40 protein-coding genes are annotated in these 50,511 nt (G+C 48.0%); 32 read left to right on the top strand and 8 right to left on the bottom strand.

Features of this window, described 5'->3' with window-relative positions:
* The first annotated feature begins 133 nt into the window (after positions 1-133).
* The 9 genes from DWZ61_RS06280 (at position 134) to DWZ61_RS06240 (ending at position 7,364) form a co-directional block, all read left to right on the top strand.
* Positions 134-808, top strand: coding sequence for a DNA alkylation repair protein (locus DWZ61_RS06280; protein WP_022312344.1), 675 nt, complete (start codon positions 134-136; stop codon positions 806-808).
* 17 nt (positions 809-825) lie between these two features.
* Positions 826-1,323, top strand: a complete 498-nt coding sequence (locus tag DWZ61_RS06275; protein WP_243026365.1) for a GNAT family N-acetyltransferase — start codon at positions 826-828, stop codon at positions 1,321-1,323.
* A gap of 46 nt (positions 1,324-1,369) precedes the next feature.
* Positions 1,370-2,329 (top strand): GTP-binding protein, encoded by a 960-nt coding sequence (locus tag DWZ61_RS06270; protein WP_118537813.1) that lies wholly within the window; start codon positions 1,370-1,372, stop codon positions 2,327-2,329.
* A complete protein-coding gene (locus DWZ61_RS06265) occupies positions 2,317-3,063 on the top strand; it encodes a DUF5058 family protein (protein WP_118537812.1) in 747 nt (248 codons plus the stop codon). Before DWZ61_RS06270 ends, DWZ61_RS06265 begins: the two co-directional genes overlap by 13 nt.
* Before the next feature lie 64 nt (positions 3,064-3,127).
* Positions 3,128-3,934 (top strand): hypothetical protein, encoded by an 807-nt coding sequence (locus DWZ61_RS06260; RefSeq protein WP_118537811.1) that lies wholly within the window; start codon positions 3,128-3,130, stop codon positions 3,932-3,934.
* Between the two features lie 98 nt (positions 3,935-4,032).
* A complete protein-coding gene (locus tag DWZ61_RS06255; RefSeq protein ID WP_118537810.1) occupies positions 4,033-5,472 on the top strand; it encodes a M20/M25/M40 family metallo-hydrolase in 1,440 nt (479 codons plus the stop codon).
* Positions 5,473-5,484: 12 nt separating this feature from the next.
* The gene (locus DWZ61_RS06250) at positions 5,485-6,033 is read left to right on the top strand and encodes a phosphohydrolase (RefSeq protein WP_118537809.1); all 549 of its coding nucleotides are present in this window, start codon (positions 5,485-5,487) and stop codon (positions 6,031-6,033) included.
* Positions 6,023-6,388: a hypothetical protein gene (locus DWZ61_RS06245; protein WP_118537808.1), complete on the top strand. Its 366-nt coding sequence runs from the start codon at positions 6,023-6,025 to the stop codon at positions 6,386-6,388. The genes DWZ61_RS06250 and DWZ61_RS06245 overlap by 11 nt, the downstream gene beginning before the upstream one ends.
* Positions 6,389-6,563: 175 nt before the next feature.
* Positions 6,564-7,364 carry an SDR family oxidoreductase gene (locus DWZ61_RS06240; RefSeq protein ID WP_118503401.1) on the top strand — a complete coding sequence of 267 codons (801 nt, stop codon included), beginning with the start codon at positions 6,564-6,566 and terminating at the stop codon, positions 7,362-7,364.
* Positions 7,365-7,521: 157 nt separating this feature from the next.
* Here DWZ61_RS06240 and DWZ61_RS20155 read toward each other — a convergent pair whose 3' ends face one another.
* Positions 7,522-7,614 carry a putative holin-like toxin gene (locus DWZ61_RS20155; protein ID WP_227061454.1) on the bottom strand — a complete coding sequence of 31 codons (93 nt, stop codon included), beginning with the start codon at positions 7,612-7,614 and terminating at the stop codon, positions 7,522-7,524.
* Positions 7,615-7,968: 354 nt separating this feature from the next.
* Here DWZ61_RS20155 and DWZ61_RS06235 point away from each other — a divergent pair, with 354 nt between their 5' ends.
* The 15 genes from DWZ61_RS06235 to DWZ61_RS06165 all read left to right on the top strand — a co-directional run bounded on the left by DWZ61_RS06235 (position 7,969) and on the right by DWZ61_RS06165 (position 25,958).
* Positions 7,969-8,502 carry a sigma-70 family RNA polymerase sigma factor gene (locus DWZ61_RS06235; protein ID WP_118537807.1) on the top strand — a complete coding sequence of 178 codons (534 nt, stop codon included), beginning with the start codon at positions 7,969-7,971 and terminating at the stop codon, positions 8,500-8,502.
* Positions 8,499-9,497, top strand: a complete 999-nt coding sequence (locus DWZ61_RS06230) for a hypothetical protein (RefSeq protein ID WP_118537806.1) — start codon at positions 8,499-8,501, stop codon at positions 9,495-9,497. The genes DWZ61_RS06235 and DWZ61_RS06230 overlap by 4 nt, the downstream gene beginning before the upstream one ends.
* Before the next feature lie 137 nt (positions 9,498-9,634).
* The gene (locus DWZ61_RS06225; protein WP_118537805.1) at positions 9,635-10,003 is read left to right on the top strand and encodes a BlaI/MecI/CopY family transcriptional regulator; all 369 of its coding nucleotides are present in this window, start codon (positions 9,635-9,637) and stop codon (positions 10,001-10,003) included.
* Positions 10,000-11,742, top strand: a complete 1,743-nt coding sequence (locus DWZ61_RS06220) for a M56 family metallopeptidase (RefSeq protein ID WP_243026364.1) — start codon at positions 10,000-10,002, stop codon at positions 11,740-11,742. Before DWZ61_RS06225 ends, DWZ61_RS06220 begins: the two co-directional genes overlap by 4 nt.
* Positions 11,743-12,026: 284 nt before the next feature.
* Positions 12,027-14,564 carry a PRD domain-containing protein gene (locus DWZ61_RS06215; RefSeq protein WP_182427021.1) on the top strand — a complete coding sequence of 846 codons (2,538 nt, stop codon included), beginning with the start codon at positions 12,027-12,029 and terminating at the stop codon, positions 14,562-14,564.
* A gap of 17 nt (positions 14,565-14,581) precedes the next feature.
* Positions 14,582-14,899 (top strand): PTS lactose/cellobiose transporter subunit IIA, encoded by a 318-nt coding sequence (locus DWZ61_RS06210; protein WP_118503411.1) that lies wholly within the window; start codon positions 14,582-14,584, stop codon positions 14,897-14,899.
* Between the two features lie 21 nt (positions 14,900-14,920).
* Positions 14,921-15,220: a PTS sugar transporter subunit IIB gene (locus tag DWZ61_RS06205; RefSeq protein ID WP_118537803.1), complete on the top strand. Its 300-nt coding sequence runs from the start codon at positions 14,921-14,923 to the stop codon at positions 15,218-15,220.
* Between the two features lie 49 nt (positions 15,221-15,269).
* Positions 15,270-16,562 (top strand): PTS transporter subunit EIIC, encoded by a 1,293-nt coding sequence (locus DWZ61_RS06200; RefSeq protein ID WP_118537802.1) that lies wholly within the window; start codon positions 15,270-15,272, stop codon positions 16,560-16,562.
* Positions 16,562-18,064 (top strand): 6-phospho-beta-glucosidase, encoded by a 1,503-nt coding sequence (gene ascB, locus DWZ61_RS06195; protein ID WP_118537801.1) that lies wholly within the window; start codon positions 16,562-16,564, stop codon positions 18,062-18,064. The genes DWZ61_RS06200 and ascB overlap by 1 nt, the downstream gene beginning before the upstream one ends.
* Positions 18,061-18,327 (top strand): HPr family phosphocarrier protein, encoded by a 267-nt coding sequence (locus DWZ61_RS06190; protein ID WP_118537800.1) that lies wholly within the window; start codon positions 18,061-18,063, stop codon positions 18,325-18,327. The genes ascB and DWZ61_RS06190 overlap by 4 nt, the downstream gene beginning before the upstream one ends.
* A gap of 15 nt (positions 18,328-18,342) precedes the next feature.
* Positions 18,343-20,004, top strand: a complete 1,662-nt coding sequence (gene ptsP / locus DWZ61_RS06185; protein ID WP_182427020.1) for a phosphoenolpyruvate--protein phosphotransferase — start codon at positions 18,343-18,345, stop codon at positions 20,002-20,004.
* Between the two features lie 84 nt (positions 20,005-20,088).
* Entirely contained in the window at positions 20,089-20,706 is a 618-nt protein-coding gene (locus DWZ61_RS06180; RefSeq protein WP_182427019.1) for a TetR/AcrR family transcriptional regulator, read from the top strand.
* A gap of 236 nt (positions 20,707-20,942) precedes the next feature.
* Positions 20,943-22,718, top strand: a complete 1,776-nt coding sequence (locus DWZ61_RS06175; protein ID WP_118537797.1) for an ABC transporter ATP-binding protein — start codon at positions 20,943-20,945, stop codon at positions 22,716-22,718.
* Position 22,719: 1 nt separating this feature from the next.
* Complete coding sequence (locus DWZ61_RS06170; protein ID WP_118537796.1) at positions 22,720-24,456, top strand: ABC transporter ATP-binding protein; 1,737 nt, start codon at positions 22,720-22,722, stop codon at positions 24,454-24,456.
* A 140-nt stretch (positions 24,457-24,596) separates the two neighbouring features.
* Positions 24,597-25,958 carry an MATE family efflux transporter gene (locus DWZ61_RS06165; protein WP_118503429.1) on the top strand — a complete coding sequence of 454 codons (1,362 nt, stop codon included), beginning with the start codon at positions 24,597-24,599 and terminating at the stop codon, positions 25,956-25,958.
* An 11-nt stretch (positions 25,959-25,969) separates the two neighbouring features.
* Here DWZ61_RS06165 and DWZ61_RS06160 read toward each other — a convergent pair whose 3' ends face one another.
* Positions 25,970-27,448 carry an alanine/glycine:cation symporter family protein gene (locus DWZ61_RS06160; protein WP_118537795.1) on the bottom strand — a complete coding sequence of 493 codons (1,479 nt, stop codon included), beginning with the start codon at positions 27,446-27,448 and terminating at the stop codon, positions 25,970-25,972.
* A gap of 330 nt (positions 27,449-27,778) precedes the next feature.
* The gene (locus DWZ61_RS06155; protein WP_334303217.1) at positions 27,779-27,961 is read right to left on the bottom strand and encodes a MerR family DNA-binding transcriptional regulator; all 183 of its coding nucleotides are present in this window, start codon (positions 27,959-27,961) and stop codon (positions 27,779-27,781) included.
* A gap of 360 nt (positions 27,962-28,321) precedes the next feature.
* Here DWZ61_RS06155 and DWZ61_RS06150 point away from each other — a divergent pair, with 360 nt between their 5' ends.
* Positions 28,322-29,464 carry a hypothetical protein gene (locus DWZ61_RS06150; RefSeq protein ID WP_118537793.1) on the top strand — a complete coding sequence of 381 codons (1,143 nt, stop codon included), beginning with the start codon at positions 28,322-28,324 and terminating at the stop codon, positions 29,462-29,464.
* A gap of 8 nt (positions 29,465-29,472) precedes the next feature.
* Here the strand turns inward: DWZ61_RS06150 and DWZ61_RS06145 are convergent, their stop codons facing one another.
* Positions 29,473-30,336 (bottom strand): AraC family transcriptional regulator, encoded by an 864-nt coding sequence (locus DWZ61_RS06145; RefSeq protein ID WP_172594788.1) that lies wholly within the window; start codon positions 30,334-30,336, stop codon positions 29,473-29,475.
* Between the two features lie 386 nt (positions 30,337-30,722).
* Between DWZ61_RS06145 and DWZ61_RS06140 the strand changes: the two genes are divergently transcribed.
* The gene (locus DWZ61_RS06140) at positions 30,723-31,649 is read left to right on the top strand and encodes a helix-turn-helix transcriptional regulator (protein WP_118537791.1); all 927 of its coding nucleotides are present in this window, start codon (positions 30,723-30,725) and stop codon (positions 31,647-31,649) included.
* Here DWZ61_RS06140 and DWZ61_RS06135 read toward each other — a convergent pair.
* Positions 31,591-32,292, bottom strand: coding sequence for a response regulator (locus DWZ61_RS06135; RefSeq protein WP_118537790.1), 702 nt, complete (start codon positions 32,290-32,292; stop codon positions 31,591-31,593). The two genes, DWZ61_RS06140 and DWZ61_RS06135, sit on opposite strands and share 59 nt — an antisense overlap.
* A gap of 63 nt (positions 32,293-32,355) precedes the next feature.
* Positions 32,356-33,492 carry a DUF4118 domain-containing protein gene (locus DWZ61_RS06130; protein WP_243026363.1) on the bottom strand — a complete coding sequence of 379 codons (1,137 nt, stop codon included), beginning with the start codon at positions 33,490-33,492 and terminating at the stop codon, positions 32,356-32,358.
* A gap of 294 nt (positions 33,493-33,786) precedes the next feature.
* On the opposite strand from DWZ61_RS06130, the gene DWZ61_RS06125 reads away from it, so the two are divergent.
* The 4 genes from DWZ61_RS06125 to DWZ61_RS06110 all read left to right on the top strand — a co-directional run bounded on the left by DWZ61_RS06125 (position 33,787) and on the right by DWZ61_RS06110 (position 37,994).
* On the top strand, positions 33,787-34,479 hold the full coding sequence (locus DWZ61_RS06125; protein WP_118537788.1) for a PrsW family glutamic-type intramembrane protease: 693 nt from the start codon (positions 33,787-33,789) through the stop codon (positions 34,477-34,479).
* Positions 34,480-34,588: 109 nt separating this feature from the next.
* A complete protein-coding gene (locus DWZ61_RS06120) occupies positions 34,589-36,124 on the top strand; it encodes a DUF1538 domain-containing protein (RefSeq protein WP_118537787.1) in 1,536 nt (511 codons plus the stop codon).
* Between the two features lie 11 nt (positions 36,125-36,135).
* Complete coding sequence (locus DWZ61_RS06115; RefSeq protein WP_118537786.1) at positions 36,136-36,825, top strand: P-II family nitrogen regulator; 690 nt, start codon at positions 36,136-36,138, stop codon at positions 36,823-36,825.
* A complete protein-coding gene (locus DWZ61_RS06110; protein WP_118503453.1) occupies positions 36,822-37,994 on the top strand; it encodes an acyltransferase in 1,173 nt (390 codons plus the stop codon). Before DWZ61_RS06115 ends, DWZ61_RS06110 begins: the two co-directional genes overlap by 4 nt.
* A 56-nt stretch (positions 37,995-38,050) precedes the next feature.
* Here DWZ61_RS06110 and DWZ61_RS06105 read toward each other — a convergent pair whose 3' ends face one another.
* On the bottom strand, positions 38,051-38,950 hold the full coding sequence (locus DWZ61_RS06105) for a class I SAM-dependent methyltransferase (protein ID WP_118537817.1): 900 nt from the start codon (positions 38,948-38,950) through the stop codon (positions 38,051-38,053).
* A 251-nt stretch (positions 38,951-39,201) separates the two neighbouring features.
* Between DWZ61_RS06105 and DWZ61_RS06100 the strand changes: the two genes are divergently transcribed.
* On the top strand, positions 39,202-47,196 hold the full coding sequence (locus DWZ61_RS06100; protein ID WP_118537785.1) for a YDG domain-containing protein: 7,995 nt from the start codon (positions 39,202-39,204) through the stop codon (positions 47,194-47,196).
* Between the two features lie 160 nt (positions 47,197-47,356).
* On the opposite strand, the gene DWZ61_RS06095 is transcribed toward DWZ61_RS06100, so the two are convergent.
* Positions 47,357-48,148 (bottom strand): DUF3800 domain-containing protein, encoded by a 792-nt coding sequence (locus tag DWZ61_RS06095; RefSeq protein WP_172594787.1) that lies wholly within the window; start codon positions 48,146-48,148, stop codon positions 47,357-47,359.
* A gap of 301 nt (positions 48,149-48,449) precedes the next feature.
* On the opposite strand from DWZ61_RS06095, the gene putP reads away from it, so the two are divergent.
* Entirely contained in the window at positions 48,450-49,985 is a 1,536-nt protein-coding gene (putP, locus tag DWZ61_RS06090; RefSeq protein WP_118537783.1) for a sodium/proline symporter PutP, read from the top strand.
* Positions 49,986-50,511 lie beyond the last annotated feature (526 nt).

Raw genomic sequence — 50,511 nt, 5'->3', positions numbered from 1 at the left:
TCGCATGCTCCGGGAGTTCGTGGATTTTGCCAATGTATTTAACTAACTTTCCAGTTACATGCATGACTGTTTTGCATATACATATAGCTTGTGTTACAATAAACAGAAAAGCAGGAATTGGGGAGAGAATTGTATGAAAGCACAGGGATTATTGTTTCAAGTGCAAGATAAAGGTTACCGTGATTTTCAGAGCAAGCTGATCCCGACGATCCCGGCGGAGACGATTATTGGCGTCCGCACGCCGGCTATACGGAAGCTAGCAAAAGAATATGCCAAGGATCCGGAGAGTGCAGCGTTTTTGATGCAACTGCCGCATACTTATTACGATGAGAATATTCTGCATGCCTTGCTGGTGGCGGAGATAAAAGATTACGACACCTGTGTAAAAGAGGTGGAACGTTTCCTGCCCCATGTGGATAACTGGGCAGTGTGTGATATTTTTTCTCCGAAGGTGTTTAAGAAAAACAGAGACAGATTAATCAAAAAAATAAAAGAATGGACAGCTTCGGACCACCCCTACACCTGCCGCTTTGGAATGGAAATGCTGATGACGCATTTCTTGGATGAGGATTTCCGGGTGGAATATCTGGAGATCCCGGCAGAGGTGCATTCCGAAGAATATTATGTGAACATGATGATTGCCTGGTTCTATGCCACGGCACTGGCAAAACAGTGGGATGCTGCCGTCAGCTATATCGAAGAGAAGCGCCTGAATCCATGGACACATAATAAGACCATACAAAAAGCACGGGAAAGCTACCGGATCACACCGGAGCAGAAGGAATATTTGAAGACACTGAAGGTGTAAACGGAGGATAGGACAGCATGAATGATAACATGGAATTTCGCAAGGCAAAACGAGAAGAAGCGGAAGAAATTCTGCAATTATACCAGTCACTGATCGGAACCGAATATTGTGTCTGGACAGAAAATTACCCAACGGAACGGGAAGTGGAATTTGACCTGTCCAGGGATGCACTGTTCTGTCTGCGGGAGAAGCCCTCGGGACGCTTGATGGGCACAATCTCCATAGACGATGACCCGGAAGTGGAGGCACTGTCCTGTTGGTCAGAGGACCTTACCCCGGTGGCAGAACTGTCCAGACTGGGAGTGGCAGCAGAATATCAGAATCACGGTATTGCCAGGATCCTGTTGCGGGAAGCTATGGCGGAATTGAAATCACAGGGTTATAAGGCGGCACACATATTAGTGGCAAAGGACAACGTGAAAGCCCTGCGTTCTTATGAAAAATTGCATTTTACCACAGCAGGGGAATGTGAGCTTTTCGGACATTCCTACTGGTGTTATGAGAAAGAATTATAGAAGTGATCACTATGCAAATCAATGAAACAGAGAGGAAAGACGATATATGGTAACGATCGATCTAATCACAGGCTTCCTGGGATCCGGAAAGACTACTTTTCTGAAAAAATATGCGGAATATCTGATGGATCAGGGACTGCATATCGGTATTCTGGAAAATGATTTCGGTGCCATCAACGTGGATATGCTGATGCTCCATGAACTGCGGGGAGACCAGTGTGAACTGGAAATGATCGCCGGAGGATGTGATGCGGAGAGCCACAGAAGACGTTTCCGCACGAAGCTGATTTCCATGCGGATGTGCGGTTACGACAGAGTACTGGTGGAGCCGTCTGGAATCTACGATGTAGATGAATTTTTTGATGTGCTGCGGGAGGATCCTCTGGATCAGTGGTATGAGATCGGCAATGTCATCGCCATACTGGATGCGAGACTGGAGAAAAATCTTTCACAGCAGGCAGACTATCTGCTGGCATCGGAGGCTGCCAATGCCGGAAAAGTGATTCTGAGCCATGCGGATGCAGCCACCAGGGAACAGTGTGAGGACACGGTGGCACATCTCAACCGGGCACTGGAACAGATCCGCTGCGACCGGAGAATCGACCCTGAGAAAGATATCTTACAGAAAAATCTCACGGATCTGACAAAAGAAGATTTAGAGGAAGTATCCAAATGCGGTTATCGTCTGGAAAGTTACCGTAAGATGGATTTAGAGAATGAGCAGAGTTTCGACTCTTTATTTTTCATGGAAGAGAAGATTACCTCGGAGGCTCTGGAACGGGCAGTACCCAGACTGTTTGTCGAAAAGTCCTGCGGAGAAGTATTCCGGATCAAGGGTTTCGTGAAAAACGGAGCAGGACAATGGATGGAATTGAATGCTACACAGGACAGTCATACGATGCAGTCTGTCGCAGTGGGGCAGGAGGTGCTGATCGTCATCGGAGAGTATTTACAGGAAGATAAAATCAGAGAGATTCTGAAGGAGGAAGAGACATGTCAATCTTAAGCCAGTTAAACAGTGTACCGATGTACCTGATCTGTGGAGGTATCATTGCTTTTGTGGCGGTGGTCTGTGTGATTTTTCTGGTGAGGGCTTACTGCGCCGGGCAGGCACTCGGTATGGATACCACGAAAATGAAGCGTACAATTATCTCCAGTGCGACCTTTTCCCTGTTGCCCAGTGTGGGGATTCTGTTAGGTGTCATCGCCCTGTCGGGAAGTCTGGGAACGCCCTGGCCGTGGCTTCGATTATCCGTGATCGGTGCCCTGCATTATGAGACCCAGGTGGCACAGGCAGCAGCGGAGCAGGTGGGAATGGATACATTGTCTGCTGCGGAAATGACACCGCAGGCATTTTCCACGATTGCACTGCTCATGAGTATCTGCATTATCTGGGGAATGACATTGTCCATTTTCCTGAATAAAAAATATACACAGAAGCTGACCTCGAATAAAAAATCCGGCAAGCCGGGCTTCGGAGATATGGCAATGACTGCCATGTTCATCGGACTGGTCAGCACCTACATCGGAAGATATCTCGGCGGTTTTGTATCGGAGAACGGATTGTTTACGTTTCACGGAGATTACATTCCGTTAGTGGTAATGGCGGTATCGGCACTGGTGATGGCAGGATTTGTATACCTCATTGAGAAAAAAGGAAAAGCCTGGGTGGACAGCTTTTCCATTGCCGGAAGCATGATCATCGGCATGACAGCAGCCGTACTGGTGGGATTGCTGTAAAGGCTGACGTGACAACCTTAAAATTTGATTCGCAATTCCTCCAACGGAAGGAATCGTCTGCGGAATGGAGCTTAATATGAAAACGGATAGCATGACAATAGATAATAAGGAACTGAATAATGTAGAAGCAACAAAGGAGCAGACCGGGCAGACTTCGGATACCTGGCAGATCTATACGAAGAAAACACATATCATCGGACGGACAGTCAGCATTGTCACATTAGTAATGTTAGTGGGAGCACCGTTTCTCATCGGTAAGCTTTTAGGTGCGTATCCGGATCTGGGGGCTGTCGGCAAGGGGTTTCTCTCTGTGGGAATCGTATGGCTGGTCAGCAGCATCGCGGAGTTTTTGATCTATACGCCGATGCTGGGAGCCGGTGGTGGATATCTGGCCTTTATCACCGGTAATCTGATCAATATGAAGATTCCCTGTGCCGTCAATGCCAGAGATATGGTGGGAGCCAAGACAGGAACCCCGGAGAATGAGATCATTTCCACAATCTCTATTGCTACCTCTTCTCTGGTGACGATCCTGGTACTGGCACTGGGAGTATTGCTGATGGTGCCCCTGCAGCCCGTTTTGCAGAGTGAGGTGTTGCAGCCGGCCTTTGAAAATGTGGTTCCGGCGCTGTTCGGAGCCATGGCTTATAAATATTACCGGAAAAATATGAAGATCGCTGCATTGCCGCTGATCCTTATGAGTCTGCTGTTTATTCTGGTGCCGTCCCTGATCGGATCTACCAGCTTTATGATCGTTCCTTCCGGCGCTATTGCCATCGGTGTGGCATATCTGCTGTTCCGGAAAAAGAATACACAGAATCCGGAACAGACAAAAGCTGACCCCAATAGTGTAAATACCGGGGATGAATAGTCAGAAGGCTATACGAACAGAAAACAGATGAATGGAAAAAGGGCCAAACCTGTCAGGTTATGTGAGTAATAGAAGGAAGCGCCCGGAAAAGAGGAAATATGAAATATATAGGTTTCATTTTACTGGCAGTGATCATTGCAATTATATTGTTGTTACTGATCGCGGTGATCCGTACCTTACTGATGCCTGGGAAGACTTCTTCCTACGTGGCAGAGGAACCGGAGGAGGAATCCCTGGCACTGGCACAGAAACTTTCCAAAATGATCCAGTATGATACCACCTCCCATGCCAATGTGGCAGAGGTGGAGAAGTTCCTGGGGTTCCACAAAGTGTTGGAGGAATTGTTTCCTTTGGTACATGAGAAACTGGAAAAGACAGAGATTGACGGCAACCTGTTATTTTACTGGAAGGGAAAAAGCTCTGAGAAGCCGATCCTGCTCATGAGCCATCAGGACGTAGTGCCGGCGGAGGGTGAGTGGACCCATGCACCTTTTTCCGGAGATATTGCGGAAGGAAAGGTATGGGGGCGAGGCGCGTCCGATACCAAATGCTCTGTGATGGCATTTTTCCAGGCAGTGGAAGAATTGTTGGCAGAGGGCTTCGTACCACCCACTGATGTCTATCTGGCAAGTTCCTGTACGGAAGAGTGGGGTGGGGACGGTGCACCGAAGATCGTAGCGGAGCTGCAGCGCAGGGGGATTGAACTGTTCCTGGTATGTGATGAGGGCGGTGGTATCATCACGGAGCCCATCGGTGGAATCCACGGTAATTTTGCCATGGTGGGAGTATTTGAAAAAGGCAAGGCGGATGTGAAATTTACCGCAAGGAGCAACGGCGGCCATGCCAGCACACCGGTAAAGGGAACCCCTATCGCCAGATTGTCGGCATTCGTCAATGAAGTGGAGACGCATTCACCGTTCCGGAAAAAGATGCTGCCGGAGGTATCCGCCATGTTCACAGCACTGGCGCCTTATGCCGGGTTTGGAATGAAACTGGTATTTGGAAATCTGTGGCTGTTTGGCCCCTTATTAAAAGCGGTGATGCCATCACTCAGTGCACAGGCAGGAGCGATGTTAAAGACCACGATAGCGTTTACGGTACAGAAGGGATCCGATGCCTATAATGTGCTGCCCCAGGAGGCTTATGTGGGTGCCAACATGCGTTTTATTCCCCATCAGGGAGAGAAAGAGAGCCTGGAGATCATCAAAAAAGTGGCAGACAAATACGGTCTGGAGACCGAAGTGCTGCATGCCAATGATTATACGCCGCCTGTGGATATTCACGGAGAAGCATTCCATCTGGTGGAGCAGACCATCGCAGATACTTTCCCGGGACTGCCTTCCAGCCCTTATGTTATGACAGGCGCGACAGATGCACAGTTCTATCAGCCTATCTGTAAGAGCTGTATCCGTTTTGCACCGGTGATCTATGGACCGGAGCAGATGAAGGGAATGCATGGATTGAACGAAAATATTGAGTATAATTGTCTGCCCGGAGCTGTCAGATTCTATAAGAACCTGATCCGCGCGGAGAAATAAGGAGCGACACTTATGAACACCATGACTACATATTCTGGCAGAAAGTTTGATCCCATGCAGATGACACCGGGGGATGTATATATTGAGGATATCGCTCATGCGCTGAGCTTACTGTGTCGGGGCGGTGGACAGCTGACCTATTTTTATTCGGTGGGACAGCATTCTCTCAACTGTGCTGCGGAAGCGAAAGCCAGAGGGTGGTCGGAGAGGCAGCAGCTCGCCTGTCTGCTTCATGATGCCAGTGAGGGATATATTTCTGATATTATTCGCCCGGTGAAGATATACCTGTCCAATTATCTGGAAATTGAAAGTAAGATTATGGGAACGATCCTCACGCATTTCGGACTGGATGACCTGACGGAAGAAGAGAGCTGTCGTTGGAAGCAGATTGATGATGAGATCCTGGAACTGGAACTGAAGACGCTGCTTCACGGAGAAGAGAACCGAGAGGTACCGAAGTTATTGTCGGTACCGGATCTGGCGGAGCATACACCGGGAGAGATCGAGATCCGGTTCTTGCAGGAGGCAGAACGGCTGGGGGTGTACGGAAGTGATCGTTGACAAGAAGCCAAAGCACAGTTCAGTCACAGTGATGTGTGTCCTGGCATATCTGGATCGTTATGTCTATCCGGTACTGATTCTGCTGGCTGGACTGCTGGCGGAACTGTTCCGGGATAGAAATACCATGCTGTGCGTTCTGGCACTGGGTATATTGCTGGATGGCATCTATAATCTGGTGGGCTACCTGTGCCATTGGAAACATATTTACCTCTGCTATCAGAGCATGAGCCATACGAAAATGACCCCCACACGTATCGAGTGGGAGCGGCTGGCAAAAAAAGATGCTTACGGTGTGCCGGCTACGCTGATTATTGGCGGAATCGTGGGGATATTGGTGAGTATTTTTCTCAAGTAGTGGGAATAAATACTGAATATGTGAAAAAAGTTGTGGAAAAGTCTGACAAGTGTGCTATAATAAATGTAAGTGCTTACATGGACTTGTATCATAAATAGAAATCAATGACATATGTTCCGGAAGGCATGGTATATTTTAGAATAGCAGATCGTCAGATTGGAAAGGGAGGTTATTTATGGGATTTTTAACAGGAAAGACAGCAATCATCACCGGTGGAGGAAGAGCGGTATTGAGTAACGGAGAGTGCGGATCCATTGGTTACGGTATTGCAACCGCTTATGCAAAGGAAGGTGCCAATCTGGTGCTGACCGGACGTAATGTTCAGAAGCTGACCGACGCGAAGGAAGAACTGGAGAAAAAGTATGGGATCAAAGTACTTCCTGTGCAGGCGGATGTCAGCGCCGGTTCGGACAATGAAGCGATCGTACAGAATGTGGTGAAGCAGGCCATTGATACTTTTGGCAGAATTGATGTACTGATCAACAATGCGCAGGCTTCCGCTTCTGGCGTAACCATCGCAGATCATACCACCGAGCAGTTTGATCTGGCGGTATATTCCGGTCTGTATGCAGCATTCTACTATATGAAGGCTTGCTATCCTTATCTGAAGGAGACCAAGGGTTCTGTTATTAACTTTGCCTCCGGAGCAGGTCTCTTCGGTAATTTCGGACAGTGCGCTTATGCGGCAGCCAAGGAAGGTATCCGCGGACTGACCAGAGTCGCAGCTACCGAGTGGGGTCCCGATGGCATCAATGTCAACGTTGTATGTCCTCTGGCATGGACCGCACAGCTGGAGAAATTCGAGCAGGCATATCCCGATGCTTTCAAGGCAAATGTCAAGATGCCTCCTATGGGACATTACGGCGACGTGGAGAAGGAGATCGGCCGCGTCTGCGTACAGTTGGCTTCTCCCGACTTCAAGTATATGAGCGGTGAGACCCTGACACTGGAAGGCGCTATGGGACAGAGACCGTAAGTGGTGAGAAAATAATTTTTAAAACTAAGGCTTGAAAGAAAGAAAGAAAGATATTATAATCAAGACATAAAGAGAAGCAACCGCCCACAAGTGGTTAGCCTCCCGGTAATTGTTTAGTAAACCTACCTGTACTGGCCAAGTGACAAGGTAGGTTTATTTATTTTCGCTTGTTTATCCTACTGTCTATGTAGGCAAGCAGCGCAATGAGAAATGTACCACCTAAAAATAACAGGTTTAATACTTCATACATATTCATTAGCACCACCTCCCTTCTCATTAAAAGCTATAAGCCGGGAGGCTATCACCTTGTAACACGGTTGCTTCTCAAGAAGTGTATCATGCGTGTGAAGGCGTTTCAATTCTAATATTTCGTATATAATTCCACAACAAAAAAGTGCACAATACCATATTTAGTAGTCAGAGGAATAAAAAGAAAATTATACGGACTATATGTAGCAAAAAAAGAGCTTTGCCTCGTAACAGGCTGAAAAGTTTTTTCTAAAGTAGGAATTTGATTTTGGTATTTATCCCCGGGACATTTCCATGTGCTCTTCCGTCTAATAGTCATAAGACGTATACTTATGAGGAAGAAAGGACGAGGCATATGGGAGAGGTAGAACAACTAGTGCGCAGGTCGAAGAAGCGGAATCCGGATGCTTTCACGGAGCTGATGCAGCTTCATGAACGGGATATGTACCGTACGGCCAGTGCAATCCTGTCGCAGGATGCGGATATTGCGGACGCCATGCAGGAGACGATTCTCACCTGTTGGGAGAAAATAGACACGTTGCAGAAAAATCGGTATTTCAAGACCTGGATGATCCGTATTCTGATCAATAAATGCAAGGATATTCTGCGCCTGGGGAGGCGGATGGTCTGCGTGGAGGAATTGCCAGAGCAGGAAACGGGGAGTACAGTAGAGGCGGAGGCCAATCTGGAATGGAAGGAAGCCCTGCGGGGACTGGATGAAAAATATCGTCTGATCGTGGTGCTGTTCTATGCGGACGGACTGCGGACAGCAGAGATTGGAAAGCTGTTGCAGCTGCCGGACAGTACGGTACGCACAAGGCTTGCCAGAGGACGGGAGCAGTTGGCAAAGTATTATGCGGAGACAGAGGAAGGAGGCGGAAGAAAATGAGACGAATACAGGAAATAGAAATAGAACTTCCACAGATCGTGTTGGAGCGGGCAGATGCAGCCTATGCACAGATCAGACAACAGGCGTCGCAGGAGAGTCCTGCGGGCAGGAGAGTCAGAAGCTTTCCCCGGGCAGCAGGCATCCTGTTGGCGGTAGTAATACTTTCCGCCACAGCTGTCTCGGCCGCTGCCGTCGGAATCGTTGGTTACCGTAGGTACATGGCGGAACGCATGACAGACATTGGTACCGAGGAGTTGGGGCATTTGGAGATGGTAGCGGAGCAGGGCAATGTCACAGCAGAATTCAGTAGAGAGTTGACAGCGAGAGAACGGACCATTTATGAGCAGCTGACAAGAGAATACGAAGCGGACGGCAAATATCCGGCGGGACAGATCCGGGAACTAGCCGAAGACGAGAACTATTCCGGCACTGGTGTGGCAGTCCGAAGTACTCCCGGAGAAGAATACGGTTGTCTGATCTATCTGCCGGATACTGTGCTCACAGAGGAAGAGTGGCTGGAGATTATAGAGTATCTGCATAAACTGGACTACAGCCTTCGGGAAAAACTATGGCAGCAGAAGTATTCCGAGGTTTCCTATTTTGACAGATATGAACAGATGACGGATGCGGAGATTGATGAATTATATGCCTTACTGGCTTCTGCACCAGTAGATGTATGGGGAACAGACAGTCGTAACCTGACAGCAGAGGAACAGAGCCGCTATGAGCAATGGACGGAAAAGTATGAAGTGGAAAATGCCTATACAGAGTCACCCATTAAGGTCATAACTGATCCGGAAGAATACGATGGACAGGAGCTTGCCTATTGCATCAGTGATGCGATGTTCTATGAGCCGGAGCGTGAGCTGACGGATGAGGAACTGCTGCAGCTGATCGATCTGGAGCACAAAAACCAATATATCTTTGAAAGGATCGGCCGGGAGATCGAGTGCGGAAAACGGGCAGGATGGCCACAGACATATCATTTGCAATAGAAAAGATACTTGACAATAGAGACCACATGTTGTAGTCTGTAGTTAGACCACAACATGTGGTCTCTATACTTTTGCAAAAGTAAACGTGAAATATCAAAATTGATGTCATCAGGAAAACAGTAGTAGGAGGAAACAACATGGCAGAGATTCAGTTAGGTGTGGTCGAGGCGCGGTATGCGGATATCATCTGGGAGCACGAACCGGTGTCTTCTTCGGAGCTGGTGAAGCTGACGGAGGAAGCATTTCACTGGAAGCGCACCACGGCGCATAATGTGCTGCGCAGACTGTGCGATAAGGGGCTGTTTCGCAATGACAACGGAACGGTGACTTCCCTGATCTCCAGGGATGAGTTCTATGCGATGCAGAGCAGACAGTTTGTGGAAGACACCTTTGAGGGGTCATTGCCTGCGTTCCTTGCCGCATTTACGAAAGATCGTGCGCTGACCGCGGAAGAAGCTGCGAAGATCCGTAAGATGATCGATGAGGCAGAAGGGGGAAAAGGATGAGCCGCATATTTTCAGATGTATTACAGATGAGTATTGTCGCGGCATGGATGATCCCTATCGTAATGGTGTTCAGACTTTTGCTGAAACGGGCACCGAAGTGGGTGAATCTTGTGCTGTGGGGGCTTGTGGGACTGCGGCTGGTGTGCCCTTTTGTGCCGGAGAGCCGGTTCAGTCTGATGCCGAAGCTGCCGATATTGTCGGGCTATTTGTACGGAAATATGATAGGCAATTCGGCAGGAAATGCGTTCCGGGCTGATACGCTGCAAAGCGGGACTAATTTTTCCAACAATATTTCCCAGACAGCTTTAGACGGCAGCATGGGCGCAGCCGGATCCGGCATGGGCGGAGTGTTCGGAATTACCGGAAGTGGAATGGGAGCATTTGGAATAGGAGTGTGGAGGATACCGGAACGGCTATTATCTGCATTCACCATTCTCTGGCTGGCAGGTGTGATCCTTTTTACAGGTTATGCGGTATACAGTTACGTCAGGGTGCGGAGGCAGGTAGCGGAAGCTATGTGGCTGAGGGAGAACCTGTGGATCTGTGATGAGGTAAAATCTCCTTTTATCCTGGGACTGCATAAGCCGAAGATCTATCTGTCCTCCAGCATGGACGAAGCGCAGTACCCTTACGTCATTGCTCATGAGCAGGCGCATCTGAAACGGGGCGACCAGTGGTGGAAGCCGCTCGGATTTCTGATCTTAGCGATTCACTGGTTCAACCCTTTTGTCTGGGCAGCGTACATCCTGTTCTGCAGCGATCTGGAACTGGCATGCGATGAGAGCGCGGTGAAGAAGCTGAATCCTCAGGAGCGAAAAGACTATTCCTATGCACTGCTTTCCTGTAGTATGCAAAGGCGGCTGGTGACGGTATGCCCGTTGGCCTTTGGGGAAGCAGGGGTGAAAAAGAGAGTGAAAGAGATATTGAATTATAAGAAGCCGACCTTTTGGGTGGTGCTTGCCGCTGTGGTGGTCTGTGTGATCGTAGCGGTATGTTTTCTGACGAATCCAAAGCAGGGGACGACAACCACAATCCTGCTGACGAATGAGGCCGGAAAGAGCGAAAACGGTGTGGATGCCGGGAATGTCGCAAGCGCAGACGAAGTCAATGCACAACAGGAGACGGACGCCGCATTGCAGGAGGCACTGGATAAACAGAGAGAACAGGCAGAGGCGGTGAAGGAAGCAAGTGCGGCAGAGCAGGAGAAACAGGCAGCGGAAAATTCTGCCGACTGGATTCCAATGCAGAATGGTAATACTACGACATGGATGAATATGCAGGACGGTGCAACCGCCGGTTTTGTAACGGGAAAGGAAGATGCAGCGTATGCGCAGGTAAAGCTTGGTGATACGACTCTGTTGTTATTGTCGGATGGGATTTATCAGGACGGAGAGCATACCTATGCCATGTACTGTGATGTCTACGGCGTCGGAGAGGATGGAACACCGGTGCAGATCGGCGAGCTCCTAAGTGAGGGAACCGCATATCCGATCTGCGTCGGAATGTCTGGGTTCTACGTGACCTCCGGACACAGCATCGAAGTGTACAACCTTGATACCGCGACCGGACAGCTGGTACTGACCGGTTCCAATACAGAAAACTTTGACGAGAACGGCAATGAAACCTATTATCGTCTGGACAGCCGGGGACAGAGTGTGGAAAGTACTGAGGAGGAGTATCTGCAGGCATGGGATGCGTATGGAAAAGATGCGCAGCCGATAGAATTCACAACACCATAACAAAAAACTTATACACTTCTCAAAAACAAAATAAAATCATATACACTAAAAAGAATCCGAATGATCCTTCATCCGGATTCTTTTTATGGTTCTGTAAAAAAGTACCAAAAAATCATAATAAAAATCATCAAAATCAATGAACAAATATATTTTTTATGACAAAAACAGATACACAACTTCTTTTGACGAAATATTCGGAAAATGATAGATTGCATATTGTATAGAGTGTATAATTTTCTTTGGATATACACATAGATGCAAACGTTGAAAAGGAGATGCACCCTATGAAATCAAACAAAGAAAAGGTATATGACTTTATCAGACTTCATGCAGATGAAAAGGCAGACAGAGGAATATCCACCGCATACATAGCGGATGCCATGGAACTACAGCGAACGAATGTAAGCAGCATACTGAATCTTCTGGTACAGGAAGGCAGGATACAAAAATGTAACGGCAGACCGGTTCTCTATAAGGTTGGAAGAGAAGAAAGCACATTGGAAGAATGCTTTTCTGATTTGATCGGAGCGGACGGAAGTCTGAGGCAGACCATTCAGCTGGCAAAGGCAGCAGTACTCTATCCACAGCGAAGTCTCAATACGTTATTGGTGGGAGCCCGTGGAACCGGTAAGAGCCGCTTGGCACAAAGAATGTACCGTTTTGCGGTGGAACAGAAGATTCTGCCGGAAAATGCTCCGTTTCTTCACATCGATTGCCACGATTATGCAGCAGGCGGAGAAGTCAGTGCTGAGTCGGATGACAGCTGGAAACAGTCGGAGCAGGGCTTTGTATTTTTCGATAATATTCAGTTTTTAAGCCCGAGAGCCAGAAAAAGGGTGCTGGAGTATCTGCAGTCACCATCCAGAAAATATGCGGTGGCGGTAAGCTGTACAGACAAAGAACAGCTGTCGGATGAGTTCCTGGCAGAATTTTCAGTACAGTTACAGTTACCGACATTGTCGGAGCGGCCGCTGAGGGAACGGATGGAAATGATAAAACACCTTTTTTCCAAAGAGGCTGTGCGGATACAGAGACCACTGATCGTCAGAGGAGATTTGATGACATGCCTGCTTTTCTATGAGTGTGAAGCAAATTATTATCAGCTCAAAGGAGATATCAAGATCGGCTGCGCCAATGCCTATGTGAGAGAATATGGGAAAACAGGAGATATTTCATTATTTATCAGCGATTTTTCCAATAATGTGCGCAAAGGCATGTTAAAGTACCGGAGAGAAGCAGAGGAGTTGATCGATTTTGAACAGAGATTCACGTTCAGCGGAAAAGAAATCCGGGTCAGCAGGCCGGAAGACGGAACACTATATGACAGAATCAGCCGGAAGGCAGCAGCATTAAAGGAGACAGGAATAGAGGAGGAAGAGATCAACCTTTTGCTGAGCATGGAGGTAGAAAGGACTTTTGATAAATATCGGAAAGCCCTGATACAGGATGTGACGGATAAAAAACAGTTGGAAATCCTGGTGGAAGAAAAGCTGATCAATATTGTGGAAGCATTTTTGCAAAAGGCAAAGGAACAGCTGAAACGTAATTTCTCTCCGTCTGTACTATATGGGCTGTGCCTTCATCTCAATGCAGTGATTACGGGAAAAAGAGAAAAAAGTGCTCCGGACAAAGAAAGTATTGCAGAAATACTGGTATATCACAGAGCAGAATATCTGCTAAGCGAAGAACTTGCAGAACAGATCAAAGCAGAATACGCAGTGGAATTGTCCATGGAAGAAATCTTACTTCTCACAATGTTTTTGTGCTATCAAAATGAGGAAAAGACGGAAAATGCAAGACCGGTATTGATATTTGCATTCTACGGTGTGGGAATAGCTTCCTCCATAGCACAGACGGTCAGTAACATGACAAAGCTGGATAATATTTTTTCTTATGAAATTACCAGTGAGAGAGCCTCCGCAGAGGTATATGGGACACTGAGAAATTTTCTGAAAAAAGTGCAGCAGGGCAAGGGAATTCTGGTCATCTATGATAGTAGTTTTTTGGGAGAAATGCTTCTGGAGATAGAAAATGAACTGGAAATTCCAATCCGGCAGGTCAGAGTTCCGGTAACTACACTTGGAATTGAGCTTGCAAGGCGGACCCTTACAGAAAATGATCCCGACAAGATATTGCAAAGCACAGTGGAGAGTATAGATGGTCTGGACTGTTACAGAAAATACATTGTAACGCTCTGTACCACCGGGAAAGGCGGGGCAGAGGAACTGAAACGTTACATCGAAAAATATGGACAGTTGGAAGATACAGAGGTGATCCCGATGTCGGTTACAGAAAAAGAACTGTTGCGTGATAACCTGAAACACCTGATGACCACGGGAGTGGTTCAGTGCATTGTGGGAACCTATGATCCGGGAATGTTTGCAATTCCCTTCCTGCCGATCAGTGAAGTATTCGGAGCCAGAAAAGAGAGTCTTCCAAGATTGCTCCGACTGGAAAAAGAGGCAAAAGCAAAGATAGATTATGATGCAATGTTTGCATATCTGGGAGAACAGCTGACACACACCGATATTGAAAAGCTGAGAAAAATACTGCCGGATATTATGAAAGAAATCAATTCGGCGTTTATGGAGTTATCTTTGGATGCGGAAGCCGGCTTGCTGATTCATATTTCCTGTTGTATTGACAGGCTGCTTGCAAAACAGGAAGTTGCCACAAATCCCAGAAAAGCAGCAATATTGCTTCAATATGACAAGGAATTTAAAAAACTGCTTAAAATAGTAAAACCGTTGGAAAAGACATTTCATGTCATTATCAATGATGATGAGATAGCAAATATTCTGACGATCATATATCAGCTCTAAGAACAGGAGGTTACAAAATGGAAGAAAATATGCAGGAAAAGCTGGAAGAAATCGCGATGATGATCATAGCCAATTCCGGACAGGCAAGATCAGATGCCTTCGCTGCACTGCAGGAGGCGAAAAAAGGAAATTTCGAAGACGCAGAGAAACTTCTGAAGGAGGCAGAAGAGAGTCTTCAAACAGCACATGAATCTCACAGAGAACTGTTGAAAATGGATGCGTCCGGAGAAGTGACGCAGGTAAGTATTTTATTGTGTCATGCGCAGGATCATCTGATGGGAAGTGCACTGGCACTGGATTTGATCCGGGAAATGATCGTTTTATATCAAAAGTAGGGAAAAGCAAGGAGGAATCGTATGGAACGAAAAGTATTATTGATCTGCGCAGGTGGGATGTCTACCGGAATTCTGATGCGTAAGATGGAAAAATATGCAGAGGAACAGGGAATTTCTCTGAAGATCGAAGCAGTGGGAATGTCAGCATATGAAGATGTGTACAAAAATTATGATGTCATTCTGTTGGGACCGCAGGTATCTTATAAAAAGGGTGAGATCGAGCAAAATACGCAAAAACCTATTGCGGTGATTCCGGCATATGATTATGCAATCGGTAATGTGGCCAATATTATGAAGCAGGTGGAAGACTTGTATCAATAAGTCTGCAAAACGTAAAAAGAAGGTATTTCAACAGGGAAGGAGTAAAGGTATGGCAAATTTTTATGAAAGCAAGCCTATGCAATGGGTGAAAAAAGCAGGGGAAAAAGTAGTGGGAAATAAGGGAATACAGGCGATTTCCTCCGGTATGATGATGGTAATGGGTGTAATATTGTTGGGAGCGGTATTCCAATTACTGGCAGTCATATTACAGACGATCGGTATTATCGATCAGAGTTCCGGAATCTATAGTGCACTTATGGTGCCGTATAAGGTGTCTATGGGATTTATTTCGCTGTATGTAGCTTTTACCATTGCCTATTCTTATGCAAAGTCTTTAAAAATGCAGGCGCTGATGGCAGGACTGAATTCGATTCTGATCTTTTTGATTGCAGCCGCGCCGATCAAAACAGTAGATCTGGCCGGGGAAGCGGGCGGAACTTTTACCGGAATGGATACCATGGCGCTTGATGCGAAGGGTATGTTTGTAGCCATTATTGTAGCGCTGACCAGCGTACAATTGACACATTTTTTTGAAAAGCATCATCTGGTTATCAAGATGCCGGATGCGGTTCCGGAATTTCTGCAGGATACCTTCCGTTCTCTGATCCCTCTGGTAGTAAATGCGATTATCTGGACGGTATTGGGTTATGGCTGTGTGGCATTGACACAGACAGCGCTTCCGGTACTTATTACCGGTCTGCTGGGAATGCCGCTGGCAGCACTGACAAGTGTTCCCGGAATTATTATTATCGTAATCATTGCCAGTCTGTTATGGACAATGGGTGTACATGGAACAGTGGCGGTATATGCGGCAATCGCAGCACCGTTAATGCAGTATTATGCAACCAACTATGCCAATCATGAGGCCGGTCAGGCGCTTGTATTTATGCCAATCGCGTTATTCGGTATTATCAATTGCTGTGGCGGAACCGGCAATACACTGGCGCTCTGCGTGATGGGATTATTCTCGAAATCCGAACAGCTGAAAGCAGTCAGCAAGGCAGCAATCGTGCCCGGTCTGTTTAATATTAACGAGCCTGTGATCTTCGGTTATCCTATTATGTATAATCCGATCATGTGCATTCCCTTTATCCTGAACCCTGTAATTACCATGATCATCTGTTATTTTGGATATATGATAGGATTTTTCAAACCGGCTTACATTTCCATTACGGCGAACCTTCCGGTTGGATTTGCACAGTATCTGACGACTTTGTCCTGGACCAATATCTTTATTCCGGTGATTGCATTTGCGGTAGCGTTTGCATGCTATTGGCCGTTCTTCAAAGTATATGAAAAGGAACTGGTAGCAAAAGAAGCACAGGCAAAGGAAGAAAAATAATGGAAGAAAAGCAGAAAATATTTCCACCGGGATTTCTATGGGGCGGTGCCGTGGCAGCCAATCAGGCAGAAGGTGCCTGGCAGGCGGACGGGAAAGGAGATTCTGTAGCGGATCACATTACTGCGGGGACAAAAACGTCCCCGCGGCGATTCACGGAACAGATCCGCCCTGAGGAGAACTATCCAAGTCACGAAGCTATAGATTTCTATCACAGATATGAGGAGGACATTGCACTATTTGCGGAAATGGGATTTAAAGTATTCCGGATTTCGATTGCATGGACCCGTATTTTTCCCAAAGGTGATGAGATATCGCCCAATCGTGCCGGGATTGCGTATTACAGGAAAGTATTTGAAACCTGTAAAAAATACGGAATAGAACCGTTAGTTACCTTGTCTCATTATGAAATGCCTTATTATCTGTGCGAACATTACGGCGGCTGGACCAACCGACAGACGATTGCATTTTTCCTGCGGTATTGTGAGACGGTATTCAGAGAGTATCAGGATCTGGTTCATTACTGGCTGACATTTAATGAAATGAATACACTGGTCAGCCGTTTCGGAACGCTCCTTGCAGGGGGCATTTTACCCGAGGACGGAGAAGACTTGTTCGGGAGAAAACGACTGGGATCCCCCGAGACTGTGGCAGAAAAGAGTCGCAGATTTACTGCATTGCATCATCAGTTTCTGGCCGGTGCACAGGCAGTAAAAATGGCACACGAGATCAATCCCGAAAATAAAGTGGGATGTATGCTGTCTGCGGCCGGTGTATATCCATATACTTGTAGTCCGGAAGATGTATTGGAAGCACAGGCACAGATGGAACGCAGCAACTGGTTGTGCGGAGATGTGTGCGTAAGAGGAGCATATCCTTATTTTGCGGAACGCTTTTTTAGGGAAAATGGGGTACAGATCCGAAAAGAGGCCGGGGATGATGAAATATTGAAGAATGGAAAAGTGGATTTCTTAAGCTTCAGTTATTACAGTTCCCGTTGTGCCACGGCAGATCCGAAAGTGATACAGACGGCGGGGAATATGATGCTTGGTGTGCCGAATCCCTATCTGGAAGCAAGCGAATGGGGATGGATCATTGATCCTAAGGGATTACGTTACCTCCTGAATGAACTGTACGGCAGATATCAGATTCCGCTGATGGTCGTAGAGAACGGACTGGGAGCGGTGGATCGTGTGACAGAAGACGGACAGATTCATGATGATTACCGGATTGCTTATTTAAGCGAACATATCAGACAGATGTGGGAAGCAGTAAATGATGGTGTGGAGTTACTGGGATACACTCCGTGGGGATGTATCGATTTGATCAGTGCAAGCACCGGTGAAATGAAAAAACGCTATGGCTTTATCTATGTGGACAAAGACGATAAAGGAAAAGGAACCTTGGAACGAAAGAAAAAAGATTCCTTTGCCTGGTATCGGGAGTGCATCAGGACGAACGGAGCCAGCGTACTTTCCACGAATAAAAAAGAGGATAAATTATGACAAAAAAACAGGTTGAGATTGTGAATAAGACAGGACTGCATGCCAGACCGGCTTCTGATTTTGTACTGGAAGCCAAAAAATATGAAAGCAAGATTACGATTTGCAGGGAAAACGGAGTACCAGTGAATGCAAAATCCGTTGTACGGATTCTGGCGGAAGGAATCGGACAGGGAACCAAAATAGAGATTGCTGCGGAAGGCACAGATGAAGAGCAGGCGGCAGCGTCTCTTGCAGCCTTGGTGGAAAGCGGATTTGGAGAATAAAGGCGGTAAATGTGTATGGAAGAAAGATTACAGGGAAATCCGGTATCTGAGGGAATTGCTTATGCGAAATCTTATATCTACATTCCCGGTACACTGACAAAGGCTCCGGAATTTTTTCCCAAGGGTCAGGAAGAGGAAAAATATCGGGAATTCAGGGAATCCTGTGAAAAGGCAGACAGTGAACTGGTGACATTGTACAACGGTATGTGTAAAGAGGATCCGGATAAGGCAAAAATCTTCAGTGCACATCGGGAATTACTTCAGGATGAAGAAATCCTTGATGAGATCCGGGAGACAATCTGTGAGGAAAACATGAATCCGGACAGCGCGGTCAGTAAGGTGTATACAGAATTTGCAGAATTGTTGGCCGGTGTGGAGGATCCGTTGATTGCCGAGCGCGCGGCGGATCTTAGAGATGTCAGAGACCGGCTGCTCCGGATTCTGTCGGGGCAGGAAACGTCTAAGCTGTCTTCGTTTTCGGAAGATGTAATTCTGGTAGCCCATGACCTATTACCCAGTGATACGGCCACCATGGACAGAAAACATATCAAAGGAATCCTGACGGAGGTTGGCGGAGTGAATTCACATTCCGCAATCCTGGCAAGAAGTTACGGAATTCCTGCAATTCTGGGAGTTCCGAATGTTACGGAAAAAATTCCTACAGATACTATGCTTGCCATGGATGGTTTGACCGGAGAAATATTTGTCACACCGGGAGAAGAATGTATTTGCGATATCAGGGAAAAACAGACATCTTTTTTCCGCAAAAAAGAAGCAGAAAAAAATTTTTTAAACAAACCTGCAATTATGAAGGACGGAACAGAAATAAAGATAGGAATCAATATCGGCTCGCAGGAATTTGATGTTCCGACAGACCGGTACGATTTCATCGGCTTGTTCCGTACAGAATTTCTTTATATGGAAGGGAAGGAACTTCCGGGGGAAGAAACACAATTTGAAGCCTATAGGCAGGTTGTGCAAAAGGCAAAAGGACATCCGGTTACTTTGCGGACACTGGATATCGGCGGAGATAAGACATTGCCCTACATGGAATTGCCGAAAGAGGACAATCCTTTTTTGGGGAAAAGAGCAATCAGGCTTTGTTTTGCGGAAAAAGAGTTATTTTTAACGCAACTGCGTGCGGCACTGCGTGCTTCTGCTTACGGACCTCTGCAAATCATGTTTCCGATGGTCGGGAGTCTGGAAGATATTCGCAAGGCAAAAGAGTACCTGAATCTGGCAAAAGAGCAGCTGAAAGAGAGAAAGCAGCAGTTTGATGAACAGATCAGAATCGGTATTATGATAGAGATTCCCGAGATTGCCTTGATTGCAGATCTGGCGGCGGAAGAGGTGGATTTTGCAAGCATAGGATCCAATGACCTGACGCAGTATTTGTCGGCTGCGGATCGGATGAATCCGGAGGTGGCCGCTTATTACAGAAGTGATTCCACGGCAATGCTTAGGCTGCTGCGGTTTGTCTTTCAGGAATTTTCCAAACGTGGAAAAGAAATCTCCGTCTGCGGAGAAATGGCAGGGAATCCGGAGACCGCCCAATTGCTGGTGGGACTGGGAGCGAGAAAGCTGTCTATGAGTAGTGGAAATATCGCCGGTGTAAAGGCAAAACTGGCTGAATGTACGTTGCAGGAGCTGACAACTTTGGCAGAGAAAAAACTATGAACCCTCTTGACAAAAAAATGAAATGTGTTTATATTCATAACAGTGTTATATAACACTGTTATGAATATTTTTTTGGAGGAAAAAGTGACAAAACCAATCGAAGGAGTTTCAGAGAGAATTCTCGCCTGTGCCAGAGAAGAATTCCTGGAGAAGGGCTATTCCGAAGCGTCGCTTCGCACGATTGCAGCCAAGGCAGATACCACTACCGGATCCATCTATTCCCGGTTCGTAGACAAGGAAGGGTTGTTTTGCGCGATTGTGGAACCGGCGGCGGAAGGGCTGACGCAGATCTTTTTAAAGACCCAGGAGGCGTTTCATGCGGTAGAGGCGGAGGAACAGCCTAAGGCGATGGAGACTTATATCACGGGCGGTATGGATGAAATGCTTGACTATGTTTATGACCGGTTTGATGATTTCCGGTTACTTTTGGATGCCTCTTATGGTACCAAGTATCAGGATTTCGTGGAACATCTGGTGGACATTGAGACGGAGTATACCTACAAGTATATGGAAGCTACGAAATTCCTACAGGAAGGCAGCATGATCACCGAGGAGTTCCTACATATCATGTCGAGAGCCATGTTTGACAGTATGTTCGAAGTCGTCAGACATCGCATGGACAGGGATACCGCCAGAAAATATCTGCATATGCTGGAGAAGTATCACTACGGCGGATGGGGAGCCATCATCAAGCTGGGGTGAAGCATAAGATAAGACTGCTATGGAAGATTACGGTAGCAGTCTATCTTAAAAACCGACGGTTAGTTGAAACTAATTCCAAATAAGCAGTGTTAGATAGGAAAGACAATAGAGCCTCAAATGTCCGGAAAAGAGAAATGATGAAAAGCAGGGCAAAATGAAAAGAAATTCTAGAAATTAAAGAGTTACATTAAATCAAAAAAATTAATTTAAATCAAAGGGAAAGAGGGAAAGATCACATGAAAAAAGAAAGCTCTATGCAGAAGCTGTTCGCTTATGCGGGCAACTACAAGTACCTGATTATCGCGTCATGGATTCTGTCCGCGGTCAGTGCCCTGATCGCATTACTGCCGTTTTATTATATTTGGCGGATCATGCAGGAAGTTGTACTGGCAGCACCGGATTACAGCAAAGCGCAGAATCTGTCCGGCTTGGGCTGGCGTGCGGTGGGATTTGCATTGTTATCCATGTTCATCTATATCTGCGGACTGCTGTGTTCCCATATTGCCGCATTCCATGTACAGGCCAATATGCGAAGCACCCTGATGCGGCACATTCTGACGCTTCCGATGGGTTTCATGGACAGTGAAGGCAGTGGCAAGATCCGCAAGATCGTCAACGAATCCACTGCGGCCACGGAGACCTACCTGGCACATCAACTGCCGGATAAAGCAGGAGCAGTGGCAACGCCTGTGGGACTGTTGCTTTTGCTGGTAGTATTTGACTGGAAACTGGGCTTATTAAGTCTGGTGCCTGTAGTATTTGCATTTCTCATCATGGGAGCCATGACCGGTCATCGCATGAAGATCAAAATGGAAGAGTACCAGAATGCGCTGGAAGAAATGTCCAGCGAGGCGGTGGAGTACGTCCGCGGTATCCCGGTGGTCAAGACCTTCGGACAGTCGGTCTTTTCCTTCAAGCGTTTCCAGACTTCGATTAAGAAATATGAAAAATGGACCATCGCATATACGAAAGATCTGATGTGGCCCATGGTCGGTTTCACTACATTGATCAATGCCATTTTTGCGATTCTCATTGGTGCTGCCTATTGGTTCGGCGGAGCAAACGGTGATCCGGAAATACTAATCAATCTGCTGTTTTACATCATCATTACCCCCGTGCTGACTGTGACCCTCGGTAAGATCATGTACGGCGGCGAGAATCAGATGATCGTGGAGGATGCTCTGAAGAGAACTGATGGTATCTTAAACAGAAAACCTCTGCCGGAGGCAACGACGAAGCAGGAGATTCCGGAATATTCCGTTGCGTTGCAGAACGTATCCTTCCGTTATGAAAATGCCGAACGCGATGCCCTGCATCAGATCAATCTGGATATCAAAGAAGGAGAGCATGTCGCATTTGTCGGTCCCTCCGGCGGCGGTAAGACCACGCTGGCAAGTCTCATTGCCCGTTTCTATGATACCACAGAAGGTAAGGTATGCATCGGCGGCGTGGATGTGAAGGATATTCCTTCCGCACAGTTGATGAATATGGTGTCCTTCGTATTTCAGGACAGCAAATTGCTTAAGATGTCCATTTACGATAATGTCCGCATGGGCAAAAAGGATGCCACCAGAGAAGAAGTCATGGAAGCTCTGAAAAATGCCCAGTGTGAGGACATTATTGCAAAGCTGCCGGACGGTGTGGATACCGTCATCGGAAGCCAGGGTACTTATGTATCCGGAGGTGAGGCACAGCGCCTGTCCGTTGCGAGAGCGATGTTAAAAAATGCACCGATCCTGATCCTGGATGAAGCTACCGCTTTTGCTGATCCGGATAATGAGGCGAAGGTACGGCAGGCATTTACGAAGCTTTCCGCAGGCAAGACCGTGATCATGATCGCACACAGATTGTCCTCGGTTGTGGATGCCGACCGCATCTGTGTGTTGAAGGATGGCGGAATTGTGGAACAGGGAAACCATGAAATATTGCTGGGACAAAACGGACTGTATGCCCATATGTGGGAAGAGTACAATAAATCCGTCAGCTGGAAAGTAGGAAAGGGGGAGAAATAGAATGAGTAGCTTACAGGCAAAATTGCAGCATAAATACGCGCTTTCCGAAAAAGGTGCGAAGGATATGATAAAGGCATTTGTATCCGTAACATGTTCCGATCTGGTGTTGATGTTCCCGGTATGGATGCTGTATTTTCTGGTAAGAGATTATTTACAGGGCACCATGGCAGGCAGAGGTGTTTTCTACATTGTGGGCTGCGTACTCTGTCTTCTTCTGATCGCGCTGACAACGTTGGTGCAGTATCGTGCCACGTTCCTGGCAACTTATGTGGAGAGCGGTGTGCGCAGAATTGCTCTGGCAGAGCAGCTGCGTAAGATCCCGTTATCCTTCTTCGGAAAAAAAGATCTGTCCGATCTGACAAGTACCATTATGGCGGACTGTGCCACCATGGAGACTGCATCCTCCCATTTCATTCCGGAACTGGTTGGTTCCTGTATCTCCACCACACTGATCGCTGTGGGTACCTTTTTCATGAACTGGAGAATGGCAATCGCAGCACTGTGGGTACTGCCTGTGTCTTTCCTCATTGTGGGATGTTCCGGCAGGGTACAGAAGAGCTTAAGTAAGAAGCAGATGAAATTAAAAATGGACTGTGCTGACGGGATTCAGGAGTGCCTGGAAACGGTGCGTGACCTCAGAGCCAACAATGCACAGGCAGAATACATGGAAGGCCTGGAGGGCAAGATTCGCGCGGTGGAGAAGCATGCGCTGACAACGGAACTTGGAACAGCAGTCTTTGTTGGCGGGGCGCAGATGATCTTAAAGCTGGGAATCGCTACGGTGGCATTGACAGGTGGAATTTTGCTGGTGAGAGGCGAAATTGATGTATTAACCTTTTTTGTGTTCCTGCTGTTAGTGTCAAGAATGTACGATCCCCTGCAGGTGGCGCTGCAGAATCTTGCAGCCATTATCAGTACCGGTGTGCAGAGCGAGCGACTGGACGAGATTCTGTCTGCGAAGATTCAGACCGGTGCGGATACCATGGATCCGGCAGGCTATGATATCGAATTTTCCCATGTGGGATTCTCTTATGACAATCAGGATACTGTCTTAAAAGATGTGACTTTTACGGCAAAACAGGGAGAGGTGACCGCCCTGATCGGTCCTTCCGGCGGTGGCAAGACCACTGTGTCCAGACTGGCTTCCCGGTTCTGGGATATCCATAAAGGTAAGATCACCGTGGGCGGCATGGACATCTCCACCATTGATCCGGAGACATTGATGTCCCTGTACGCCATTGTATTCCAGGATGTGACATTGTTTAATAATACGGTGATGGAAAACATCCGTATCGGCAGGCAGGATGCTACGGACGAAGAAGTGCTGGCTGCGGCAAAACTGGCGCATTGCGATGAGTTCGCGGAGAAGCTTCCGAACGGCTGGCAGACCATGATCGGTGAGAACGGTTCGGAACTGTCCGGCGGTGAGAGACAGCGTATCTCCATAGCCAGAGCATTCCTGAAGGATGCGCCCATTATCCTGTTGGATGAAGCGACGGCTTCCCTGGATGTGGATAACGAGACGATGATTCAGGAATCCCTGTCCAAGCTGATCCGTAACAAGACCGTCATGATCATTGCGCACCGCATGCGTACCGTGGCGGATTCGGATAAGATCGTGGTATTGAAAGACGGCGTGGTGGCAGAACAGGGAACACCTGCAGAACTGGAAGCAAAAGACAGCATTTACCGGCATATGAAAGCCACTCAGATGGAGGCTGCCGGCTGGACATTATAATCAAACAGCCTTTTTAAAAGGAGCGGTCCGCTTGTTTACAGGCGGATCGCTTTTAGCATATTGCGTAATTCCTGCGAACGACATATAATACAATCCAACGGCAGAAAATTATCCAATGGAGAGGAACACAGAGGAATACCATGCAGATAGCAGCAATGAAAAAAGACGATTTTTACCGGCAGATGTTCAAACTGACCATCCCGATCATTATACAGAATCTGCTCAGTGCAGCAGTGAATTCCGCGGATGTTATTATGTTAAACTATGTGGGACAGTCCGCAATATCCGCAGTATCCCTGGCGTCAAATTTTTCAAATGTCCTGTTTATGGTATATTACGGACTGGGGACGGGAGCCACTCTCTTGTGCGCCCAATATTATGGAAAGGGGAACCTGGAAGCAATTCATACGGTAGAGGGAATCACACTTCGTTTCTCTATGGCAATCTCAGGTATTGTTGCGCTGATTGCATTTTTCCTTCCTCAGAAGATGATGCTTCTCTTTACTCCTGATCAGGAGCTGATCACCATCGGTGTCTCTTATCTGCGGATCATGGGCATCACATACCTGTGCTGGGGCATCACGGAGGTGTATCTTGCCATCCTGCGAAGCGTAGGTCGTGTGACGGTCAGTATGGTGTTGAATATGCTGGCTTTCGTATTGAATGTCATTCTGAATGCCACCTTTATCTTTGGACTGTTCGGCATGCCGAAGCTGGGAGCTACCGGTGTCGCCATTGCCACAGCCCTGTCCCGACTGGTGGAACTGGTGGCATGCTTCATTGTATCTTTCTTGAGCAAAAATGTAAAACTGCATCCGAAGTACCTGTTTGTTCACAGTAAGGTGCTGACACAAGATTTCATGCGTCTGTCTCTGCCCGCACTTTGCAACGATGTGTCCTGGAGTGTGGCGTTTTCCATGTATTCCGTGATCCTGGGGCATCTGGGAACAGATGCGGTGGCCGCTAATTCACTGGTCGTCGTAGTGCGCAATATCGGCACGGTGTTCTGTTTTGCCATTGCCAGTGCAGGTGGCATATTACTGGGAAATATTATGGGACAAGGCGATCTGGAGAAGTCGAAGAGTTACGCTTCCCGGATGCTGAAGATGACGGTAATCGCCGGAGCTATAGGCGGCCTGATCGTACTGGCAATTACCCCCTTTGTGTTACGGTTTGCTACATTGAATGACACTGCCATGCATTATCTGAAATACATGCTGCTCATCAATACTTATTATATTATGGGCGCTGCCGTGAATACGGCGCTGATCGCCGGAGTATTCCGTGCCGGCGGAGATACGAAGTTCGGACTGATCTGCGATACGATCGATATGTGGTGCTATGCGATCCCTCTGGGATTCTTCGCCGCATTTGTACTAAAACTCCCGGTGCTGTGGGTCTATTTCCTGTTATGCACCGATGAATTCGTCAAATGGCCCTGGGTCATTAAGCATTACCGCAAGGGCAGATGGGCGAAGAATATTACCAGAGAAGAAGTATGAGCCTGATTTAATTACATAGCCTTTTCCTGCTCTTCCTGAATCTCGGGGAAAACAGATAACATGGGTTTCACGTCTTCTTTTTTAATGATACGTGCCACGTAATTTTTTGTGATCTTCATTACTACGGGCGACAATGCAATGACACCAATCAGGTTGGGAATCGCCATCAGTCCGTTGAAGGTATCCGACAGATCCCAGGCAAGTCCCAGATTCATGGTACAGCCGATAAAGATCATCAGCACGAAAGCTACCTTATAGATAATCGTTGATTTGGTGCCGAATAAATATTCCCATGCCTTGGAACCGTAATGACTCCAGCCAAGTACCGTGGAAAAAGCAAACAGCAAGATCGCAATCGCAATGAAAGCAGGACCGAAGCTGCCGAAAACCGTTGCAAAAGCCTGACCTACCAGAGCGGAACCTGAAGAATCAACGAGCACAGCACCAGTGTCTAAGTCGATCAGTCCGGAGGACAGCACGGCGAAAGCTGTCAGTGTACATACGACCATGGTGTCGGCGAATACTTCGAAGATACCCCACATACCCTGACGTACGGGCTCTTTCACGTTGGAACTGGAATGCACCATAACGGAGGAACCAAGACCGGCTTCGTTAGAGAATACACCACGCTTCATGCCCCAGGTCAGCGCCAGCTTCACACTGGAACCCACGATACCGCCGCCTACGGCTTTCAGACCGAAAGCGCCTTTGAAAATAGCGGTAAATACAGCACCTATGTGACTGATGTTGGCGAAGAAGATTACGAGAGCACCGAGGACATAAGCAATTGCCATAAAAGACACCAGCTTCTCAGTCACGGAAGCGATTCTTTTTAATCCACCGACGATAACGAGGGCACCTACGAGTACCAGAACAATACCGGTCACGGTTGCGGGAATCGAAAAGGCGGAAGTCATATTGGCAGCGATGGAATTCACCTGACTCATGTTACCGATACCGAAGGAAGCCAGCAGACAGAAAGCTGAGAACAGCGTTGCAAGTATTGCGCCGATCTGTTTACATCCCTTATAGGAACCGAGACCATCCTTCAGATAATACATGGCACCGCCGCTCCATTCGCCCTTGGAATTCCTGCGGCGATAGTAGATGCCAAGTACATTTTCCGAGTAGTTCGTCATCATGCCGAAGAAAGCTACGATCCACATCCAGAAGATAGCACCGGGGCCACCGGCCACCAGAGCGCTGGCCACACCGACGATATTACCGGTACCGATGGTGGCGGCCAGTGCGGTGCACAGCGACTGGAACTGGGAGATGGACTGATCATCAGCATCCGTGTGCTTTGTTACGTGTTGGTCGTGAAAGATGCCGCCTACTGTATTTTTGAACCAGTGTCCGATGTGGGACAACTGGAAAAATTTCGTCAGGATCGTCATCAGGATACCGGTGCCCACCAACAGCACCAACATGGGAACACCCCATACGAAACCATTGATGGCATTGTTCACATTGGCTATGAGCTCTACCATATACATTCTCCTCCTTTGTTTTCAGGTAAAAGAAAAAGCGCAGACACCCGAAGATGTCCACGCTGACATAGTTACCTGATCTGTATTTCGTTTCTGATTTTTTCCCAGTATAACATATAGGAAAAGATGCCGCAAGAGAAAATTTTTCTCAAAACCCCTATTGACCTAAAGTTAGCTTTAGGTATTATGATAAAATCATCCCGTAAGAAATGTCTCTAACGTGGAAAATCAAGCATATCGAAAGCTACGGCGCCAACAGCGGCTTCCCTGTATACGGCGGAAAACTGTAAGGCGAACCGTCAGTGTGACGAAAACAGGAAATGCGAGCGATTACGAAAAGTAATGGCTCGCATTTTTAGCTTTGTATTTCGAATTCATGCGGATGGAGTCCAATTCCGCCTTACTGAACCGGCGGATCCCGGACTGCTTCTCCAGATTCGGGAAAAAGCCCTCTTTATCATAATATCTTAAAGAGGAAATCGGTAAATTTGTCATTGCGGAAACTTGTCCGATACTGTACGTATATAATCCTCCTTGTTTTTGCGAAGCAAAAATCCGAGCTTCATGTCGAGGAGAGGATTTCGTCTCCCTGCATAAAATTATCTAAAGCTGACTTTAGGTATTACTACTGTTATTATAAAGTGGCAATATGCAAAAAACAAGAGTTTTGTACTATAAAGTTTCCCCCGGGCTGTGTCGATACTATTTATATAGGAAAATACATACACCATGGATGGATAAATAGCTACGGATGGCTGCCTCATGTGAGGCGACCATCCGTTTTTGCGTGAAGCGAGAACATCGCATGCCTGCATGAAGATTTGACGGGCATTGCGACAGGGCAGCAATCACTGCTCAGAGAGGGAGAGTACTATGGCAATAACAGGAATCGGCTACGGAAGGACATTTGTGTATGAGGCACAGAAGCGAGTAAATGCAGGGGATGTACAGAGTGCGCAGGGAAGTGCGACGGAGACAGCAGAATCCCGTTTCGCGGAGAGCATTGAGGAATTGGCAAAAGAAGACAACACCGTGAAGACTCCGGTGACCCGCGGCGTACAGCTGGCCCGCCATATCGAGGGAAAGGACAAGGTGCCCTATGGAGAAATGGCTGAGGACGGCGTCATTGAATACAACGGGGTGACCTTCGTCTGTGATTATGAGCACAACCGCCTGACACTGGGGGATACCACCAATAAAGAGGATTGCATTAATATTCCGTTGTCCGGCGGCGGAAGCCTGCTGGTGAACCGGGACAACATTGATGCCCTGTCCAAGGCCATCGGCATGTTCAGGCCGGAGGATGTGAAACGGATCCTGGAGGCGCTGGCAAAGGATAACAAGATCCAGCAGATGAAGAAAGAACTGGATGACATGGAGAACGGCGATGATGTGGATAACAGTGAGGAAGCATCGGAGACCGCCGACACGGACAAGGCAGCGGGAACGGATCCTTCCGGGACGGCCGGAGAGCCGGGAAAAGAGGATTTAAGTCTCATGGCACAGATCAAAGAGAAGATGCAGGAGATCTACGACAAGCTTCAGAACGGAGACACGGATACCAAGTTCCAGATCGGCAATCAAGAATTTACGATCAAGGAGTGGGATCATTTCTTAGAGAAATTCGACAGTGTGCAGGATGCCACCCGGGCGGCACTGGAGGAAAAAATCGAAAAGGAAAAGGTAGAACGGCTGGAAGAGAAACTGACAGGTATGTCGGAGACAGCAGAAGAGCCGGATGAGGTGGATAGTATCCTGGCCCAGAGTGTGAAAACCACAGAAGAGGGCAGTGACCCTAAGACCTGGTATATCACCTGCTTTAGCGAAGATGGCATCTGGTGTAAGAAATTCACCGAAGGACAGGAAGGAGAGGATCTGTGGCGTATGGAATTTACGGATCCTTCCCAGTACCAGAAGGTGTTAAATTATTTACAGAGCTTCGCAGAGGGGGAAGAAGTTCCGCATGCAGAGGAAGAGGACTTCTGGAGAAGATTCCTTGAGGAAGACGCACGGTAGATCTGGCGTCAATCCGGATTTTTCCGATATTCCCGAGGAGATTTTCCGTATACTTTTTTGAACAGGTCCTTAAAATAATTGCTGTCGTTGAAGCCGTATTCCAGAGCAATATCCGTGATGGAGCTGTTGGTGGTAAGAAGCGCCGTCTGGGCGTGCTTGAGCCGTACGTAATTTAAATATTCCTTGAACCCCATGCCGGTGATCAGTTTGAATTTCTTGCTGAAATAGGTGGGGCTTAAGGAAGCCACGTAGGAGACATCTTCCAGTGTCAGTGGCTTGCGGAAATTATTATAAATGTATTTTGTGGCAAGCAGGATGTCCGCATCCCGGGAGTTCAGTAGATCCGGCTCCTTCTCATTCATGACGGAATGCCGCATCAGCAGGAGCAGAAGCTCTTCCAGATAGCAACGCTCAAAATGTTCGGAGTATTGGTCGAAGCGGGAATTCTCGGTGAGCATACGGGTCAGCAGAGAGTGCAGATATTCCTGGTATACCGTAGGAACGCTGCCCATGAAAGAATGCAGCTGTAGCCCCTGCCCGGATATGGAAGTGAGGCTGTCGGCAGACCGGTCCGATAAATGCAGATATTCTTCTTTGAAATAGATCATTACGATCTCGCAGACCTCTCCGGCAGAATACAGAGAGTGATGCAGTTCCCCCGGGGCAATGAAGACCAGATCTCCGGCTTCCATCTGATAGACAGTATCTTTTAACAGGAAACGGCAGCTGCCGGACCAGAGATAGAATATTTCATAAAAGCTGTGATAATGATCGGGCTGCAGCGGAGAAAAATCGCCTCTGCGGCCTTTTTCCACGATGATACGGTCAATATCCTTTCTGCCGCGTCGGCCTTTTTTGGTTGTGATATCCATAGCTGCTCCTTCGCTTTTTAAATCTACTTTCATTGATACAGTCAGAATACCACAAAAAAACAGTATTTTCAACACAAACAAGCAATAAAAACAGCAGTAAATATAAATAAATTACGCTATTATAATAACTGAAAAAGGAACCCGCCTCTTTCAAAAATACTTTTCTCTCTATCCCCCTCGGTACACTCCCCCCTCGCCGAGGGGAATTTTTTGCGCAAAAATCACAGAAAACAGGCAGTCTCGTTACAATGGATTGCGCATTTTCCAAAGGATTGTTACCATAAGGGTACAGATAGGCCGGCATACGGTGCTAAAGCAAAGATGCTAAAGCAAAGGTGCTAAAGCACCTGAGAGTTTGCAGAGTACAGAAAGGTATAGGGATTAGTATGGATAAAAAGAAAACGGGCAATCTGATCCGGGAAGCCAGACAGCGCAAAAATTATACCCAGAGTGAACTGGGAAGGATGTTAGGGGTGACCAACAAAGCGGTATCCCGGTGGGAGAATGGAGAAAGTTTTCCGGATATCGGCGTATTAGAGTCCCTGTCCCATCTGTTGGAACTGCCGATTCAGGACATCGTGACCGGAGAGCGGGCGGGAGACCGGGAGGAGGCTGTGACGGAAGTCGTGAGACTGGCAAAGCTCCAGGAGCAGCGGAAACGTGAAAAGAGGATCCTGTATCTGATCGTGCTGGGGCTTTTGATCTATAACTGTGTCATCGGGATCTGTTTATTTTCCGGAAGAGGGTTGTTTGGGGGAAGAGATATTGCCTGCCAGGTGGCCGGGATCTCCATGGCGGGGACGCTGACGATGCTGGGGCTTGTATACCGGTATTTCGGAAAGGAAGAGGATGTGAAAATGATTCCCTCCAGTCAATTAAGCAGAGGACTTGGAATAGCATCCCTTGCGATGCTATTGTGGAGTGTTGGAATCATGTATTTAAGCTTCGGAATGGTCCGGGCAGGAAGTGTTCCCCTTGGTATGGAACTCAGCTCCCTGGGACCGTTTTTGAACAATCAGCTTTGTGCGGGCTATGCCCTGAATGTAATATTTCTGGCAGTGGAAATGTACCGTCTGCTCATGGAGCGGACGGTACTGCATCCGGGATGTGTGATCTCACCGGCGGTCATCTATCTGGATTTCTTTTACATAGACATTCTGGGCCGGATGGATACCCTGGACAGCGTCTGGAAGGCACTGGACAGAGGGACGGTACTCATATTGCTGGAGGCAGTGTCGGGAATTGTATTTCTGTTTATACAGTCCCACCGTTCTCGTTCTCACGCATCCGATAGCCCACACCAATCTCAGTGAAGACATACTGGGGCTGCGCGGGATTCTGTTCCAGCTTTCTGCGGATGTTCGCCATGTTGACACGGAGGATCTGATTATTATTGTCCATATAGGGACCCCAGATGGCATTCATGATATAGCTGTAGGTCAGGACTCTGCCGGAATTTTCCGCTAAAAGTGTAAGCAGCTGGTATTCGATCTGGGTCAGATGTATCTCTTCGCCCCGCAGGCGGATCAGTCGTTTTTCGAAATCAATCTCCAGATCCAGTGCCTTATACACATGGCCGGGAGCCTGGGCGTGGCTGTGCCGCAGAGAAGTGCGGATCCTTGCCATGAGCTCGCCGGTGCCGAAGGGTTTTGTGATATAATCGTCCGCACCCAGATCCAGAGCGGAGACCTTTTCCTGCTCCTTGGTGCGGGCAGATATGATGATCACGGGAACATCGCTCCAGGAGCGCAGCTTTTGCAACACATCCAATCCGTCCATGTCCGGCAGCCCTAAGTCTAGCAGGATCACGTTGGGGCAGAAAGAAGTGCTGAGACTAAGTCCCTCTCTGCCGTTTAAGGCATGCATGATCTTGTAGCCTTCCCGGTCCATGGTAGCGGTGATGAAATTACTGATACTTCTATCGTCTTCGATTAAGAGAACTTTGATCTTATTCATATCTGAGATCCATATCCTTTCCGGTATTTTCAACAGTTCTATCGTATGTGGCTGAGAGTACACTTATTTTTCCGAAGCGAGAGCTTCCGCCTTGGGAAGTGTGAAACAGAATTCCGCGCCATCCGCATGATTCCTGCCACTCAGCGTTCCGTGATGGGCGGTGATGATGGTCTTGCAGATGGACAGACCGATACCCATGCCTTTGCGGGAATCCGAGCTCCGGGAATTGTTGTAGGTACCCGTCTCGAACAGATTCTGTAATTTTTCTTCCGACAGTCCTTTTCCGTAGTCTCTCACAATAAAAGAGACATGCTCCGGATGATCCTCCACGATGAAATCAATGGGCAGGATACTTCCGGAATGAACGATGGCATTTTCCAGCAGATTGATGGTGACCTGCTCGATCAGCACCGCATCCATGGGTATCATCAGAAATTCCTCGGGGATCCTGACCCGGATGGCGGCATCGGGATAGCGTTTTTTCAGCTTCTCCAAAGCTTCTCCCACCACTTCCTCCACCGGCTCCTCTGTGGTATTGATGCTTAAGCTGTCTCCCTGGATACGGGTGACGGACAGCAGATTTTCCACCATATTCAACAGCCAGTTGGAATCCTCGTAGATATTGGTCATGATCGTACGCTGTTCGGTGGAGCTTAGATCGTTCTGACTTTCCAGAAACAGGGAGCTGTTGCCGATGATGCCGGTGAGCGGCGTGCGCAGATCGTGGGAGATGGCGCGCAGAAGATTCGCACGCATCTTTTCCATTTCGGCTTCTGCCAGCCGCTTTTCCCGCTCTGCGATCATCTCGGACTGGATGGTCATATGAGAGGTCATGGTACACAGGATCAGAGTGATCCCACTCATCAGCAGGAAGGTGATAGGGTAGCCGGTCAGAGTGAAATTAAGCTTATAATACGGATAGGTAAACAGATAATTGATCGCTATTACGGAAAAAAGGGTGCAGGCAATGCCGTAGCCGTAGCCCACCGTCCATCTGGCGATGATCACCAGTGCCAGAATGTAGAACAGTGCTACATTGGCATGGTTGTCCGGGACAATATGCTGATATAAAAAAGAGGCAAGTGTAGCGCACAGCATGCAGGCAGCACAGATCAGGATACTGATGGCGTGCCTGGTAAAGGGTGGTTTTAAGCGGAAGCTTTTCCGCGGTGATTTTTTATCGGAAAATGATCGGAACACGGTGTGATCCTCCATGAAATATTGTTAGTTATTTTGTAAATTTATTATAACTATAGTACCATTACTTTGCAATGCAAGGTGTAAAGAAGTAGTTAAGGATATATGAAAACCGGAATATTTTCCCCTAAAGCTGTGGCAAAAGGCAGGCAGGTAGCCTCCGGAAAAGCTAAGACACAAAAAATAGGAACATATACTTTCGTTAGGTTGACATCAGGAAAAACATTAGATTAAAATGTAGTATGGCGGCGGTCCTGAAAGGGCGGACCGTCTATGTGGACAGGAGAGGAGTAGGTTATGTTTCTGACAGGATTGGCACTATTGCCGGCCATCGCACTGGTGGTATGGATCTACAGACAGGATAAGGTGGAGAAGGAGCCGAGGGGATTATTGTGGAAAATATTCCTGTTCGGCGTGTTGTCCGTGATCCCGGCCATGATACTGGAAATCATTCTGGATGAAGTATTTCTGGTATTTGTGGATGCAGATACGCTGTGCTACGTGATCCTGGATAATTTTATCGGGGTGGCACTGATCGAGGAACTTTGCAAGATGAAGGCGGCCAAATGGGCGGCATGGAAGCATCCAGCATTCAATTATAAATTCGATGCCATCGTGTACTGCGTGACTTCGGCATTGGGATTTGCAGCCATTGAAAATGTTCTGTATTGTCTGGGCGGTGACTTTGGGACGGCAGTGACCAGAGCCCTGTTGTCCGTGCCTTCCCATGCCATCGATGGCGTGATCATGGGATATTTCTTCGGTGTGGCGAAGGAGGCAGAACTTGCAGGCGATAAAAAACGCAGGAAACGCTACCTGAAGCTCAGCGTGTTCATGCCGATGATCGAACACGGTATCTATGATTCCGCATTGTCTCTGGATGCGGACTGGATCTTCGTTTTCTTTTTCCTGTTTGTGATCGTGGTGGATGTCTGGGCCTATAAATTTGTGAAAAAGCAGTCTGGGCAGGACCGGGAGCTATCTGCATAAAGATTGCGTTAAGAACCCGTGAAAATTTTATAAATTCACGAAAAACGGTAGGATCGGGTCTTTGCTTCATGTTAAGATAAAGAAAACCTAAAGAAAGGAAAGACCAATATTGAAGTTATTGAATCCAAAGATCCGGCAAAAATTTGCAGAATCCTTGAAGGCGGTCCTGCCGGTAGTAGGGATCGTGATCGTATTAAGCTTTACCATAGCTCCAATTACCTCCAGTATCCTGCTGTGCTTTCTGGTGGGGGCGGTGATGGTCATGGCCGGTATGATGTTTTTCACCCTGGGTGCGGAGATGTCCATGACCCCCATGGGAGAAAAAGTGGGTGCCAGAATGACCCAGAGTAAAAATATTCTGCTGATCGTAGTGTTATCTTTTCTGTTGGGAGTGGTGATCACCATTTCCGAGCCTGACTTGCAGGTGCTGGCGACACAGGTGCCTTCGGTGCCGAACATGACGCTGATCCTGGCAGTGGCAGTGGGCGTGGGAATCTTCCTGGTCATTGCCCTTCTGCGTATGCTGATCGGTGTGGCACTGCCGCCGTTGTTAACTTTTTTCTACATAGCAGTGTTCGTTCTTGCATTTCTCGTACCGGAGAATTTCCGGGCAGTGGCGTTTGATTCCGGAGGTGTGACCACGGGACCCATGACCGTTCCTTTTATCATGGCACTTGGTGTCGGTATTGCGTCCATCCGTAATGACCATCATGCGGCAGACGACAGCTTCGGTCTGGTAGCACTGTGCTCCATCGGCCCGATCCTGGCGGTCATGGTGCTGGGGCTGATCTATAAGCCGACCAATGCGGATTACCAGCCGGTGGCAATCCCGGAGATCGCTGATTCCGTGGAACTGGCGCAGCTTTTTGCCCATGGGATTCCGGATTATGTGAAAGAGATCGCACTCTCATTACTTCCCATTGTATTGTTTTTCGGTCTGTTCCAGATATTTGCCCTGCGGCTGTCGGGGAAGACACTGGCGAAGATTCTGATCGGTCTGATCTATACTTATATTGGTCTGGTACTGTTTCTGACAGGGGCAAATGTGGGCTTTATGCCTGCCGGTAATTACCTCGGTCAGGTCATGGCAGCCAGATCCTACAGGTGGGTACTGGTGCCGGTGGGAGCACTGATCGGTTACTTTATCGTAAAAGCGGAGCCCGCGGTCTATGTACTGAATCATCAGGTAGAGGAGCTGACGGACGGCGCCATTTCGGCCCGCTCTATGGGCGTGAGCCTTTCCGTGGGTGTCTCCTTATCCGTAGCACTGGCGATGATCCGCGTGCTGACGGGGATCCCGATTCTATGGTTTTTGATCCCGGGCTATGGTGTGGCGATCGGACTATCCTTTTTTGTACCGAAGATATTCACAGCGATCGCCTTCGACTCCGGCGGTGTGGCAAGCGGACCCATGACAGCTACCTTTTTACTGCCGTTAGCGCAGGGCGCCTGTGTGGCGGTGGGCGGCAATTTAGTCGCAGATGCTTTCGGTGTGGTAGCAATGGTAGCCATGACACCGCTGATCACGATCCAGATATTGGGAATGGTATATCAGTTAAAGCAGCAGAAGAGCGGTGCAGGCGTATTTGCCGGTGCGGCGGATGCATTTGGTGCTTTGGATGAGAATGCCATCATTGAACTGTAGGAGGTGTGCCCATGAGTGAATTATATATGATGGTCACCATCACCAATCGTCAGCTGACGAGGAAATTCGTGGAATGCTATAAAGAAAAAGGCGCACAGGTCGGCAGTGTTACCGTCGGCATGGGAACCGCGGCGAATGAGATCTTAGATTATTTTGGACTGGACGGCATGGAGAAGAGCGTATTGTTCCATCTTGTCACAGATGCTTCCTGGCGGCAGATCAAGGCTGCTCTGCGTAAGAAAATGCAGATCGATCTCCCGGGAATGGGAATCGCATTTATCATTCCCGTGAGCAGTGTCGGTGGTAAGAAAGCATTGAATTACCTGACCTGCGGGCAGGAATTCGTAAAAGGAGAGGAGTCCACATTGAAAGAGACGAAGAATGAGCTTCTGGTAGTGATAGCCAATCATGGATATACGGAACTGGTCATGGATGCAGCGAGAGAAGTACATGCGGCAGGCGGCACAGTCATCCATGCCAAGGGCACCGGAACAGAGAATGCACAGCAGTTTCTGGGCGTGACACTGGTGCCGGAAAAAGAAATGTTGTTCATTGTGGTAAAAAGTGAGCAGAAAAATTCCATCATGCGTGCTATAATGGAAAAAGCAGGACTGGAGAGTAAGGCACAAAGCATCGTATTCTCCCTTCCTGTGACAGATACTGCAGGCATGCGCCTGATGGAGGAGATGGGAGAGACATGACAAACGGCTTATCCGGACCCAGGAAGCAGTTCCTGGACGTGCTCCGGGTACTGGCAACCTGTGCAGTGGTGCTGATGCATGTACTGACAGGTGCGACAGATGTGACAGATGCGTCGATAGTGCCGGAATACCGGTCATTATTGCTGTCAGTTATGGATTTGGTGACCTGGTGTGTTCCTATATTTTTATTGATGTCGGGATATTTGTTCCTGAATCCGGAACGTACATTGACTTATCCGGTCATGATTAAAAAATATTGCAGGAGGATTGCGCTGGCGATCCTCCTATTCGGCGTTCCGTATGCAGCTTCCGAGCTGGTAGTGGCGGAGCGGACCTTCCGGATCAGGATGATCCCGGAGGCACTGAAGATGACTCTGACGGGACATACCTGGTCCCATATGTGGTATCTGTATTTGATCTTGTTTTTATATCTGATCACGCCGCTTCTGAAAAAAGTGCTGCGGGTGCTGCCGGTGTGGGGTGTTGCGGCAGTGATGGCAGTGATCTTCTTAGGAAGCAGTGTGGCACCGTTTCTGAATAAGGTACTGGATGTCAACAGTATTCCGGTATTGCCGGATGGCGGTGTGTATTTCCTGTATTATCTGTGTGGATATTTCTTCGCGGTGAGAGAAGTATGTGTGGACAAGGCAGAGAGTTCCGGCACGTCCGGGAAAGGCATGGAAGCCGGGCTCGATACGGAGCCGGTCAGAGGGAAACGGATAGGAAACGTGTGGCTGATGGCAGCGGCAGTGCTGATGATGGGAATGATCCTCAGCAGGACACTCGCCGGATTCTCCATCCAGATGGCATACAATTATCCGTTTACAGTACTGCTTGCAGTGCTTCTGTTCGCTGCAGGATGGAATGGAAGACGGGACGGCGCGGCTTCTACTGCCCGGGAGAAAACACACCGGATCCCCTGGCAGGAGGCGGGAGCTTTGAGCTTTGCCGTATACCTGGTACATCCGGTGTATGTGAACCTACTGTATAAATTTGTGAAGATCACACCCTTTACAGTGCTGGAACAATGCGGTGTGCAGTCTGTAGCCGCGGGACAAGTGGTATTGATTTTGTTGCTGGCTGCATTCTGCCTGGTAGTGCTGGCACTGGCAACGGCGACCGCATGGGTGCTGCGCAAGATCCCGGTGTTAAGAAAATATGTGCTATAGAAGAAAGGAGCCTCACGAGGGGGCTCCTTTTTGCGATTGCTTGTTATGCGTATAATTTAGTCACGCTGCCAGCGCCCGGAAGCGCCGCAAGGCAGTACCAGCCCACTCTCGGTGACAGGGAGGCCGATCTCTTCGGCTTCCACATGACCGCCGAACTTTTTCGTCAGGGTGGAATTCATCATATAGGACAGCACGGCGGGCTGCAATCCTGTAGTGTACGAATTGATCAGGAAGAACAGCGCATCATCGGATAAAAGCTGTGCGGTCAGTCCTACGAAATCCCAGATATTATCTTCTATTTTCCAGATCTCGCCCTTAGGACCTCTGCCGTAGGAAGGGGGATCCATGATGATGCCGTCGTATTTGTTGCCACGGCGGATCTCACGCTCTACGAACTTCATGCAGTCGTCCACCAGCCAGCGGATAGGAGCATCGGCAAGCCCGCTGGCAGCAGCGTTCTCCTTCGCCCAGCCGACCATACCCTTGGACGCATCCACATGGGTCACAGCAGCTCCCGCAGCCGCAGCGGATACAGTAGCACCGCCGGTGTAAGCGAAGAGGTTCAGTACTTTCACGGGGTGGCCTGCCTCATGGATCAGACCGGAGAACCAGTCCCAGTTCACCGCCTGCTCCGGGAACAGACCGGTATGCTTGAAGCTGAAGGGCTTCAGATGGAAGGTCAGAGGATCAGCCTTACCGGAGGCTTCCTTCTGAAAAGGCAGGGTGTAATGAATCGCCCATTCATCCGGCAGATGGAAGAACTCCCATTCTCCGCCGCCCTTGGCACTTCTGTGGTAATGACCGTTTTTCTGCTTCCAACCCTTATGATCGTGGGGTGTCTTCCAGATGACCTGGGGATCCGGACGGACGAGAATATAATCTCCCCAACGCTCTAACTTTTCTCCGCTGGACGTATCCAGCACTTCATAATCTTTCCAATGATCTGCAATCCACATATAGAAACCTTTCTGTGTGTATACTTTGTAACTGATTTTTATAGGACATAATAATAGAATATAATACCGGAAAGACTTTTTCAAGGAATACTTGCTATTGAACCGCATTGAGCCATTTAAAGTCCTCTTCGGTCGATTCATGACATATTTGGGTCGATTCATGCAGCCCCTGGTTCCGCTGAGAGAAAGTGTGGTACGTTATCTTTAAGATAATGGGTATCACTATGCCCATCGGAAAGAGGTAAAACGCTATGAAAAAACGAGTATTGAGCATGTTACTGGCATTTATTCTCTGCTTCTCAACACTGCCCATGACAGCATTCGCACAGGAGGCTGATGCGGTGGCAGAACAGGAAGAACAGCAGGAAACAGACTCTGCGGCAGAGCAAGAGGAAGCAGAAGCAGCTGCGGCACCGGGGGAAGAGACTCCGGCTGATAAGAGCACCACTGCGGCAACTCCCGGTACGGAAGATTCCACTGCGGGCGAATCCCCCGATACTGTGGAACCCTCAGTGGAAAGTGTCAGCGATAGTGATGCCGGCACGCAGGATACCTCGGCAGACGATGAGAAGAAGGCAGCAGTGCAGAAGGTACAGGCACTCATCGATGCTCTGCCGGACGAAGTGACGGTGGAAAATGCAGAAAGTGTCGGTGCGCAGCTGGAAGCCATCGACGAGGCTATGGAGTCACTGACCAAGGAGCAGATCGCAGAACTGGATATGACACGACTTCATGCTATTTCTGAAGCGTTGAATACACCGATGACGGTTCCGATGACGGTGGCGGAAGGTCAGCATGTTGACCATCCCATCTGCGGCGCGACATGCACAGATAAGTATAAGCATAGCATTGTGACAGAGTGGAAGTCCATAGACAGTGAAGCAGCACTGCAAGCTGCAACGGAAGGATATTACTACCTGACTCAGGATATCGTGACAATGGAAACATGGAAACCGAACAATAACGTGGTGCTTTGTCTGAATGGTCACAGCATTGCGGCAAACGGGGATTTTGTTGTCATTGAGATAGATAAGGGACAATTTACTCTCTGTGACTGCAATAGTAGTGAGAGTATGCACTATTTCACCACAAGCAAGGAAGGTCTGTTCACTCGATGGGTGCCGTGCGAGGAAAATACGGAGAACCGCATCTCCGTTACAGGTGGAGTTATCACTCACAGCGTGGGAAGGTCGGATTTAGGTGTGAAAGTGGATAATAACGCCACTTTTACCATGTACGGTGGAACTATTTGTGGTAATAAGCTCCAAGGCAGTTATAATGGAGCCGGTGTGTATGTGCATAATAGCACATTTAATATGTATGGCGGTGCAATCAGAGGCAATGCTGCAAGTTGGGGTGGTGGCGTCGCTGCGCTCGGTAGCACATTTAACATGTATGGTGGTGTAATCAGCGACAACATGGTCTCTGCTTCTGCTGGCGGTGTACTGTTGTCGGACAAAAGCGTCATGAACATGTCCGGCAATGCACAGATTAGTAACAACATTGCTCCCACCAAATGGACGACATCAGGTGGCGGAGTGTATATATTTGCCAGCACTGACGGAGAAGTCGGTAACTGCTTATATATGTCCGATAATGCGAAAATCAGCGGCAATACAGCCACCCAAGGAGGTGCTGTGTATGTACGTAAAAACGGTCAGGTTACCATGAGCGGCAATGCGCAGATTAGCAATAACACGGCAACCGAGAATGGTGGCGGCGTCTATGTAGAAAATAGTACTTTTAAAATTGCCGGCGGTGCTCCTCGGGTCTGTGACAACTTGTGTCAAGATGTTCAGAACAATGTCTATCTGGCTACCGGCAATGCAATTCGGATTAGTAAATTATCCACATTCGCCGGAAAAATCGGCGTATCCACCCAGGATACACCCACCGAGAGCAACCTCGTAACGGTTGCCGCGGTAGCTGTGGAGGCTGGGGGTGGCGGTCACCTGACCGAAGAAGATTTGGATCATATTTGCAGTGATAAAGAGAACCTCTATCCAGTTCTTGTGGGTGGCGAGGTGAAATTGTCGGCGACCGAACCGCATCGGCATCCCGTTTGTGGCGCAACCTGTGGTGACAGCGAGAATCATGGAAATCAGACCTGGATAGGCGTTTCCAATCTGACTGACATCAAGAGTGGGGGCTATTATTATCTGACAGACAATGTTAAATTGAATGATACATGGATCTGCACTTATGATGTAGCACTCTGTTTAAATGGAAAAACAATCACCTGTGCAGCAGAAGTTGATGCCATTCAGGTTGCGAAAGGAACGAAGCTGATTATCACCGACTGTCAGAAAGTGGTCGGCAAGATTACCCATGCACAGGATAATATAGGACGAGGTATAATGTCCTTGGGTACCTTGATACTGTATAACGGCGAAATTACCAAAAACCAGATTGCCAAAGGTAGTGGTGCCGGTGTATACGTAGATGGTGGTAATTTTTACATGTATAAGGGCAGTATCTCTGATAACAAAGTAACCATAAACGGTAACGGCGGCGGTGTGTATGCAAAAGATAGCACCAACTTCGTTATATCCGGTGGTAGTATTGACAGCAACCATGCACCGTCTAGCGGTGGTGGTATATACTATGAATCTACAATTAGTAAGTCAGTAAAATTCAATATATCTGGTGGTAATATCGTTAGAAACACAGCCGTTACTGGTAACGGTGGTGGTATATGGCTGAAGAGTGCATATGGAAATATGAGGTTTACCATGTCCGGTGGTAGGATTTCAAACAACGTCGCTAGCAAAAACGGCGGTGGTGTATATATTTCTGAGCCCTATTACGGCAAGTTTACTGTGTCCAGTACGGCACAAATCACCGACAACGCGGGTAATGGAAACGATAACAATGTCTATTTGCCCAGCGGCAAGACCATTCTCATCGGTGCGAACGGGTTGAGCAGCTCCGCCAAGATTGGCGTGACCATGGGACAGCAGCTCGCCGAGGGTGTGCGAGTTGCCATCGCCAAGGGTACAAGCGATGATTACACACTGACCGCGGATGACCTGAATGCTTTCAACAGCGATACCGGCTATTACAAGTATGCGTTAGACAACGCTGTCAACTTTTCAATCGGCGAATTACATGTGCATGGTCTCTGTGGCACGGCGAACTGCACTGAGAGTAAGAATCACAAAAATGTGCTGTGGACTGCGATCAGGACGGAAGAGGATCTGCGCAACATCAAGGGTGGAAGTAGTAGCTCACACAGACAGTATTACTATTTAACGACTAATATTGCTCTGAATAATACGAGCTGGAATCCGACAGGCTACATCTCACTTTGTTTGAATGGTTACAGCATCACAGCTAACGGCAATTTTGACACCATTACCGTAGGTGAAGGAAAAGATACGGATTCACTTACACTTTGTGACTGTAACGGCAGCGGTAACAACACAGGAGAGATTACCCATGTTGACGGTATGAAAGGGCGTGGCGTATATTTAAAACCCTTCAGTGACCTTAGCCTGTATAGTGGAAACATCACCGGCAACAACACTGATGACCACGGTGGCGGTGTGTATTTGGACGGCAGTTTCTTCTACATGTACGGCGGCAGCATCACAGACAACAGCGCAAACAATGGCGGTGGCGTGGCTGGACGTGTAAGTAATTATAAAGTGAACGGGGGGTATGTCGTTGGCAGACTCTTGATGTTAGGTGGAACGATTACCGGCAACAAGGCAGCCGCCAACGGTGGCGGCGTTGACATGGATTGCGCCTTTGAGATGTGTGGTGGCAGCATCACCAGTAACGAAGCCGATGCCAACGGCGGCGGTGTTGCCGTGAAAGGTGATCATAGCGTCGAATGGAGTGGTGGCAGTGTCACCGGTAACACGGCGAAGAACAACGGTAGTGGTGTGTATGTAGCTGAGAGTGTTGAAGCCATGGAAGTCAACGGGGATGTGAACATTACCGGCAACACCAATGGCAATGTTTATTTGCCTGGCGGCAAGACTATCACCGTCGGCTCGACTAGGGGCAGCGGCACAAGTTTGACGGATGGTGCAAACATTGGTGTGACGCTGGAAAAGCTGCCTGCGGAGGGAGATTTTATGAAGTTCGCCGAGGCAGCCACGGGTATTACCCTGACGGATGAAATTGCGGGCAAATTCACCATCGACAATAATAGCAGCAACACATACAGCGTGCAGAACATCGACAACAGTCTGTATGTGGTAAGTGGCGAGCTGCATGAGCATGCAATCTGTGGCAGTGCAGACTGCAGTCACAAGACTAAGCATGACGATGTGTTGTGGACTCCCCTGACCTATAATGCAGATACACAGGCGCTGATGCGCGGCGGAACGAAAGTAAGCAGTAGCAATGGCACAGAAGGGATGGAATACAAACTTCCTGCGGGCAACTACTACTTACTGAACGATATTACGTTTGCCGGTACGATCAAAATCTCAGGCAACGTAAATCTCTGCCTGAACGGAAAGAGCATCACCAATTCGGCACAGGATGCTTCGACGTTTGTTATTCCCAAGAATGGCAATCTGACCCTGTGCGACCACGAGAGCGGTACCATCACCTCAACCGATAAGAAGTCTGATGGTGTGCAACTCAATGCTCACTCTAGCACTGACACTGCTACATTCACCATGTATGGCGGCACCATCACCGGAAATAGGAATGGTGTGGATGGGATTTCCGGTACTGATGTGTTTAATATGTATGGCGGTACCATCACCGGCAATAAAGTAGGAGCAGATATTCCTGCGAATGTTACAATGACGGTCGGCGGCACGGCAAAGATTACCGGCAACACCGACATGAATGTTCTCCTGTTCGAATATGATGAAAACTCGAAATCATTTATCAACATTGATTCAAGCCTGACGGATGCCGCAAGTATTGGTGTGTCTATCACCAATAGCCCCACGGCAGAAGTTCCGGTTCAGATTGCTACCGGAGCAACCGGCTTGGTGGACTATACTAAGATTTTCAAGCCGGACAATACAGATAGGGGCTATATGGTTATAAAGGATGCGCAGGGTAATCTGTACCTTAGCGCCCACCAGCACAGTTGGCAATACACGCTGGGCGCAGACGGCAAGTCGATTACCGCCACCTGCGTTAATACAACGAACTGTCCCAACATTGACGGCGGCAGCGTGACCATCAAGGCACCTGAGGAGAATACTCTGATCTACGATGGCAGCAACAAAAAGGCAATACTTGAGAACAAACTGCTCACCGGTGAGAAGGATCCCACAATCAGCTACACGGTTGGAAACGGACAGGGTGCTACACTCCCTGACGGTTCCTATCCCACCAATGTCGGTGCTTATACCGCAAGCATCACAGTGGGTGGTGTGACAGCCAGTGTGACTTATGAGATTCAAAAGGCAGATCCCGCAGCGAAAAATTTTGTCTTTACCGCACCGGGCAGCTTGACATATGACGGCATGGCAAAGACTGCAGACATCAAGACTGCGACGAACATCACCGGCATGGGCGATGTTATGGTGAAATACTATCAGGGCGAGACGGAAGTGCAGCCCATGAATGCGGGTGAATACAAGGTTAAAATCAGTGTGGCGTACGGCTCGAATTTTAACGCAGCAAGTGACCTGACGGATGAAAACTGGGCGTTTAGGATTACTCCCATTATTACCGAACCGACTGTGGAACTGAGCGGTAACACAACTTATACTTATACCGGCGAACGGATTACACCGGATGTTACCGTAACCATCGATGGCAGACCGCTGACGAAGGGTACGGACTACACCATTATTTACGGTGATAACGTAAACGCCGGTACGAATGCCGGTTTCGTAACCGTTAAGGCAAAGGGGAATTATGGATTTGCAGATGTTGTTAAGAAATTTGCCATTGAGAAGGCGGATCCGAAGCTGAGCTTTGAAAAGTCCACTGTGACGACCTCCTATGGAACGCAGCCTGCCAACAATAAGCTTACCAATATGGGCAACGGCGTGGTGACTTACCAAAGCAACGACAATTCCGTTGCAACTGTGAATGAAAAAGGTGAGGTTACCGTTGTCGGAGTGGGCGAGACAACCATTACCGCGACAGCCGCCGAGACGAAGAACTATAAGTTAGGCACGGCAAGTTACACACTGACGGTGAATAAGGCACGTGTTCATATTGTACAGGCTACCGTTGCCAACAAGGAATACGATGGAAGCGTGAATGCTGACGTCACAGGGGTAGTTTTTGCCAACGAGGCAGACGTGAGAATAGATAGTCTGGTAGCGGGTATGGACTACACGGTGACCGGTGCTTTCCAAAGTGAAAACGCCGGGAAACAGGATGCAGAGGTAACGGTAAAACTTCTTGGTGAGTTTGCCTCTCACTATGAACTGACCGGCGGAACATATAAGACCAGGGCAACTATTACTGCAAAGCCTATCAGCATTGCAACCGCGCGCACGCAAGACCGCAGCTACGAGCGGAATAATACCTCCGTGACCATTTTAGAAGTGACCTTCAAAGACAGCACAAACACACTTGTTGCAACGCTGACAAGTTCCGATTATACCGCGACCGGCAAGATGGTTAATGCGAATGTCGGCACAGACAAAAAAGTTACCGTTACGGTGACCCTGCAGGGAAAAGCGGCAGACAACTATAAGCTTGTTTCCAACATGACCACCGCAAAGGTAGCGATTACGCAGGCTAAGGGCGGTGTATTGCAGGAGGAGAACTTAAAGCAGAAATTCTCCGACCGGAAGCAGAAGACCTTCACACCCGATTACACAGGACTTCCTGCCGAGGAGACATGGACATACAGCATTTCCGAGGCACAAACTTCGGGATCTGCAAAGGTGGAACCGGCTATGATTAATACAGCCGGAAAGATCACCTACAGGCTGACAGCCGGTGCGGAAAATGACACCATCTGTTGGACGGTAACGATTTCCAATCCAAATTATAAAAACTTTACCAAGGATCTGGTACTGACCCTGACGGCAAAGGAACCTCAGGAGACATTGCGCATCACCGGTGACAACACTGTGGTCTATGGACAGAAGCTGCAACTGAGCACGGTCGGCGGCTCCGGAACAGGCGAGATTACTTACAAAGTGGATGAAGTAAGAAGCACAGGCGATGCGACGATTGATGAGAATGGCGTTCTGACTCCGGTTAAGGTCGGAAGCGTTGTTATCACAGCAACCAAGGCAGGTGATGTCGATTACAGTGAGATCACCAGTGCACCTTTTGTCATTATGATTACCCAGGCTGCTACAAGCGGTGAACCGAAGTACCATAAGATTACCACAGGCGGTAAGACCCTGGCAGACGCAGGACTGACGTTGGCAGGCAGCACCATTCATCCGGCAGACGGTACACTGGAGTGGATAGATGATGCAGGTGTACTTCCCAATGACACGGCAGTCGATATGAACAAGACTTACAAGTGGCGCTTCACCCCTGCGGATACCAATTATGAGATTCTGACCGGTGAAATCGAACTTTACCATGTGGATGCTCCGGCAGTCACTGCACAGCCCAAGAGTGTATCTGTGACAGTAGGAGACACAGCAACGTTTGAAGTTACTGCAACCGGTACGGACGTAACCTATCAGTGGCAGATTGACAGAAATGACGGCAAGGGATTTGTAGACATCACCGGAGCTACCGGTGCAACCTACACCATAGGAGTAACGGATAGAGACTGCAACGGATTTAAGTACCGGTGTGTTCTCAGCAATGCGGCCGGTTCAGTTACCACCGATACCGTAGTATTGACGGTACAGTATCAGATCATTGAAGGCGCGAACGGCTCCTGGAACCAGAATACGGACGGAAGAAGTCTCAAAATCAGAGGAAACGGTGAATATTCCAAGTTCCAGAATGTAAAGGTAGATGGGAATATCATTGATTCCAAGAACTATACCGTGAGTGAGGGCTCCACGATCATCGAATTACATGCAGATTACCTGAAGACTCTGTCCGAGGGCAGTCACACCTTTGAGATCGTATGGACAGACGGCGCCGCAGGCACCAGCTTTACGGTAGCAAGGAACACCTCCGGCAGCAATAATACCGGCAGCAATAACACCGGCAATAACGATAATAATGACAGTACGGACAACTCAGCTGCCGCAGCTCCCACCGCTGCTGCTACTGCGCAGGAACTGGACAAGGTTCCGGCTACCGGAGATCCTCTCGGTATCTGGCTGATGCTCTTTGCGATATCCCTGACCGGACTCGCAGGAATGCTGGCGAGAAGAAAGAAGAACTAAGAATAACGTAAATAATATAGAAACCTCGCTACAGAGATGATACCTGTAGCGAGGCTTTTTGTCTTGCAATCTTATTTTTCATTTATTATTGACACTATACTTACCTTTTATTATAATATAAGTGAACCACTGAACTCGCGAATGCGATGTAGGTGGTGTTTTATTTTGGATATATTACTAATCCATACATATTTGTCTCATTTGCTTTCAAATTTAATTTTTCCGCTTCCTTTAACGTCACCATAACCCGTTTTACAAAGAGTTTGTCAATTACAGTTCCCACTCGTTTGGGTAACTCTTCTTTCCGAATTTCGATTTTGAAATATAAATGTACAAAAAATGAAACGAAATCACATATTTGAATAAAATAGGATTCTGATGAATTTTTTTCCATAATATCCTCGATCATATTGCTGATCGGATGATTGACAAACCCAGGCAAATATTTGGATTGGATCGGATTAAATGCACGTATAGCTCTGGCTGTCTTTCTCATAGGTGCTATTCTGCCCTCATCCGTAATCACTAAATAATTCCATTGCCCATCGCTGTCATTCTCGATACGTTGTATATTATATTTCAATGCATTTTCAAGAACGTGATAGTTATTATCTTTAAATTTTTTCTTATCAATAATCACATTTACAATCTTTAAATCCATCTTTGCAATTGTTAACGTAAATGCTTTTATTATATCTTGTTTTGTTTCTTTTGACCAATGATACTCACGATATGGATTTTTATCCGTCAAAAAATGTTTTGTATGCATCTCTTCTGATACATGAAAGCCATATTTATCTTTCAATTCTCTTCTCAAAATACGCATTTTTTCAAAATTTTGCTGCCAGCTCTCTGCAGGCATATACAAACTTGTTAAAATAAAATGGTCTGATGAATTTATTGTTACTCCGTCATCCCCTGTTTCATCAAAATATGCTATATATGTTTTCATCAATTCCCCTTTCATATTTTAGACATTTTAATGCCATTCATTTTTAATAATGAAAACTATGGTGATTCACCAAAATACTGAAATTAAATAAGATTTGAAATAGAAAATTTACTTATAGATAGAGAATAGCAAACTATTCTCAGCCTGTCAACATGACAAAATAACATTCAAATCAGGCTTTCGCACATTACAGCGATAGCAAACTAATCTGTTGACGATAAGCCATTTCTTGTATATAATAAATCGTATCACTGTATACAATTAAGAAAATGTACAAGAAGAAAAATTTGAGGAGGCTATTATGACAGGAAATACGTTAGGCTGGGTAATTGTGGCATTCGTGCTGTATTTACTCATGATGATCGCTATCGGAGCGTTTTATGCAAAGGGCAATAACAATTCCGAAGACTACTTTTTGGGAGGCAGAAAGCTGAACGGCTTCGTCGCTGCGCTGTCCGCGCAGGCGTCGGATATGAGCGGATGGCTGCTGATGGGGCTGCCGGGAGCTATTTACTTAACCGGTGTCGGAGGTGACGGCTGGATCGCCATCGGACTTTTCATCGGCACGACGCTGAACTGGCTGTTCATTGCCACGAAGCTGCGCAGATATACGATCCGCGCCAACAATTCCGTTACGCTGCCGACTTATTTTGAGAACCGCTTCCATGATGAGAAGAAGGTATTGATGGCGGTTTCTTCTATTACTATTGTAGTATTTTTCCTGGTATATTGCGCGTCTGCGCTTTCTGCCGGAGGTCAGCTGTTTGAGTCCGTGTTCGGTATTGATTATCATGTGGCACTGACCATCGGTGCGCTGGTAGTTTTGGTCTATACCTTCCTCGGCGGATTTACCGCGGTATGTGTGACAGACTTTATCCAGGGTATGCTGATGCTAGTCGGTATTCTGGCAGTACCGCTGTTCGCTTATCATTTTCTGACAACCGGCGGCACTACATTGTCAGCCGGTCTGGAAGCCAGCGGTGCTGACAGTGCCAACTTCCTGAACCTGATGAAGAACGGTGACGGCAGCAACAATATCATCAGCGTGATCTCCGGTCTCGGCTGGGGACTGGGATATTTCGGAATGCCCCACATCCTGGTACGATTTATGGCAGTCCGGGATGAGAAGGAAATGACCAAGTCCAAGGCTACTGCCATCAGCTGGGTAGCATTATCCCTGGGATTTGCAGTATTTATCGGTATCCTGGGCAGAGCTTATCTGCCGGAGCTGGTGAATGGCAATAATGAGAAGGTATTTATTGAGATGATCAAGAAGGTATTTACCGTGGAGATGCGGGCTCCGTTCATTGCAGGATTGTTCCTCTGTGGTATCCTGGCAGCGATCATGTCCACGGCGGATTCCCAGCTGTTAGTCAGTGCCTCCAGTGTGGCGGAAGATATCTTCAAGGGACTGCTCAAGAAGGATGCGGATGACAAGACGGTCATGAATGTCAGCCGTGTCACTGTACTGGTGGTAGCTGTGCTGGCTTACATCATCGCATGGAATCCGAACAACACCGTCATGGGACTGGTATCCAACGCGTGGGCAGGTTTAGGTGCCGCCTTTGGTCCGCTGGTAGTGATGTCCTTATATTGGAAGAGAACCAACTTCCCAGGAGCGGTAGCCGGAATTGTCACCGGTGCACTTGCCGTTATCATCTGGGATTACATCCCTCTCGTGGGCGGACAGACTCTGGGCAAAGCTACCGGATTGTATTCCCTGGTAGTAGGCTTCGGGCTGGGACTTATCGCTATCATCGCAGTCAGCCTCACTACCAAGACTCCTTCCGAGGAAATGCTGCAGGAGTTCGAGGATGTGAAAGCGAACCGGCTGTAACAGACCGTTGATGAAATAAATATTGACAGACAAAAATACTGATGGACAGCGAAGACATCTGCCTGTCAGTATTTTTATGTATTTGTGTTGGCGAGGGTATGGGAGGCAAAAACAAGCTATCTGTACCCAGCAGAACTTGCGAAAGCGGGTATGTGAGACAAAATCAGGTCGATTATACCCTCCACCTTTGTACATCGGGGCACAGATAAGGATTTTGCCGTAATAAGCCCCGTCGATACCGGGATATCGGGGCGTAGATAAGGATTTTGCCAGAATAAGCCTCGTCGATACTGGGACATCGGGGCGCAGAAAGAGATTTTGTCAGAATAGGCCCCGGGGATATCGGACCAGCGGGGCGCAGCAAGAGATTTTGCCAGGATAAGCCCCGGGGATCTCGGACCAGCGGGGCTTAGAAAGAGATTTTGCCAGGATAAGCCCCGGGGATCTCGGACTAGCGGGGCTTAGAAAGAGATTTTGTCAGAATAAGCCCCGGGGATCTCGGACCAGCGGGGCGCAGAAAGAGATT

It is taken from the genome of Clostridium sp. AF34-10BH (assembly GCF_003478095.1).
GTDB classification, from domain to species: domain Bacteria; phylum Bacillota; class Clostridia; order Lachnospirales; family Lachnospiraceae; genus Acetatifactor; species Acetatifactor acetigignens.
The sequence above is the reverse complement of the archived record's forward strand: the minus strand, read 5'-3'. Positions and strand labels throughout refer to the sequence as shown.

Coding starts and splice junctions, on each gene's coding strand:
- DWZ61_RS06265 (WP_118537812.1), top strand. CDS start 2,317: ATGTCAATCTTAAGCCAGTTAAACAGTGTACCGATGTACCTGATCTGT.
- DWZ61_RS06125 (WP_118537788.1), top strand. CDS start 33,787: ATGTTTCTGACAGGATTGGCACTATTGCCGGCCATCGCACTGGTGGTA.
- DWZ61_RS06230 (WP_118537806.1), top strand. CDS start 8,499: ATGAGACGAATACAGGAAATAGAAATAGAACTTCCACAGATCGTGTTG.
- DWZ61_RS06160 (WP_118537795.1), bottom strand. CDS start 27,448: ATGGTAGAGCTCATAGCCAATGTGAACAATGCCATCAATGGTTTCGTA.
- ptsP (WP_182427020.1), top strand. CDS start 18,343: ATGGAAGAAAGATTACAGGGAAATCCGGTATCTGAGGGAATTGCTTAT.
- DWZ61_RS06215 (WP_182427021.1), top strand. CDS start 12,027: ATGAAATCAAACAAAGAAAAGGTATATGACTTTATCAGACTTCATGCA.
- DWZ61_RS06275 (WP_243026365.1), top strand. CDS start 826: ATGAATGATAACATGGAATTTCGCAAGGCAAAACGAGAAGAAGCGGAA.
- DWZ61_RS06270 (WP_118537813.1), top strand. CDS start 1,370: ATGGTAACGATCGATCTAATCACAGGCTTCCTGGGATCCGGAAAGACT.
- DWZ61_RS06165 (WP_118503429.1), top strand. CDS start 24,597: ATGCAGATAGCAGCAATGAAAAAAGACGATTTTTACCGGCAGATGTTC.
- DWZ61_RS06210 (WP_118503411.1), top strand. CDS start 14,582: ATGGAAGAAAATATGCAGGAAAAGCTGGAAGAAATCGCGATGATGATC.
- DWZ61_RS06200 (WP_118537802.1), top strand. CDS start 15,270: ATGGCAAATTTTTATGAAAGCAAGCCTATGCAATGGGTGAAAAAAGCA.
- DWZ61_RS06145 (WP_172594788.1), bottom strand. CDS start 30,336: ATGGATATCACAACCAAAAAAGGCCGACGCGGCAGAAAGGATATTGAC.
- DWZ61_RS06150 (WP_118537793.1), top strand. CDS start 28,322: ATGGCAATAACAGGAATCGGCTACGGAAGGACATTTGTGTATGAGGCA.
- DWZ61_RS20155 (WP_227061454.1), bottom strand. CDS start 7,614: ATGTATGAAGTATTAAACCTGTTATTTTTAGGTGGTACATTTCTCATT.
- DWZ61_RS06110 (WP_118503453.1), top strand. CDS start 36,822: ATGACAAACGGCTTATCCGGACCCAGGAAGCAGTTCCTGGACGTGCTC.
- DWZ61_RS06240 (WP_118503401.1), top strand. CDS start 6,564: ATGGGATTTTTAACAGGAAAGACAGCAATCATCACCGGTGGAGGAAGA.
- DWZ61_RS06250 (WP_118537809.1), top strand. CDS start 5,485: ATGAACACCATGACTACATATTCTGGCAGAAAGTTTGATCCCATGCAG.
- DWZ61_RS06135 (WP_118537790.1), bottom strand. CDS start 32,292: ATGAATAAGATCAAAGTTCTCTTAATCGAAGACGATAGAAGTATCAGT.
- DWZ61_RS06175 (WP_118537797.1), top strand. CDS start 20,943: ATGAAAAAAGAAAGCTCTATGCAGAAGCTGTTCGCTTATGCGGGCAAC.
- DWZ61_RS06190 (WP_118537800.1), top strand. CDS start 18,061: ATGACAAAAAAACAGGTTGAGATTGTGAATAAGACAGGACTGCATGCC.
- DWZ61_RS06255 (WP_118537810.1), top strand. CDS start 4,033: ATGAAATATATAGGTTTCATTTTACTGGCAGTGATCATTGCAATTATA.
- ascB (WP_118537801.1), top strand. CDS start 16,562: ATGGAAGAAAAGCAGAAAATATTTCCACCGGGATTTCTATGGGGCGGT.
- DWZ61_RS06205 (WP_118537803.1), top strand. CDS start 14,921: ATGGAACGAAAAGTATTATTGATCTGCGCAGGTGGGATGTCTACCGGA.
- DWZ61_RS06115 (WP_118537786.1), top strand. CDS start 36,136: ATGAGTGAATTATATATGATGGTCACCATCACCAATCGTCAGCTGACG.
- DWZ61_RS06140 (WP_118537791.1), top strand. CDS start 30,723: ATGGATAAAAAGAAAACGGGCAATCTGATCCGGGAAGCCAGACAGCGC.
- DWZ61_RS06100 (WP_118537785.1), top strand. CDS start 39,202: ATGAAAAAACGAGTATTGAGCATGTTACTGGCATTTATTCTCTGCTTC.
- DWZ61_RS06095 (WP_172594787.1), bottom strand. CDS start 48,148: ATGAAAACATATATAGCATATTTTGATGAAACAGGGGATGACGGAGTA.
- DWZ61_RS06170 (WP_118537796.1), top strand. CDS start 22,720: ATGAGTAGCTTACAGGCAAAATTGCAGCATAAATACGCGCTTTCCGAA.
- DWZ61_RS06225 (WP_118537805.1), top strand. CDS start 9,635: ATGGCAGAGATTCAGTTAGGTGTGGTCGAGGCGCGGTATGCGGATATC.
- DWZ61_RS06260 (WP_118537811.1), top strand. CDS start 3,128: ATGGAGCTTAATATGAAAACGGATAGCATGACAATAGATAATAAGGAA.
- DWZ61_RS06105 (WP_118537817.1), bottom strand. CDS start 38,950: ATGTGGATTGCAGATCATTGGAAAGATTATGAAGTGCTGGATACGTCC.
- DWZ61_RS06280 (WP_022312344.1), top strand. CDS start 134: ATGAAAGCACAGGGATTATTGTTTCAAGTGCAAGATAAAGGTTACCGT.
- putP (WP_118537783.1), top strand. CDS start 48,450: ATGACAGGAAATACGTTAGGCTGGGTAATTGTGGCATTCGTGCTGTAT.
- DWZ61_RS06235 (WP_118537807.1), top strand. CDS start 7,969: ATGGGAGAGGTAGAACAACTAGTGCGCAGGTCGAAGAAGCGGAATCCG.
- DWZ61_RS06220 (WP_243026364.1), top strand. CDS start 10,000: ATGAGCCGCATATTTTCAGATGTATTACAGATGAGTATTGTCGCGGCA.